The following is a 57,671-nucleotide window of genomic DNA, read 5'->3' on the forward strand; positions in this document are numbered from 1 at the left end:
TGCAGTGCGCCGCCGGCCGCCGCCGTGTAGGCGCGCACCAGGCCGCCGGTGCCCAGCAGGATACCGCCGAAATACCGCGTGACGACTACGATCACGTCCGACACGCCCGCGTGGCCGATGGTCTCCAGCACCGGGGTGCCGGCCGTCTTGGCGGGTTCGCCGTCGTCGGAGTAGCGGGTGCGGCCGTTTTGCAGCACGTAGGCGTAGACGTTATGCCGCGCGGTGCGGTTGGCGGCGCGCACGGCGTTCAGCACAGCCAGAGCCTTTTCCTCGGTATCGGCAAAGGCGGCGGTGGCGATAAAGCGGCTGCGCTTTTCCTCGTACGTAAAGGTCGAGGTCCCCCGCAGGGTCTTGTAGTCAGGCATGGCGGCTCCCTTTCGATTACACATCAAAAAACCCCAGATGTCGCCATCTGGGGTCAAAAGCTTTGGAAAAATTACTTGCCGGACTTGGCAAAACGGCGCTTGAAACGCTCGACGCGGCCACCGGTATCGACCAGCTTCTGCTTGCCGGTGTAGAACGGATGGCACTTGCTGCAAACTTCGACGTGGATCTCCGGCTTGGTGTCACGGGTGTGGATCACGTTGCCGCAGGCGCAAGTGATGGTGCAGTCCACATAGTTCGGATGGATGCCCTGCTTCATGGTATTTTCACCTCTTTCTCGATTATGATAACGGGAGCCATACTTGATATATGTGCTCATCACAATCTCCGAATTGCGGCTACCAGCGCCCACCATCCTGTGCGGGCGGAGCAGCCATCTGAACGATTGCTGAAATATTATAGCGGATTTTTGGGGCGATGTCAAGTATTTTTTTGTGTTGACTTACAGGCTCTTTCCCCCGGTGCACACGGTGCGGGCGTCCCATTTTAAATCACTGCCATTATAAATGGAAAAGGTGTACTGCACGGCGGGGGTGCCGTCCACGCTGCCAGTGGCGGTGATGGTGCCGTTGTTGTTGGCATACGCCCAGGTGTAGGCGGGCGTTTCGGGCAGGTCGTCGGCGGTGGCGGTGGTGCCGGGCCAATCGATGGCAAAAAAGCGGGCGTTACTGCTCCAATCGTCCTCAGCAGTAAAGTCGATGGTCAGCAATCGGTTGGCCTGTTCCGCCGTAAAGCCCAGCAGGTTGGGGCCGTAGTCCCGGCTGCGGGCAGCGAGGTAATAGGCCGTCTGCTCCTCGGTCCAGTCGGCAGGGGCGGCAAAATCGGTGATGCCCGCCGCGGCCAGGGCGCGGCACTGGTGCACCAGCATCGTGTGCTGCCACTCGTTCAAGTTCAACTCGCGGGCCTCGTCGCTCAGTTCCGGGATGGCGGCAGTGCTGTCGGTACTGTACCAGCCGCTGATGGCCTCGCAGGGCCGGGCGTCGTCCACCGGGGTAAACACGTAGATGCTGTTGGTGCCGTCGGGGTACTGGGTGCCGCCGTAGTCAGCCTCGGGCGAGTAGACGACATAGAAGCTGACCTTGACCAAAAAGGCCTCACCATCGTCGATTTTGGTGCGGTAGTCCGTACCGCTGCCGGCGTCGGTATTGTCCAGCAGGTCGGCGGCTTCCTCGTCATCGGCAGGGTCGACCACGCCGGACATGCCCACGCGGGTGGTGATATAGCGGATGGTGTTCTCGTCCAGTACCGTCTGCCAGTAGTTGGCCGCGCGCTCGGCCGCTACCGCCAATTGCGTCAGGTATTCCGGGTCAATCGGTTCACGGCGGTTGGCGTCCAGCGTGGTGGATGCTGCCAAGGATTCCGGTTCCGGCGTGGGTCCGGCGGCGGATTCCGAGGCAGGTGCGGCGCACCCAGCCAGCACCCCGGCGCAAAGCAGCACTGCCGCCAAACCGGCGGCACGGCGGGAAATGGCAGACATAGATAAGCCTCCTTCTTGATGTGATTTATATAATAGGTATACTTTTATTGTAATGTACCACCGGCAAAAGTCAACGGTGTGCGGCAGATTTTACAACTATTTCTAAAATGTTTCCAAATGGGCCTACACATGCGGCAAGCGCACGGGCGGATACAGAATCCGCCCCTACGGGTGGGTTTGCGCAGATGCCGTAGGGGCTGATTCCATATCGGCCCGCGGACACATAAAAAGGCTCCCCTTCGAGGGGAGCTCCCGCCGCCAGGCGGGTGAGGGGCGGCTACTTTAGCGTGTGGCCTTACGGGAGCCACCCCTCAGTCAGCTTCGCTGACAGCTCCCCTCAAGGGGAGCCTTTTATTTAACTTTTACGCCAGCAGCGGCTTGCAGGCTTCGGCCAGCTTTTCCTTCTGGGCTTCGGCCTCGGTCAGGTCTTTGCCCTTGGTGGTGAAGTAGGTCTTGATCTTCGGCTCGGTGCCGGAGGGGCGCACCACCACGGTGGCGCCGCTTTCCAGCGTGTAGATCAGCACGTTGGCGGCGGGCAGGCCGGTCTCCTCGGGCTTCTTGTAGTCCACGACCTTGACGACCTTGTCCCCGGCGAAGTCCTTCGGCGGGTTGTCGCGCAGGTTCTGCATGATGCTGGCCATCTTGTCCATGCCGGACAGACCCGGGAACTCGAAGCTGTCGACCTTGTTCAGGTAGCGGCCGTATTCAGCGTAGATACGCTCCAGTTCTTCCTTGATGGAGGAACCCTTGGCGCGGTAGTAGGCAGCCATCTCGCAGATCAGCATCGAGCCGATGATGGCGTCCTTGTCACGCACGTAGGGACCGGCCAGGTAGCCGTAGCTCTCCTCGAAGCCGAAGATGAAGCGGTCCACCTCACCGGCGGCCTCCAGCTTTGCGATCTGGTCACCGATCCACTTGAAGCCGGTCAGCACGTTGCGGCACTCGACACCGTAATGCTCGGCCACCTTGTCGGCCAGCGGGGTGGAGACGATGGACTTGCACATGACGGCGTTCTTGGGCATGGTCCCCTGCTCGATGCGGCCCGCGCAGATGTAGTCCAGCAGCAGCACGCCCACCTCGTTGCCGGAGAGCAGCTCATAGCTGCCGTCCTTGCACTTGACGGCAATGCCCACGCGGTCGGCGTCGGGGTCGGTGGCCAGCATCAGGTCAGCGCCGGACTTCTTTGCCAGCTCCAGGCCGAGGCGCAGGGCCTCGAAGATCTCGGGGTTGGGGTACGGGCAGGTGGGGAAATTGCCGTCCGGCTTCTCCTGCTCGGGCACGACGGTGATGTCGGTGATGCCAATGTCCTTCAACACATGGGTGACGGGCACCAGACCGGAGCCGTTCAGCGGGCTGTAGACCAGCTTGAGGCCGGCGGTCTTGCAAATGCCGGGGCGGATGGAGCGGGCCTCGATGGCGGCGTACAGGGCGTTGATGCAGTCGTCACCGACGTACTCGATCAGGCCCTGGGCCATGCCGTCCTCAAAGGAGATGAGCTTGGCGCCGGTGAGGATGTCAGTCTTCTGAATTTCGGCATACACGATGTCAGCGGCTTCATCGGTCATCTGGCAGCCGTCCGGGCCGTAGGCCTTGTAGCCGTTATACTTGGCAGGGTTGTGGCTGGCCGTGACCATGATGCCCGCATTGCAGTTGTAGTAGCGGGTAGCAAAGCTCAGGGCAGGCACGGGCATGAGGGCGCTGTAGATGCGCACCTTGATGCCGTTGGCGGCCAGCACCTCAGCGGCGGTCTTGGCAAAGACGTCGCTCTTGATACGGCTGTCGTAGCTGATGGCGACGGTCTGGCTGCCGCCCTGGGTCTTGACCCAATTGGCCAGGCCCTGGGTAGCCTGCCGCACGACGTAGATGTTCATGCGGTTGGTGCCCGCGCCGATGACACCGCGAAGGCCTGCGGTGCCGAACTTCAGGGCCACAGCAAAGCGGTCCTGGATGGCAGCGTCGTCGTCCTTAACGCTTTCCAGTTCGGGCTTCAGATCTGCATCGGCCAGGTCAGCCGCCAGCCAGCGGTCATACATTTCCTTATACATAAGTATATACACCTGCACTTTCTATGGTTGATACTATACTAAATATACCAACTTCTGTGCGGTGTGTCAATTGAATTTTGGCTATTTTTACCGATTTGTTGCTTTGGTTTTGCAGGGTGGCTTTCGTTCCGCGCCACCTTGCGGCGCTTCACTCGTTTTAACGGCTTTCTGCCTTTACGTGTTCCTTTTGGAGACCCAAAAAGAACCGAAAAGGTACCTGCTACTTCCGATAGCGCGCTGCCTCGCAACAGCGAGACTATTTTCGCTACCTTTTTTGGTCAAAAAAAGGTAGGCCTAATGGAAGAATCCCATAATAAAAGGCCCTGCCGCAAGGTAGGCAGGGCCGGGCAAGCAGCAAATAGAACAATTCTTGCACCCTATTTCCACCACTTTTTGCCCCTTATATACCCAATAACTGCAAAAGTGGTATACCACTTTCTAACCACTTTTACAGTTTAATAAGTGGTTAAATATAACTTAGATATGTAATTTTTATAACCACTTATTGAGTTATTCAGTTGTATAAGGGGCGCAGGTGCTTTTCCCAAAAACTTATCGCAAAATAAATGCGCCCCACCATCCCGGCAGGGCGCATTGCTTGTTTGCTTTATTCACCGGTCTCCTCTTCCAACACATGGGTGATGGTTTCAAGGTCGATCGGCTTGGGGATATAGCCGCTCATGCCCGCATCGTAGCACTTTTTGCGGTCGGCGGCAAAGGTGTTGGCCGTCATGGCAAAGATGGGCACATCGTGGTCGGGACGGTCACTGGCGCGGATACGGCGGGTGGCCTCCACGCCGTCCATCACCGGCATCTGCATGTCCATGAACACCGCAAAATAGCTGCCGGGGGCCGTCTTTTCAAACATTTCCACTGCCTTCTGCCCGTCCTCGGCCCAGTCCACTTTCAGACCAATGCTTTGCAGCAGCTCCACGGCGATCTCGGCGTTCAGGGCATTGTCCTCGGCCAGCAGTACCCGTTTGCCGGTAAAGTCGGCGGTGGTCTCCCCCGTCTTGTGCGGTGCCAGCACGGCGGCGCGCTGGGCGTCGTCCGCCTCGGCAAAGGGGATGCTGACGACAAAGGAGAGACAGCACCTTTAGCTGCTGCTATTTCTTTGTCTCTCCCCCACCCGCTCCGCGGGACTGCTTACGCAGCCGAACCCCTCTGTCGCTTCGCAACATCTCCCCGCAGAGGGGGCCAGACATGCTCTACATCGCTTTTCTATCCAGCGCCCGATATTGCAGTGCTTCGGAAATATGCGCGGTGTCCACCTGCTCGCTGCCGTCCAGGTCGGCGATGGTGCGGGCCACCCGCAAAATGCGGTCGTAGGCGCGGGCGCTGTATCCCAGGCGCTCAAACGCCGCGCGCAAAATTTGCTGGGCTTTGGGGGTCATGCGGCAGTATTTTCGCAGTGCGGCCCCCGGCAGCTGGGCGTTGCACCGCACGCCGGGCAGGTCTGTGCAGCGCTCCCGCTGCACCTTGCGGGCGGCGGTAACGCGGGCGCGGATGGCGGCGCTGCTCTCTCCCCCGGCCTCGGCGGCCAGAGCCTCGTACTCCACAGGCATGGCTTCCACATGCAGGTCGATGCGGTCCAACAGCGGGCCGGAGATGCGGCGGCGGTACTGCTCAATGGCGCTGGGCGTGCAGGTACACTCCCGCGTGGGGTGACCCAGGTAGCCGCACTTGCAGGGGTTCATGGCGGCAGCCAGCATGAACTGGCAGGGGTAGCGGGCGGTGCCGTGTACCCGGCTCACCGTGACGGCGCCGTCCTCCAAGGGCTGACGCAGCACTTCCAGGGTGTCGCGGGAAAATTCCGGCAGTTCGTCCAAAAACAGCACACCGTTGTGGGCCAGGCTCACCTCACCGGGGCGCGGGGTCGACCCGCCGCCCGCCATGGCGGCGGTGCTTACGCTGTGGTGCGGGCTACGGAAGGGCCGCTCTTTCAAAAGCCCGCTGCCCGCAGGCAGCAGCCCGGCCACCGAGTAGATGGCGCTGGTCTCCAGCGCTTCCTCATAGGTCAGCGGCGGCAGGATGCCCGGCAGGCGCTTGGCCAGCATGCTTTTGCCCGTGCCCGGCGGGCCGACCAGCAGTAAGTTGTGCCCGCCTGCGGCGGCGATCTCCAGCGCACGGCGGGCTTCGGCCTGGCCGCGCACATCGGCCATATCGGGGCCAAGCCAGGTACCCGCTTCGTCAAAGCCGCCGGGGGCGGCCGGGGTGATGGCTTCTTCCCCGCAAAGATGGCGCACCACGTCGCTGGCCATGCGGGCCGGGTAGACGGTCAGGCCTGCGGCCTCGGCAGCTTCGGCGGCATTCTCTGCCGGAAGGAACAGTTCAGTCACGCCCAGGGTCACAGCCGCCAGCGCCATGGGCAGCACGCCGGTCACAGGGCGCAGCGTGCCATCCAGGCCCAGTTCCCCCAAAAAGGCCTGATGCGGCGCGGGCACGGGCAGAACGCCCTGGGCGGCCAGCAGGCCCACCAGTAAAGGCAGGTCGTACACAGGGCCGGTCTTGCGCACATCCGCCGGAGCCAGGTTGATGGTAATGCGGCTGGACGGCCAGGGGTAGTGCAGGTTTTTGACGGCACTGCGCACCCGCTCGCTGCTTTCCTTCACGGCCGAGTCCGGCAGGCCCACCAGCGTGAACTGCGGCAGCCCGCTGGAGAGATCGGCCTCGACCTGCACCACATACCCCGCCAGCCCGCTCAGCCCCAGGCTCGTGACCTTTGCAAACATTTTGGCGTCCCCCTTTTATCGTATCTGTTCTTTCGGGATCAACCCGTAATCATACATGACTTCCGAGTGGTTATCCAGCACCAGCTCTTTCGCCACCACGGTGTCTCCGTCCAGTGTTTCTTTGTAAATCTTCGATACACGGTAGTATTTGTCACCCTCCTGCTGGAAGTAGTGTCCCTCCTCCACGATGCGGTAGGTGTACGGCAGCGGGTGCTCGCACCGCAGGGCGGCGTACAGATTGTCCGCATCGCACCAGAGCAGCAGCTGGAAGGTTTGGTCGGTCTCGTTTTTGAACCGGTAGTCGCCGTTGTTGTAAAACACCGAGGTACCGGAGCTGAAGGGCACCCGCGCGCCCTCATCGGGGGCCAGCGCGTCGGAGTGCTTATGGAACTCCGTCACCGTCAGGGGGCTAAGCAGCACCACCCGGTGGATGGTATTGGCCAGATTGCACAGCCCGCCGCCGATACCCGGCAGCAGATGGTTGCGCACCAAAATGCGGCCATCCCGATAGCCCTTGCGCTTGGTGGTCTTGCCTACCAGATGCCAGAACGAGAAGGTCTCCCCCGGGCGGATGAGGATGCCGTTCATCCGGGCGTTGGCAAGTTTGATGTTGACAGCCTTGTTCTCCTGCAGCACCGGGTCAATGCCCTTGCCCCGCTTGATGAGGTGGGAGCTGCAGTCCGCCACCAGACAGGGCAGCGGCTCGCTCTGCCGCGTGTCCGCATAGCGCTCATGGCGCAGGAAATTCTTGATATGTCGTTTGATAATTTCTTTTTGCAGGGCGATCTTATAGCAGGTCGGGCTGATATCGCAAAACATGGTATGCACCTCTTATTTTTGGATATTCCCCAAGCGGTCCCGCCAGCGCGGATTTCTGCGCCAGCAGGCCATGATGTACTTTTCCAGCACCCGCTTTTTGCCGTAGTGGGTCTCCTGCGGCAGGCGGATGAAATCCACCAGAATGCTGGCCATCCCGCAGCGGTTCGCGCCCCGGATATCCCGGAACACCTGGTCCCCGATGCAGACGACCTGCTCCACCGGCAGGCCCAGCATCTTGGCCCCACGGCGGTAAGCGGCGGGGTCGGGTTTGCCGGCCTCGGCGATATAGGGCACGCCGATATGTTTATTAAACCGCTGGATACGCTCGGCGGAATTGTCCGAGAGGAGCAGCGTTTTCATTCCCATGGCGTCCAGTTCCCGGAACAGCGCTTCCACCTTAGGGGTCGCATCCACGCCGTGGTGGACCAGCGTGTTGTCAATATCAAACAGAATGCCCTTATACCCCAGCGCCTGCAGTTTGGCATAGTCGATGGCAAACACGTTGGGCGCCCAGTCCCAGGGATACCAGCGCTCAAGCATGGTCGGCCTCCATATACGCGCAGACAGCGTCGATCTGGGCGGCGAAATCGTCGCCGAACACATGGTCAAAAAAGGCGCTGCCGATGGTAAAATAGGCAGCCCCCGCCGCGCGGATCTCCGCCAGCCGGGCGTAGCTGTTCACGCTGCCTGCAATGCACACCGGCCCCACCGCCGCCGTCAGCGCACGGTTCAGCGCCGGGGCATCGCCGGTGTAACGGTAGCCCAGCAGGTCAATGCCGTAAGTGCCTTGGGCCAGGCAGCGCTTTGCTTCACAAACCATCTCTTCCGCCGTGCCTTCCAGCACCGAGGGCCGCCCCGTCACCTGCCCCACAAAGGGCATGTACCGCAGCCCGTGGGCCCGGCAGTAGGCGTTGACGGCCTCCGAAAAGACGGTGCCCAGCAAAAAATCGCACCCGCAGGCCGCAGCCATCTCGGCCCCGCGCAGGCACTCGGCCTCGGTGTAAGCCACCACTTCCAGGCAGGTCTGCTTGCCGCAGGCTTTCATGCGGGCAAACAGGTCCCGCATCTCGGCAAAAGGCAGGCCCGCCTCTTTAAAGCCCCAGTACCGCGCGCGGGTATGCTCGCACTTGGCAAACACCTCCGCCGCCTGCGGCACCGTCACATCGTTGTACGTCAGCATCACGATCAATTCGGGATGAGTGTTCATACTTATGCCTTCTTTAAAATGTCCAACAATTTCTCCGCACTCTTCTCCCAGCTGTACTTTTCCAGCAGCAGCTGCGGATCGGCTTTGGGTGGGGTGGTGTCGTCCACGTTGCCGGGGTTGGTATCCAAGTCAATATACCCCGCACAGTCGCCGTATACCTCCCGCATGCAGGGCGTGTCGCTGACCAGGATCTGCTTTGCCCCGCAGGCCACGGCCTCCAGCGGCGGGATGCCGAACCCCTCGTACAGGGTCGGGAACAAAAACGCCCGGCAGTTGGCCATCAGGCTTTTGGCTTCGCCATCGCTGACATAGCCCAGGTAGACTACGTTGGGCAGGTCGGCCAGACCCAGGCGCCCGGCTTCCTCGGCCAGGCTGCCGCCGCCCGCGATAGCAAACATTGCATCGGGCTTGGCCTTGGCGGCCCGCAGCACCCAGGGGAAGTTCTTGTTTTTCAGCAAGTTCGCCATGCTGAAATAGTACCCGCCCTTTTGCAGCTGCGGGTTCCTGGCAAACACGCCGTCATCGGGCGCGATGCGCTGCATCTGCTGCCAGGCGTTGTAGACAACATCCATCTTTTCCGGCGGCACACCGTAGTATTTGTGGATCTCCGCCTTGGAAAATTCCGATACCGTAATAATGCGCTCGGCCTTTTGGGCAATGCGGCGGTACTGCAGGCAGTGCCACGCGGCGCTCAGCCGGTCGCGGCGGGTGTCCCTATAAAAATCCTGCCGGGCGCGGTAGCAGACATCGTGCACCACCGCAATGCCGGTAAACCCGAACCACGGGATGACGTTGCAGGTAGCCAGCCCCTTGGCGCTGCGCCGTTTCAGGTAGCACGGGTAGTCCAGCTGCTGCCAGGCCAGCCCCTGCCGGGTGCCGAAGGGCACCACCTTTATATTTTGGTACGCCGGGGCTTTTACCTGCGGCGGCACCACAAGTTCCACCAGCCCTGCCGGGGCCATCTCATCCAGCGCGGCCAGCAGTTCGATGGAATAGCGCTGGATACCCGAAATGCGCTGGGCAAAAAACGAGCCGTCCACGGCCCAGACGGTTTGCTGCATGGCAGCCTCCCTTATGCGCAGAATTGCGCTTTCATACGTAAAATTTTGTTAACGCTCAGGTCCAGCCGGTCCTCGCTGAGGGTGCCATTCTGCACGGCCGCCAGCACAGCATCGTAGGCATCGGCCAGGCCGTCGGGCATCAGCAGCACGTCGCACCCGGCCTGCAAAGCCTGCACAGCGGCTTCGCCGGGGGTGTAGCTGTCGGTGATGGCCCCCATGGCCAGCGAGTCTGTAACGATAAGCGTGTTCTCCGCATCCGGCACCAGCGCAATGGCATCGGCACAAAGCGTTGCGGGTAGGTCGCCGGTCAGCTCCGGCACCACGATGTGCCCCACCATCACGGCATGGGGGCCAACCTCGGCGGCGGCCTCAAAAGGCAGCAGCTCGCAGGCGGTCAGTTCCTCCACCGTGCGGTAGCTGTAGGCCAGGCCGGTGTGGCTGTCCTCGGCGGTATCGCCGTGGCCGGGGAAATGCTTGAAGGTGGGCAGGATTCCCTCGCCCGCCAGTCCCCTGGCCATGGCCGCCGCGCAATCGGCGGCTTCGGCGGCGTCGGACGAAAACGCCCGCGTGCCGATGATGGGGTTATCCGGGTTGGTGTTCACGTCGGCGTCGGGGGCGAAATCCATATTGAAGCCGTAGGTACGCAGGTAGCCGCCAATGGTCTGCCCCATGGCACAGGCGGCGTCGGCACCCTCGGCTCCCACGGCGGCGGCGCTCTCATACCGGGGCAGGTCGAAGGTATCTTTATTGGCCAGCCGCGCCACCGCGCCGCCCTCCTCGTCCACCGAGATAAACAGTGGGATGTCGGAGGCCTCCTGCAGGGCCGCGTTGAAGGCGGTGATCTGTTCCGGGTCCACGATGTTTTTGCCGAATTGGCACACGCCGCCCACGGGATACTTTTGCAGCGCGTCCCGCATGGCGTCGGTCAGCTCGGTCACGCCGTCCGCCTTGGCGTCGTCGATTTGCTCCTGCGGCAGGGTCAGATCCAGGGAATCCGGCCGGATAATGAACAGCTGGCCGACTTTTTCTTCCAGCGTCAGGTCGGCGGCGGTCAAGGTCGTTTCCGCTGCGGGCGTCGGTTCGGGCGTTGGTCCTGCCTCGTCAGCAGGCAGGTCCACCACCACCGGGCGCTCGGTATTCATAGGCAGGGTCACAGCGCTCTTCCCCGTTGGCTGCGCCCCGCAGGCACACAGCACCCCCGCCAGCAAAACAGGCCAAACAAACCACTTTTTCATAAGCAGATACCCTTTCTGTCGCTTTTGTTCATTGTACCATATTCCCAGCAAGGGGGCAAGAGAGTTACATCCGGGTATAAGGGGGTAGGTGTGAAAAAGGCTCCCCGCAAGGGGAGCCAATTCTCATAATTCAGTGTTCCGCCACCACATCATCGGCGGCCGCCGTTTCCTTTGTCGAGGTATCCAGCAAACTCTCCTTCGTCACAGCAAAGGCGTCCTTGTGGGCAGCCTTTACCTCGTAGACAATGCCGGGTGCCCCATCGCTGGCCAGATAGCACAAACTCGTGGTGGTCGTGCTGCCGGTATCCGTGTCGTCCGCGGCATCGGGCACCAGATCACCAAACCGCACGGTCAGCTGCGTGCCGTCACTAAACGCCAGCACCGCCGTCACATCCGACGCATCCAGCCCGTAGGTGCTGTCCGCTTCCGGCATGGTGATGCTCCACTCGGTCTGCATCTCGCAAAGGGTGCTTACCATCCGCTTCACCGCGCTCTGGTCCAGCGCATAATCGGCATCATCGGCCAGCTGCCAGGTGCCCTCGTTCAAAACGAACTGCAAGTCGCCCACCGTCAGGGCGGTCACATCGTCGCTGGTCTTGTCGGTCAAACTCTGTGCCGCGTACAGGCTGCGGGGGGCCTTGCATAGATTGTTCAAATCGCTTTTGGCCACGGTGTACACGCCGCCCGCGTCATCGTAGACGTAGTACACGCCTGCCACATCGTTGAGCTGATCCACCGTCAGCGTGCGGGTCGTCTTTCCTGCCTTCAGGGTAAATACCATGGCCGGGGTGTCGCTCATCGCGGGGATCTCGCCCAGCTCACTGTCCTGCAGTTGGCGGGCAGCGGTCAGGTCAGTGAACTTCTCCACCAAACTCTGCACGGCGCTCTGCTCCAGCGGCAGGGTCGGGTCGGAGTCCAGCATCCAGTTGCCCTCGCTGCCCTTGAGCAGCGTCACATCCACATTGTTGCCGGAGTAGGCCAGCTCGTCCACATCCCCGGCGGCAAAGTCCACCAGCGGGATGCCGGTATCTTCCTCCGCCTCATTCTCGCAGGTCAGCACTGCCAGCAGCACGCCCAGCAGCACAGCCCCCGCCGCCAGCAGCACCAGCGGCAGCATTTTTTTACGGTTCATGGGGTCTCCTTATCTTCTGCGCCGGATCACGCAGATCACAAGCCCGGCCACCACACACACGATGGGCAGCACAATGGTAAACAGCAGCCCCAGCACGATGATCATGTTGTTGGGCACGGTCAGGCTGGCGGCGCTCAGGCTCTTGCCGCTGATGACCGCGGTGGTCTGCTCGCCGTCGAACCAGTTGACGATGCTGCCCAGCAACTGGGCATTGCCGCCGGACACGCTCTGGTTGATGGTGCCCTGCAAAAAGTTGGGGCAGTTGATCCACACCACGCGGGTGCCGGTGGTGGTGTTCTCGGCGGCCAGGGCCACGTCAAAGCTGCCTTCGGGGTCGGTGTCGGCCTTCTGGGCGGTCTCGGCGGTGGCGTAGCCTTCCATCGAGTAAGCGGTCGAACTGGTGGACAGCAGGCTGGTAAAGGTGTAGTCACCATCCTCGTGCTTCACGATGCCCTGGGCGATGGGGGTGTACACCATCATGTTGCTGCCCACACCGGCGGTGATCTCGTTGCTCTGCACCGTCGGCAGCAGGTAGGTCTGGGGGTAGCCGTAGGGGTAATGGTTGGCGTCGTTTTCAATGAGCAAGCCCGCTTGGTGGGTCATGCCGCAGCTTTCCAAAATGGCATCCAGGCGCGGGGTGTCGGTGGTAAAGTCGGTCACGACCAGCAGCTTGCCGCCGTTTGTTACGTAGTCGCTCAACAGGGCGGCTTCGGCCTCGGTCAGGTCGGCCAGGGGCGCGTTCAGCAGCAGGCTGTCGGCATCGGCGGGGATGCTGCCCGCCGTGGTCAGGTTCAGTTCCTCGGTGGTCACACCGGCGTTGGTCAGCGTGTCGGTAAAATCGGTGTCCAGCGCCAGTTCGCCGTGGCCGGTCAGCTGGTAGAGCTTATAGGCCGTGGTGCGGCTGACCTGGGCCAGGGCGCTTGTCAGGGCGTTTTCGGCTTCAAAGGTGTACTGCTGGCTGCCGCTGGTGTAGTAGTTCTCAATGTCCAGCTGGTACATATCGTTGTAGCCCACCACACGGTAGTTATCGCCGCAGCTCAGAACGACCGAGCCGGTGGCCGCGCCGTCGTACTGCTGGGCAAAGGTCGGGTACAGCACCGGGTCGCGCTGCTGCCAGCCGAAGTGGCTGCTTTCGTCGGCATAGCGGTCCAGCAGGCGGGTGATGTTGGTATCCTCCTGCCCAGACTCGACCAGGTAGTAGGCGGTGACATCGCTGTTCAGCTCGTGCAGCAGATTTTTCGATGTATCGCTTAACGTAAACAGGGACGAAGTGGAAATATCAAACTCGGTCCACTTGCTGGGCAATGCCTGCACCACCAGGTTGACCAGGATCACAAAGGCCAACACCACCACGGCCAGCACGGTGGCGTAGCTGCCGCTGCGCAGGGTGCGCTTGCTGCCCTGCAGGTTTTTCAAGTCAAACTTTTTCATGGTCAACGCCCCCTTAGTGCCAACGGCGGCGTTCCAGCGACTGCCCCGTCAAAAACAAAAACAGCGCGATCACCGAAAGATAGTACACGATGGCCGACACGCTGAACATGCCGCCCACTACGCCGTTGAACGGCTGGAACAGTGCCAGCGCTCCCAGCACCGCGTTAAAGGCCGAGAGCAGCCACGCCGGGCGCAGCTGGAACAGCACCACCAGCACCACAGCGCCCGCACTGAACACGCCCAGGCCAACCGGCAGGCTTTTGCAAAGCACACCCACCAGCACAGCCGCGATGAGCAGTACCACCAAAAACACGATGAGCGCCAGCAGGTTGCCGCTGGTGAACATGGTCTTGATGCCGTTCATCAGGTAGGCGATGAGCAGCGCGCCAAAGGTGGCCAGGTAGGCAATGATCTGGTTTTCGGTCAGCGCCGAGATCCAGGTCCCCACAGCCAGGCAGACCGCGCCCAGCAGCAGATACGCAAACAGTGCGCTGAACGCCGACACCAGCGACACCGTGCCGAATGCCGTCAAGATCAGCGGCATAATAACGGCCACGGTCAGCGGCAGGGCAAACACCACGACCTCGGCCAGGAACTTGCCCAGCACGATGCCGGGGACGCTGACCGGGCTGGTCAGCAGCAATTGGTCGGTCTTGTTGCGGCGGTCCTCGGCAAAGCTGCGCATGCTGATGGCGGGCAGCAGGAACAGCATGATCAGCGTAGTTGTGTACAAAACGGACGCAAAGTCCGACGAAGCGTACATCAGGTTGCGGTTGGTAAAGTACAGCCCCAGGAAAAACAGGCTGACCGCCGCGGTGACGTAGCCCACCATGCCGGTGTAGTAGCTTTTGGTTTCCCGTTTAAAGATGGCAGCCATTTATTCTGCCTCCTGTTCATTGGTTTCCGTTTCGGTCGTTTCGGTTTCTTCCGGCGCCTCGGTCAGCTGCAGGAACACATCCTCCAGGCTCATGCTCTCGGCTCTCAGATTCAGCACCGGGCAGCCTGCCTTGGCCAGTGCCAGAGACAGCGCACCGCGCAGGTCGGCGCCGCTCTCGCTTACGGCGGTAAAGCTGACCTCGCCGCCCTTTTCGGCGGTCACCCGCAGGTCGGTCAGGCCGGGCACGGTGGCGGCCGCAGCCAGCACGGCGTCCCGTTCGCCCTGGGCGGTGGCCGAGATGGTGCCCTTGGCGGCCAGCTTGCCGGCCAGTTCCTCGGGCGTGCCCTGGGCTACCAGTTTACCATGGGCAATGATGAGAACGCGGTCGCAGACGGTCTGCACCTCGCTTAAAATATGGCTGGACAAAATGACCGTGTGGGTCTTGCCCAGGTCATGGATCAGGTTGCGGATTTCGATCATCTGCGCAGGATCCAGGCCGACGGTGGGCTCGTCCAGGATGATGACCTTGGGGGTGCCCAGCAGCGCCCCGGCAATACCCACGCGCTGGCGGTAGCCCTTGGACAGGTTGCGGATCAGCCGCCCTTCCATCTCCTGCAGGCCGGTGCGGGCACAGGCGTTTTCTACAGCCGCGATGCGGTCGGCCTTTTTGCGGGTGCCCTTCAGCTCGGCCACAAACAGCAGATATTCCCGCACAGTCATATCCTGGTACAGCGGCGGCTGCTCCGGCAGGTAGCCGATGCAGGCCTTGGCGGCGGCGGGTTCCTCGGCAATATCATGGCCGTTGATGGTCACGGTGCCGTCGGTGGCCGACAGGTAGCCGGTGATGATATTCATGGTCGTAGACTTGCCCGCGCCGTTCGGCCCCAGCAGGCCGTAGATGCAGCCGTCCTCAACGGTAAAGCTGATGTCATCCACAGCGGTATGGCCGCCGTAGCGTTTCGTCAGATGTTCGACTTGAATCAAAATGCTCTCCCCTTTTTCTATGCAGAGTCATGGACATGATAAAGTATAGCCGCCATTTGTGAAAATTGTGCGATAGCCTTATGAAAAAATGTGGGACAGTGCTGCCACCATCCCACAAAATTCAAACCAGTTCAACTCGATATTTCTTCATCCAATAATTTACCTGCAAAAACCAGGCGATCGTCTGCGGCGTGGTCATCAGCTGGCCGTACCAGGGCACGGGGTTGTCGGCCCCGCTGGCCAGCAGTACTTCCAGTGCCTCCTTTTTGATAATGGCAAGCAGCGGCGCCGCCGGGTCAGAAATCACCCGCCGCAGCTCGGCACTGACTGCCGCTAAATACGCCGGGTTCCAGGTCTTGGGGTAGGGGCTCTTGCGCCGCCACAAAACCTCTTTGGGCAAAACGCCCTGCATGGCGTAGCGCAAAAGGCCCTTCTCCTGGCCCTGGTAATCCTTAAAATCCCACGGCACAGCGTAGAGATACTCTGCAATGCGATAATCGCAGAACGGCACGCGCACCTCCAGGCCCGAGTACATGCTCATCCGGTCCTTGCGGTCCAGCAGCGTCTGCATGAACCAGGCAAAGTTCAAATTGACCATCTGGCGCATCCGGGTCTCCACTGCATCCCGCCCCGGCAGCACCGAGGTCTCGGCCAGCGTTTGCTGATACCGCGCATCCACAAACGCTGCCGGGTCGATGTCCCCCAGCACGCCCTCCTTTATAAATGCCGCCCGGTAGGCCGTGGACTGCGCCCAGGGGAAGCCGTACTTTTCCCGCACGGCGGGGTCGCGGTACCATGGGTAACCGCCAAAAATTTCGTCGGCGCACTCGCCCGAAAGCGCCACCGTGGCATGGGGCTTGATCTGGCGGCAGAACAGCAGCAACGAGGAATCCACGTCCGCCATGCCGGGCAGGTCGCGGGCCTCCACCGCGGCGTAGAGCGCCAGCACCAGTTCGGGGGTGTCCAGCGTGACCCAGTGGTGCCGTGCGCCCAAAAAGTCGTTCATCTTGCGGATGTAGGGCGCGTCGGCCCCGGGCTGAAACTTGGTGGCGTGGAAATACCGCCGGTTGTCCTTGTACCCCACCGAGAACGTCTGCAATTGCCGACCCCGCGCGGTAAAATAGGTGTCCGCCACCGCCGAGATCAGGCTGGAATCCAACCCGCCGGACAAAAACGTCGCCACCGGCACATCACTGACCAGCTGCCGCTGGATGGCATCCACGACCAGATCCCGCACGTTGCGGGCGGTGGTCTCGAAGTCGTCGGGGTGGTCGTGGTCAGTCAGCTGCCAGTAGCGGTTCAGGGTCAGGCGGCCGGTGTCAGCCTCATACACGGCGCACTGGCCGGGCAGCAGCTCCCGGATATTTTTGAACACCCCACACCCCGGCGTACGGCCGGGACCAAGCAGCAGCACTTCGGCCAGGCCGTTGGCGTCCACCCGGGGCGGCACGGCCGGGTGGGCCAGCAGGGTCTTGATCTCGCTGCCAAACAGCAGGCTGTCCCCTGTCTGCACGTAAAACAGCGGCTTGACCCCGCAGCGGTCCCGCGCCAAAAACAACGTGCCCGCCCGCTGCGCCCAGACGGCAAAGGCAAAAATGCCGTTGCAGCGTTCCAGACAGCCCGCCCCCCACTGGGCGAAGGCGTGCAGCAGCACCTCGGTATCCGAATGGCCGGTAAAGCTGTGGCCCTTGTTTTGCAGCGCGGTGCGCAGTTCCGGCGTGTTGTACAGCTCGCCATTATACACGAGGGTGTAGCTTTCGCCCTGCCAATCCAGCTGCATAGGCTGCAGGCCGTTCTCAATATCCACCACCGCCAGCCGCGCATGGATGAGCGCCGCCCGCCCGCTGATGAACATGCCCCGCTGGTCCGGCCCACGGCGGGATAAAGTTTGCTGCATCGCGCAATAGGCCGCATACTGCCCCTGGATCACCCGCGGGTCCCGCCCGATCTGCCCTGCGATCCCACACATAAAAAGTCCCCCTTTTCGCTGTGCTCATTCTCTTGCATGAGTATGCGGAAAGGGGGTGGTTTTAGTATTTTATTTATCTATTTTCGTTCGCCGCCACCCTGCGGCGGCTCTCTCGTTTTAACAGCAGTATGCCATTATAAAAGGCTCTGCCGCAAGGTAGGCAGAGCCGGTCTAGCACAATATCAAAAATCAGGCAAAATGATCCACAATCGCCATGGCTACATCATCTTTACTTTGCAGCGGCAACTGCTCTGCCCCCTCGTGGGTGATGATCGTTACCACGTTGGTATCCACACCAAACCCGGCGCCGGGGACTTTCAGGTTGTTGGCCACGATCATGTCCATCTTCTTCTTGTTCAGCTTGGCGGTGGAGTTCTCGACTAGATCCCGCGTCTCCATCGAGAAGCCGCAGACAAACAGCGTTTCCGGCTTGTGTGCGCCGACCCACGCCAAAATGTCATCGGTGCGTTCCAGCGCGATGTTCATCTCGCCATCGTGCTTTTTCACCTTGTCCGATGCTACTTCCGCCGGGCGGTAGTCGGCCACGGCGGCAGCCATCACCAGGGCATCGGCGTCCATGGCGTTGGCCTTTACGGCTTCAAACAGGTCTTTGGCCGTGGTGAACGGCACCTTCTTCACAAAAGGCACGTCCGGCTGGGTGCAGCTCGTCGAGGACAGCAGCACGACCTCCGCGCCGCGCAGCATACAGGCACGGGCCACGGCGTAACCCATCTTGCCGGTGGAGTGGTTGGTCAGGTAACGCACGGGGTCCATCGGCTCCTGGGTGGCACCGGCCGAGACCACCACCTTTTTGCCCGTCAGGTCCTTCTCGCAGGCCAGCTCCCGCAGCACGTAATCCACCAGCACGCTCTCCTCGGGCAGACGGCCGGAGCCGACGTCGCCGCAGGCCAGCAGGCCGGAGCCGGACGGGATGACCGTAAAGCCGTAATGCTCCAGTGTCCTGATGTTATCCTGGGTAATGGGGTTTTCCAGCATGTGGGTGTTCATGGCCGGGGCCACCAGCTTGGGGCAGTGGGCCGCCAGGGTCACGGTGGTCAGCATGTCGTCGGCCTGGCCGTGGGCCATTTTGGCAATCACATTGGCCGTGGCCGGGGCGATGAGCATCAGGTCGGCGGCGTTGGCAAGGCTGACATGTGCCACGTCGTACTGGAAGTTGCGGTCAAATGTATCCACGATGCAGCGTCGATTTGTCAGCGTTTCAAACACCAGCGGAGTGATGAACTCGGTGGCGTTCTGGGTCATCAGCACATGGACGTCGGCGCCCAGTTTGACCAGCGCGTGGGCCACATTGGGCATTTTATAAGCGGCAATGCCCCCGGTAATGCCGAGGACGATGGTTTTGCCTTTCAGGTTCATGGAGATCACATCCTTCATAATGTTAGTATACCCGTTTACAGCACTGCCGTCAATCTGCTATAATGATGCTACATTTTCAGGAAAAGAGACAAACACCATGGTTTTAGCAGTTGACATCGGCAACAGCAACATCTGCATCGGCGGGCTGGCGGGCGAAGCGCACCGCGACATCCTGTTCACCACCCGGATGGTCACCCGCCCCCGCTGCACAGCGGATGAATACGCCGCCGAGCTGCGATTTTTGCTGGGGCGCTTAAAGGTCGACCCCACCGCCTGCGAGGGCGTCATCGTGTGCAGCGTAGTACCGGGGTTAACGCCCGTACTGGCCCACGCCTGCAGGCGGCTGACCGGCAGGGACGCTTTAATTGTGAGCAACGCGCTGGACACCGGCCTGACCTTTGCCGTGGACGAGCCGGACCGCGTGGGCCGCGACCGTCTGGCTGATGCCGCAGCCGCCGCAACGCATTATCCCCTGCCCTGCATGACGGTGGACATGGGCACGGCCACGACCTACAATGTGCTTTCGGCCGAGGGCTGCTTTTTAGGCGGGTTCATCGTGCCCGGCGTGCAGACCAGCCTGCGGGCCATCAGTGCAGGCACGGCCCAGCTGCCGCCCATCGCCCCGGAACCGCCGGAGCATCTGGTCGGCCGCAACACGGTCGAGGCGCTCAACAACGGCGCGATGTTTGGCACTGCCGCCATGCTGGACGGCCTGGCCGACCGTGTGGAAGCGGAACTGGGCCAACCGCTGACGGTAGTCGCCACCGGCGGCTTAGCGCCTTACATCATGCCCTGCTGCAAACGGAAGATTTTGTATGATGGAGATCTGCTGTTTAAGGGCCTGGCTTTGATTTGGGAACGGAATTCTTGATTTTTATTTATGGCAACACCGCACAATTCCCGCCTAACGGCTTAAGCACCGCTCCGGCGGCTGCGGCACGGCATCTGCGTTGCCAAAATGCTCGATAATGTCGGGTTGCGGTACCCGCATCGTGCTTCGGGGACAAAAGCCCCTCGCACTCTGCGACCGCTGCCCCTGCTTCGGTTCGCTGTATCCGCCACCGGCGGCGCTCACCTTTGCAGCACAAAGTATTATCTGCGCTTTTGGCTTAGCAGCTGCCGCACCTCGCTCGCCGTATCGGCACTTAGAATTGTGCGGTATTGCCTTATATGTTTACACTTTGCGGGGGACACCACATGGTGGTGTCCCCCGCAAAGCAGAATATAATAATTACATGTCCACAGTAACCGGCACCGCGCCATAGTTGCGGATATTCAGCACATGGCAGCTGCCTTCGCCGAAGCAGGCATCGATGGTCGCCTTGTAAGTATCCAGCAGATCATAAGGCACAAATGCCTGGATGGTGCCGGCGAAGCCGCCACCCTGCAGACGCCAGGCACCGCGGCCGTTCAGCACTTTCTGGCTCAGGGCCAGTGCGATGGGCACACCCTGCTCCTTGTAGTTCTTGATGCTGTAAGCATTCTGGTTGAACTCAAAGCTGGAGTGGCCGCCCTCGACGATCAGCTTCAGGAAGGTATCCATATCGTCGGCGCGCACGGCATCGCACAGGGCGGCGGCGCGGCGGCAGTCGTTGTAGAAGTGGATGGCACGCACCACAGCACGGTCGCCCACGGCCTTGCGCAGCTGCGGGATGGCGGCGTAGAACGCGTCCTCGTCCACCTCGCGCAGGACTTTTTTGCCCATCTGCTCGGCCACGCTCTCCATCTCGCGGCGGATGGCAGCGTAATCATCCGTCAGGTCAGCGTGGCTGCCCTTGGTGTCGGTGATGCACATGGCCAGCTTGTGCTTGGCCAGGTCGATGGACGTCTGGCCCACGATGGGGTGTGCCGGATCCTTGAAGTCGATGGTGATGACGCCGCCGACAGCACAGGCGGTCTGGTCCATCAGGCCGCAGGGCTTGTCGAAGAAGACGTTCTCGGCATACTGGCCGATCTGGGCGATCTTGACCTGGGAAAATTTCTCCATGTCGTTATCGTTGTACTCGCCGCGCAGGATGGCACCGATACAGACCTCGAAGGCGGCGGAGCTGGACAGGCCGGAGCCGCGCAGCACGTTGCTGGTGGTGTAGGCGTCAAAGCCGCCGACCTTGCCGCCCGCGTTGACGATACCGGCGGCCACGCCGCGGATCAGGGCAGCGGAGTGCTCCTTCTCCTGCTCCTGCGGGACCAGATTGGTCACGTCCACATCGTCGATCTTCTCAAAGCCCAGGGACTTGACGCGGATGATGTTCTCCTCGTTGGGGGAAACGACCGCCACAATGTCCAGGTTGACGGAACCCGCCAGCACCACGCCGTTGTTGTGGTCGGTGTGGTTGCCGCCGATCTCGGTGCGGCCGGGGGCGGAGTAGAGGCGCACGGAGCGCCCGGAGCCAAACTCGTTCTCGAACTGGTCGATGACGGAAATGTAACGCTCACGCTGGGCGTTTACGTCCACATCAGCACCGTAAAGTTTTACAAAAGCTGCATCATAGGCACCCTGCTGGATCTGCTGTTTCAGTTCAATGGTGTTCGCCATAATTGCACTCGCCTTTCTGTTGCGCGGCTCTTTTCGCCAGTATGCACAAAATGAGCCTGTATCTTTTAGGCAAACGGACAAAGTACACCGCCGCCTGCCGGGTTCTTAATCTTAGTATAACAAATTTTGAAAGAAAGTAAACATTTTTTTACGGCGCTTTTATGGACTTTTGATGAATCCCCTGCTATAATAAAATTACTATATTTTGCCCGCGGCCCCGGCTGCAGGCAAGGCGGCGCGGTGCCGGGGCGGCACCGCGCGGAGAGGGAGCTGTCATGGATAACGAAACCAAGCAATCCTATAAGCAGAGCTACACCGATAATGTAGAGCTGTCCATCTTCAACTGCGGGCATGAGTACTGCCAGCCGGGCCACACCTGGGGCCCCGGCGTGCGCGATCATTACCTCATCCACCTGGTGGTGGCGGGCCGCGGCGTGTACCAGGTCAACGGGTCGTCCTATACCCTGCAGGAGGGCGATCTGTTTCTGGCCAAGCCCAACCAGCTGATCACCTATGCGGCGGACGAGACCGACCCGTGGGAGTACTATTGGGTAGGCTTCAACGGGGCCTGCGCCAATAAGCTGGTGCAGCAGACGCCCTTCTCGGACACTCAACCGGTACACCGTTGCAAGGATCCCCAGGCCGTGCGGGAAGCGCTGTACAACATCTACCTGTCCCGCGGGCCGGAGCCCCAGTGCGAGGCCCTGATGACCGGCTACCTCTATATCTTTATGGCCCACCTGATGCAGGCGGCCCGCGAAGCCATGCCCAACGTGGGCTCCTCCAGCAGCCAGTATGTACTGGCCGCCATCAAGTATATCCAGTTCAACTATTCCCACGACATCTCGGTGGACGACATCGCCAAGGCCGTCGGCGTCAGCCGCAGCCATTTGTACCGCGTGTTTATGTCCAACGTTGGGCAAAGCCCCATCGATTATTTGACGCATTATCGTATCAGCGAGGCCTGCAGCCTGCTAAAGAATTCCACCCTGTCCATCGCCGAGATCGCGGTGTCGGTCGGCTTCTTTGACCAGTTCTACTTCTCCCGCGTCTTCAAAAAGGTAAAGAAAGTCCCGCCGAGCAAGTACCTGACCGCCCTGGACGCCGAGCAGAAAGCCGCCCAGCAGGCCCAGCAGTAAAGAGCAAAATGTAAGGAGCAACCATGGCCTTTCAGAAAAATCAGATCCTGACCCTCTCCATTGAATCCCTTTCCAACGACGGCAGCGGCGTGGCCCATCATGACGGCCAGGCCGTTTTTGTCGCAGCCGCCGCCCCCGGCGATGTGGCCGAAGTGCGCATCGTCAAGCCCATGAAAGGCTATGCCTTCGGCAAACTGGAAAAGCTGCTGACCCCCGGCCCCGGCCGCGTCAAACAGGATTGTCCCGTAGCCGGCCCCTGCGGCGGCTGCGGCCTGCGGCATATCAGCTATGCGGCCGAGTGCGCCGCCAAAACGCAGTTTGTGCGGGATGCTTTTGAGCGCCTGGCCAAGCTGGACGTGCCCGTGCACGAGGTGCTGGGCGCCCCCGCCGCCGACCGCTACCGCAACAAGGTGCAGCTGCCCGTCGGCACCGACGAAAACGGGCATCTGGTGACCGGCTTTTTTGCGGGCCGCAGCCATCGCATCGTCCCCTGCGCCGACTGCAAGCTGCAGCCGGACTGGATGAACGCCCTGGCCGCCCGCGCCTGCACCCTGCTGGAAGAAAACGGCATCACCGCCTACAACGAGGAAACCCACACCGGCCGTGTGCGCCATTTATACATGCGTCAGGGCTGGCACAGCGGCCAGCGCCTGCTGTGCTTTGTGGTAAACGGCAACGGCCTGCCCAATGAGGCCGAGATTTGCGCCGCTTTGCAGAAAGAATTCGATTTAACGACGATTCTCATCAACCGCAACAACGCCCGCACTAATGTGATTTTGGGTGCTAAAACCCGTGTGGCGCTCGGCCCCGGGTATATCGAGGATACGCTGTCCGGGGTCTCGCTTCGGATGGGTGTGCACGAATTTTACCAGGTCAACACCCCCGCCGCCGAAGCCTTGTATGCCAAAGCGCGGGAATTTGCCGCGCTGACGCCGGATGATTTCCTGCTGGATCTCTACTGCGGCATGGGCACGATCGGGCTTTCGATGCTGCCCGACTGCCGCCGCCTGGTAGGCGTTGAGGTCGTGCCCCAGGCTGTAGACGGCGCGAAAGAGACCGCCGCCCGCCTGGGCCTTGCCGCCGACAAGGCCGACTTCCGCTGCCAAGACGCCGGTGCCGCTGCGGCCCAGCTGGCCGCCGAGGGCGCGCGCCCCGATGTGATCGTCGTCGACCCGCCCCGCAAGGGCTGCAACGAAGCCACGCTGACCGCCATCGCCGAAATGGCCCCGCGCACGGTGGTCATGGTCAGCTGCAACGCCGCCACCGCCGCCCGCGATACCCGCTGGCTGGTAGAGCACGGGTATAAGGCCGAAGAGGTGCAGCCGGTAGACCTCTTCCCCCGCACCAAACATGTGGAGACGGTTGTTTTACTTTCCAAGGGTGAGGTCGACTCGAAAAAGATTCGGGTTGAGTTCTCTTTGGAAGATATGGATATGTCCGAATTTCAAGATGGGGCAACCTACACCCAGATTAAGGACTATGTGCTGGAGCATAGCGGGTTAAAGGTATCCAACCTGTATATCTCACAAATTAAGCGAAAATGTGGGATTGGGGTTGGTAAGAACTATAATTTGCCGAAGTCCGAGGATTCCAGACAGCCCCAGTGTCCACCGGAAAAAGAGAAAGCAATCCGAGAAGCATTCAAATATTTTGGGATGATCTAACATCCAGCAAAGTGGAGGTTTCTTATGGATAGGTTGATTTCTTGTGAGTTCAACATGGATAATGCCTGTGTGGAACTGAAATTCTTAGATGGCAGTATGATTGCTATTGATACAATAGCCGTGGAGAATGAGGTTGCTGACAATATGTATCAGCGGTCAGAGCTGGACTATCTAATCTACAATGACCCGATTGGATATGCAGACTTGATATTGAACGGAAACCCCGAAATTTATCTAAAAACTGTAACTGAATGTAAACCCTTAGATTAAAACTCAGCCCTCTGCCTTTTCCTTGGCAGAGGGCCGTTTTTTGCTTAACAGTTATTGAGCATCCCTTAATTGCTCTACAACACTGCATTTCGCTGCATTGTCATACATCATGCAAGGAATCAGCCACCCCAGCAGAAGAAATACCGGAATTGTCAGCAGGACAGGCAGAATGGTGAATCGATACTCAAAGAACCAGAACATACTGCCCAGCATTTTTCCTGCAAGAGGTCCCACCGCCAGCGACAGAATAAAGGCCGCCGATACGGAGGACATTGCGTAAAACAATCCCTCGTAGATCAGCATGGTTTTGAGCTGCCGGTTCGTCATTCCTACAGCCTGAAGCACAGCAAATTCACGGCGGCGGGAAAGAATACTGGTCATCATGGCGTTGAAGAAATTTAAGAGTCCCACCAGCCCAATGATAGCACAGAGGATACCACCTATCAGAAGGAACATCTGCCGGAACTGAGCAAATTCAGAGCGAGCCGTGGCCTTGCTTTCATACATCAAGGGCGAAAACTCACCGGCAGTGAGCTTCGATAGATATTGCTCTGCTTCGGCCTCGTCAACTTCGTCCGCTGTGTCGAACAGGTAGAGCATCGGAATGGCCGCACCACCGCTGTCCCTCTGTGCGGTATCCACAGACAAAACCGCCTCATATCCAATACCATCATAACGATAACTCATGGAAAACGGAAGCTCTACCAAGGCGCAGACCGTGTACTCTACATCTCTGGCTCCATACAGTTTTTCCTGAAGGTACTCCTCCGGTGTATCTTCGGTGCAGAGTTCCCCGGTGCGGCTGTCGATATATTTCACATCGTCCGTATAGGTAGCGGTAATCGTGTCTCCCACCTTGGGGTAGTATTCAGGATTGGGCAGATTGCCGTAGTCATCTAAGGAAACCGCAATGGCAATAGCGTTATTGTTTGGCTCCAGCATAGGAGAAATATCTCCGTCGAATACTTGCAGCTTGTCAAACAGGCTGTTATCCAAAGCCTCAATTCTGGTCTTTCCCATCACCATATTGCCCCGGTGCTCCATGCGGCTCATATGGCTGTCCACCTGCTCAGCACTTTCGAACAATGCATAGTCCTGCCGCAGAGCATCCTCCGTCATCCAAAGATATACGGGTTTTCGCACAGCATATCCCGTGCCGGAAAGACTGGACTTTGTGTTTGCTGCGATCTCTTCGATCTGTTCCGGCGTGATGAATTCATCTGCCGGGTTGTAATGGAAATAGTCGGGCGTGCTGACGATAAAATCGGCGCAGGTCATGAAGGATACATACTTCTCCATGCTGAAGCCGCCCACAAAGGCACACAGTGCATTGAACAGCGTCACCGACAGTGCCAGAGACACCACCACCAGCACCGTCTTTTTTTTGTTTCGTCCCAGATTGGCAAAGGCCATCTGATGGAGCTTCGCTCCCCGGGTGCTGCGCTGTTTTTTCTTGGTCTGCATCGCATCTGTATATTTGGTAGCCTCCACCGGAGAAACCCTGGCTGCCATTTTCCCGGGCTTGGAGCAGGACAAAAGCACCGTCAGCAGGGCAAACAGCACGGAGCCAACAAAGATCACAGGCGAAGTGCTGATGGTGGTGATGCCTGCATCCAACTGGGTGGAGCGCAAGACAACAGGCACCAGAACAGCGCCAATGCCATAGCCCAACAGCAGCCCCGCCGGAATGCCGATCAGACAAAGCAGAAGTGCCTGCTGGCGAATGATGCGTTTGAGCTGCCGGGGCGTTGTGCCAATGGTTTTCAGAAGCCCGTAAAACCGGATATCCCCCGCAACAGAGATCTGGAAAATGTTATAGATGATAAGATACCCGGTGAAAATCACCAGCAGCAAAAAAGCTGCTATGGCGATCACAAGTTCCGGATCGAGCTGCGACTCCAGCTGGGATGAGGTATATCCCCAGTTGACGCCGATTCGAACGCTGTTGGGATCGGTATAGCTGTCCCATGTGTAGCCGAGATCGGTATCCACCTGCTCCATCTGCCCTTGAATGTTTGTACTGGAAGCCATCATGACATTCAGGTCAGTGCGGAAGGGCTGTAGCCCTGTTTTCACTGCCTGCGCTTCGATGTCATCTGCGTAATCACGGCTGATGTTGATGTAGTGAACAGGCATTAGTTCATCATAGTCCCAATAGCCTACCAGCGTAAAGGTATCTGTTACAGTAAAGGCGGTTTGATCCTTGTCCGTAATGGAATAGGAAACCGTGACCTCGGCGCCCAGCTCCGGCGTTACGCCAAGCAGCTGCAACGCTGCCGTATCCATGGTTACCTCTTTGCCGCTTTCGGGCATCCGTCCGGTAGTAGGGGTTGCATAGCTCCATTTAGTGCAGTTGGCATCCATGTAGCTGATCTCTGCCGGTATTTTGGCAAAGACCCCCTCCGCAGTGATACCGATTACCTTCCGTGCCCCCGTAGCTTTCACCTTTGGGTGGGCAGCGATGCGTTCCGCCTGCTCGGGGGAAACATCCTTAAAGGTGCCATGCGCATAGCCGCCTACCTGCCGAAACTGGTAGGTTTCATAACTGGCGTTCAACGACAAGACAATGGTGAACATGGACGTAAATAGCAGCGTTGTCAGCGCAATGGCAAAAATGGCGATCAGATTGCGACGACGGTTCGCATAAAGAGATTTTAAGCTGAGTTTTCGAATACATTTTCGATTTTTGACATTCATCGTAGCCACCTCCCGTTAGTTCTGGGAGACGATCCGACCGTCTTCGATACGGATAATGCGGTCTGCCATCTGCGCAATTTCTTCGTTGTGAGTGATCATTACGATTGTCTGGGCGAACTTTTGACTGGTGACTTTCAAAAGGCTCAATACATCCTGGCTGGTTTTGGAATCCAGATTGCCGGTGGGTTCATCTGCCAGAATGATAGCGGGTGCTGCCGCCAGCGCACGGGCAATGGCTACTCGCTGCTGTTGACCGCCTGAGAGCTGATTGGGCAGCGCATCCAGACGATCATCCAGCCCAAGTGTCTGTACAATTTGCTGTACGAAATCCTTATTGACCTTGCCACCGTCCAGCTCAATGGGTAGAACAATATTTTCATACACATTCAGCACCGGAACAAGATTATATGCTTGGAACACAAAGCCGATTTTCCTGCGGCGGAAGATGGTCAGCGCTTCCTCCTTCAGGGAGAAAATATCCTGTCCGTCCACCATGACCGTGCCACTTGTAGGGCGATCCAGCCCGCCCAGCATGTGCAGCAGCGTGGATTTGCCGGAGCCGGATGTGCCGACAATTGCAACAAATTCGCCCTTCTTTACACTTAAATCAACTCCATCCAACGCATGAACTGCGTTATTGCCGGAGCCATAAATCTTTTTCAGGTTTTTTGCCTGTAAAACTTCCATAAATGAGTACCTCCATGAAAAAATCTGTATGTATGAAAGGAAATGATCCTTTGATACATACAGATTATCGCATAGGAATCTTTCCACATTCTTTCCGGCGGAAAATGAAATCTAACAGTTTTGATAGAATTGTTGTTATTTCGGCAGAAATATGGAAAACGTACTTCCTTTTCCCGGAACGGAAGCAACCTTGATATAACCGCCCTCGCCGGATATGATCTGTCGGGCAAGGTATAAGCCGATGCCGACCCCTTCTTGTTTCTGCACACTATTCGAGCGGTAAAAGCGAGCAAATATCTTCGCTTGCTCAGTTTCCGGTATGCCTGAACCGGTATCCGATATATCGATCCTTGCAAACATTTCATAGCTTACGGCAGAAATAGTAATGGTGCCATGCTCTGTATATTTGATGGCGTTGTCTACGATATTAGCCAGCGCTTCCGCTGTCCATTTGAAGTCGAATACAGCAAAAGCATCGGTATCTTGCAGTTGCAAAGACAATCCTTTTTCAGAAACCTTGGCGGCATATTGTTCTACTACGCTTTCAAGCAGCGGCTGCAGCGCTGCCGGCTGGGGGGAGAGTGAAATGATCCCGTTTTCCAGTCTGGAAAGCTTTACGAGAGAATCGATCAGAAATCGCAGCTTTTCCGATTGTTTGTACAGCGCCTCCACATTTGCCTTCGCCGATGCAGGCAGAGTTTCCTCCATCAAAAGCTCGCTGTATAACAGCAGATTTGCAATCGGCGTTTTCGTTTGGTGGGAAATGTCCGCAATCAAGGTCTTGATTTTGTCTTTTTCCTGCGCTACATTTTGAGAAGATGCTTCTGCGGCGGAAAGATAGTGCGCAAACTTCGTTTCCAATGCAGATAGCTGGCTTTCATCAAAATTGGTTTCAGAAAAGGAGCCGGTCATGGCAGCGTCCAGCATCCTTTCGATTTCTTCCATCGTTTTTCTGATCTTCCTCCGCTCCCATAATACAGCAGCTATCGCCGCCAGAAAACATAGCAGTATGATCACAATGCCGGTTTTATTCATCTTTTGTCACCCAGCTATAACCGATTCCGTAGATGGTTTTAATGTATTTCTGTGCGCCAAGCTTATCCCTCAGACGCTTGATCGTAACAGACAAAGCATTTTCATCCACATATTCTGCGCCATCTGTCCAGATCCGGTCGACAAGGTCTCCACGGGTCATGGTTCGGCCTCGGTTTTCAACAAGCAGACGCAGTAATTTTTGTTCTGTTTTGCTCAATTCAACTTTTGAATCTCCCACATAAAAGGTCATAGCCTCAAAGTCAAAGTGAAATAGATCCATATGGAACGGCGCATTTTTATGGTTTGACACTTGCTTTCGCAGTTGGGTATTCACCCTTGCACGCAAAACCGAAAGAGAAAAGGGCTTGGTAATATAATCATCAGCGCCCCTCTCCAGTCCGTCTACGATGTCCAGATCGGTGTCATTGGCAGTCAGCAGAATAACAGGAATATAGGGTGTGTTTTCCTTGACCTCCCGGAGCAGCTCAAGCCCACTGCCATCCGGCAGATTGATATCCAGCAGGATCAGGGATACACCGCCGCAAAGCAGCTGTTCCTTCGCCGCTTTTAGGTCTTGGCAGGAAATGATCTGACGGTCATCTGCTTTCAGTGCTTTACTTAAACCCTGATTCAACCCTATATCATCTTCAATAATCAATAATTGTTCCATGTATCTCACTCCCTCGTTATTCAAAGGCCACCATTATTTCCTTGGGTAATTTTTCGTTCTCACAGTTCAGAAGATAGGCGATTGCTCTGCTTGCAAATTTGTTTGTTTTCACTGTATCCCAATCGGCAAGCAAAATGACCTCTGCCTTGCCGTTCTCAAAATCTAATGATACTTCGCCCCATTCGCCGTCGCAGTCTGCCTGATATTCGTAGATTGCGGCGGCGATTTTCTTTTTTCGCTTGATCTTGGATTTCTGTTTTAGCCGGACTGCATGGATTGCGCCCTCGGCAACCAACAATTCCGTCAACTTGTCCACTGCTTTTCGGTAGGCTCGTTCTGCACCGCTGGCTGTACTGCCCTCAAACATAACCGCCAGTTCTTCAAAGGTGGGGCGGTCTTTCCATGAGCTGACACGCCCACAGGTCATGCAAATTGCTAACCGTTTTTCGAGCAAGGTCTGTTCCCGGTAATTCAGTTTCTCAAATGCCCGCTGCACCTTTTCTGCCTGTATGCCGTTCCAGAGGATATCGGTATAGTTCCAGCTATCGTCAAGGGCTACATCCTCGCCTGTTTCTTCGCCGTCCTCGTCTGTGACATAGAAAGGCTGCTGATTGCGGATTCCACGGACAACTTTCAGATATTCTTCCGCAAGGGCAAGATCGCAGTTGTATTTCTTGGAAAATTCGTTGACCGCATCCTTGGTATTGTGGTACAGCCAAGCCATTGACCGCACCATTTTGTAATTGGTCAGAGAGGACACCGACCATTTTTCTTCGCCCATGCGAAAACGGAGCATAGCATCCCGGATGAACGGGAAAATGTATGTAGCATACTCTGCACCCTTGGCAAGGTCATAGTCCATCAGCTTTTGGAGCATTTGCTCCCGGCAGGAGAGCTTTATATCTATAAATCGGTTTGTGTCGTACAGATCGCCGCCATCCACACCGAGAAAGTCTTTGATGCGCTTGTTAAGCTGCGGCTCGTAGTGGTGTAGGAAGAATGAGAAATATATCAAATTCTTTTCCTGCAAGGCAGACAGGATATATTCGTTCAGATTGCCCACCGCTGGAGGCTCCGGTTCCAGTTGGAAGATGCGCTCTGCCGCATAAGGAATGATGCCGTCACCGTGCGGATTGACAGCGTGTTTTGGTATGTATCCGGTCATGTCCCATGAAAAATCACTCAGCATAGCGCACCTCCTTTCGGTTCTTTCTCTATCAATATCGACAGTAATTATGCATCGAACTTTTTGTTAGTAGTATTATTTTCGTCGTCCATCATATCACTTAGCACGGCAAAAGCTTGGCTCAGCGGCACAGCCTTAGAAGTCCAGTTTTTCAAACTAAACAAGTTGGAAGATTCATCAAACACATCAAATTCGTCTGTCCCATCAGTGATTTTCTTCAAGTACAACATTTCTATCAAATACAAAGCTCCCAAGATATTTAGTACATTCTCCTGCTTTGCTTGCTTCAACTGCTCATAGCGGTTGTGCTTGACATCTGTAAATGCTCCCCACCATTGCAACGACTGTGCGGGCTGGGTAATATCCCAATTCATAAACGGTTGTATTTCGATATCGTATTCCTGTACACTGATTTTTTGATTTTTTATATCCGGTGTGTTGGTCAAAATATACTGTGCATAGTCTGCAACCGTTTTTCGATCCGTTGTATTGAAACTGCAAAACTCTTTGAATACAGTATCCAACTCTGCCCCTATGGCTTGAATTAAGAGGGCATATCCGTTAGAAAATGCATCAAAATTGTCCTCATGTAGTTCTACAAACTCTATTGATTCAACAAAACGCTTTTCGAGCATTAAGTAGTATTTCCAATGATTCTGACTAAGTTCTTTTCTATTCATGTTTGTCCCTTTCTTTGTATATTTTTGCACTTGCTTCCTTTTTCAAAGCCGCCTGATCCATTTCTTTTTCATAAGCTCCCTTGGCATAGGCTACATTGCTCAATGCCCGGAGCATCTTATCTTTTGCCAGCTTTTTCATAACCTCTGCAAGATCAGCGTCCAGAGTACCACGCTTCACATAGCGGTTTATGGTGTTCAGTCGTTTCTCATAAATCTGTTTCACCGGATGATCGTCCGCAAGCTCCCGTTGTTCTCTGCCTTTCAGGTTGCCGATCTGCCGACAGGTGCGGTGCAGCTTGTCCCCCGGTGCATAGCCGCCACAGTATTTGGTGTGCCGTGCGTTGGTGGTCAGAAACCACTTGCCGCAGATTTTGCATTTCTTCGGTGCATGACCAACACACAGGCCCTCAAAGAGATCAGACCGGAACATCCCCACAAAGGATACATAGTGCATCCGCTTGACCAGCTTCGCAACTTTTTCGCCGGGACGGATGACGGATACATACTGAACGGAATTGTTCAGGGTAGACATCCAGGCATTGCCCTCAGCGATGGAGAACTCCGGCGTGAAATAGCTACCGAACATTTTGGCAAAGCCCTCTGCGGTGCGGTCTGCTTCGTTGCAATCCGATTTTTCTGCAAAATCAAGCATGGCCGTTTGGTATTCCCCAAGGGAGTATGCCAGATGCCCGAAAACTGCGGTATAGCGCTGGAGCATCACCGCATCAGCATATTTCGGAACTTCTTCGAACGGTAAAGAATTGGTTACGGCTTTTATGGCAAACTCCACATATTTCAGAGCATTGTCCGCAGTAAAGCCCCTTTCTATTCGTTCCCGGTGCTTTGGTATATCCATATAGGAGAACGGCGGCGTTTTGCTGAGAATCTCTAACATTGTCAATGCAGCTTCCTTTGCCATAGGAAAGAGTGCAGAAGTATCCTGTCCGGCATTCAGCATCCCGAGCAGCAGATTGATTTTCTCGCATTGCTCGTTCATTTTTGTAATAGTATCCGCAGGAACATTCAGCGCATCACAGGCAAGCGTGCCGACAGGGAATGTTTTGCCCTCATATATGACCGTATCCTGCCAGAAGTCCAATGTCATCAATTCTTGGTTCATGCTTACCTCCTGTCCTGTTTTTTCACTTTCTTAATTGTATCATGCTAATGTAAAGAAATCTACATCTATCAATAAGTTGTCCTGTTTTTTGAAACGGAGTTGTCCTCCGATTAGCCTGTTTTTTGAGAAATCCGTCATAACCATAATAGAAGGAGCGAAGCACCTGCCAATCACTGCGGGTGCTTCGTGCTTTCCAGAATATTATGAACGGAGGGTTTTTTATGACAATCTATGGAACCATCAAAGCGGCAATCAGTGTCAAGCAAGCCGCCGAACACTACGGGCTGAAAGTCAACCGAAACGGTATGGCTTGCTGCCCGTTCCACAATGACAGGCATCCGAGCTTGAAGCTGAATGAGGACTATTTCTTCTGCTTCGGCTGTGGAGCAAAGGGAGATGTGATCGACCTTGTGGCAAGGCTGTTCAATATGAGCAGCTATGAAGCAGCGCAAAAGCTGGCTTCGGACTTCGGACTTGACCCGAAACCGCCCACTGCCGCAGCTATGGCCAAGCCAAAGCGTCCTTATATCCGTCAGTTCCGGGAGGATGAAATGCTGTGTTTCCGGGTGCTGACGGATTATCTGCATCTGCTGGAAGATTGGAAAGTGCGGTATGCACCCAAAACACCGGAGGAGGCTCTGGATGATCGTTTTGTGGAAGCCTGCCAGATGCACTGTCCTATCGAATATATGGCAGATGTGCTGACCGTGGGTGATCTGGAAGAGCGGGTGGCATTGGTGGACGAGCTGATGAAGGAGGGAAAAATTACTTTTCTGCAAGAGTACATCACACGAAAGAAAAAGGAGGTGGCACACCGTGGCGAAGAACCGGAAAACGCCTGATATGAACTTGCCCATGTGGTTTGATGGGCAGAACATTAACGAAGCTTTGTTTTGTGATGAATTTCTGCAGGAGCGCAGAATCATCTTCGCAAACGGAGCTTTTTTCACGCCCGACGGTCGGGTGACGGATGATCTTCCTCTCCGTGGTGAGATTTACGAAAAGCTGAAATTCTGTGCCGTGAACAACATTCCCCGGAAGATCACCAACATTCTGGAAGTGCTGAAACTGGAAGCGCAAGAGCCTGACTTCCCGCCGGAACAGGATCGCATCCATGTTGCCAACGGCACGCTCATGCTGAACGGAACTTTCACCGAGGGCAAACCGGCTATCGTAAGAAGTCGTCTGCCGATTGCCTACAAGCCCGATGCTCCTGCGCCGGTGATCTGGCTGAACTTTCTGGATGGTCTGCTCCATGCGGAGGACATTCCTACCTTGCAGGAATTCATCGGCTACTGCCTGATTCCTTCCAACAAGGGGCAGCGCATGATGGTGATTAAGGGCAACGGCGGCGAGGGCAAATCCCAAATCGGTGCGGTGCTGTCCGCTATGTTCGGCACGAATATGAAAGACGGCAGCATCGGAAAAATTTCCGAAAACCGCTTCGCCCGTGCTGATCTGGAACACATCCTGCTGTGCGTGGATGATGATATGCGGATGGAAGCTCTGCGTCAGACCAACTATGTAAAATCCATTGTGACTGCACAGGGCAAGATGGATCTGGAACGCAAGGGAAAGCAGAGTTATCAGGGCTGGATGTTTGCCCGGTTGCTGGCATTCAGCAACGGCGATCTGCAAGCTCTGTATGACCGCAGCGACGGTTTTTACCGCAGACAACTTGTGCTGACCACCAAAGAAAAGCCCATGGACAGAGCCGATGATCCTGACCTTGCAGAGAAGATGAAAGCTGAAGCCGAGGGTATCTTCCTGTGGGCATTTGAAGGCTTACAGCGGCTTGTTGCCAACAACTTTAAGTTTACGGAGAGTGACCGTATCCGGGAAAACCGGGAAGCGGTCAAGCGTGACAACAACAATATCTTTGATTTCATGGAGTCGGAGGGATACATCCGATTGAAAGCGGATGCCTCCATCAGCTCCAAGGATTTCTATGAAATCTACCGGATGTGGTGCGAGGAAAATTCCCTTGCTCCGCTGAAAGCCCGTAGCTTCAGCGACGCCATGATTGCCAATGCCAAGAAATTTAATCTGGAGCATTGCAACAACATCACCAACTCTGCTGGACGGCGGGTATGGGGATTTATGGGTGTGGAGGCTGTGGCAAGATCTCATATAAATGGGTTTTACGGAAATTCGCCGTGTACGTACGTACCGGATGACATTCCGGAGGAATGGCGGCAGGTCGAGTAAATCCCATTGGCTGGTACGTATGTACGCAGCAAAAGAGCGTAAAACGCTCGTGATAGAAACAGCACATTTCTTCTGTTTGGGCTGTTTCTATGTCCACGGGATTTTGCAAAAAGTACCGTGGACGGGCAGTGAAAAATACGGTTTTCACTGCTGCCGTCTGCGAGAGCAAGTTTCGCAAAACGGCTTGATGCAGACGGGCTGACCACAAGAAAAGTTGCAGACATTTTCGCCTTGGTCAGCAGAGGTCACCGCAGTGTCCGCATTCCCCCTCGGGAGAGCCCTCGGAGAGCCCACGGCACTTTGCAGCCAGTATGGATGAAAGTGTCATAGTGGGTTATTACACTTTGAAAAAGTGCCTCTCCGTAGCTCCCCGCTGTCTGCAAATTCCAAAGAAAGGACAAAAAATCCATGGCAAGAAATGATGGAATAGACCATACCGTAGCCAGAAATCAGGACTTGGGAAACCCGGCAGATGTGGCTAAGGTACAGGAACACAATGAGCGTGAAAAGGACAGCTACAGCAATCAGGACATCGTGCCGGAACGCACTTCTCTGAACGTCCATTTCAAAGCACCCACGGACGATTATGTAAAAATGTTTGAGCAGATGGAACAAGACGGCGTGATCTCCACCAGAGGTTTGAAACCGGATGCCGTCAAATACGGTGAGTTGGTATTTGATGTGAATTCCGCTTATTTCTACAATCATGGCGGCTATGAATTTGCGAAACAGTTTTATGCCGATGCCTACAAAGCTGCTGCGGAGATCGTAGGTGGTGAGCAGTATATCCTCTCCGCTGTGATGCACGCCGATGAGCGCAACCGGGCAATGTCCGAAGCTCTGGGCGAGGAGGTGTACCACTACCACCTTCATGTGGTTTATATCCCGGTGGTGGAAAAGCAAATCCTTTGGTCGAAGCGATGCAAGGATGAAGCCCTCCGGGGAACCGTTAAGGAGGTCATCACACAGGTCAGCCGCAGTAAGAAATGGGAGTCCAAGCCGGTGCTTGACGAGGACGGTAATCCAATGTTGAACGCAAAAGGAAAAAAGATTTTGAGGTCATCCTACAGTGTGTTGCAGGATGACTTTTTTCATTTCATGCGAGTTGCCGGATATACCGATCTGGAGCGTGGAGAACGTGGAAGCACCGAGGAACATCTGACTGTGACCCAGTTCAAGGTGCAGGCAGAACAGCAGCGGCTGGAAGCTGTGACCGGGCAGGTGGCACAGGCAGAACAGAATTTGGAGGATGCCAAAGCTGCCACAGCAAAACAGAAAAAGAAACTGGAATCTTTGCAAAAGGAAACCAAGGCGGCAAAGACCATTGCGCTGACAGTGCAGGACATTGAAGCAATGGGCAAAAAAGCCACATTCGGAAACAATATCACGCTGACACCGGATGAATGCGACACACTCAAACGCTATGCGGTCAATGGCATTATCGCCAATGCTGACAACAAGCGTCTGAAAGAAAAACTGGCTTCCGCAGAAAAGACGGTTTCCATCTGGAAGCAGCGGTATGAAGCGGTAAACGAAAAATATATGGAACTCAAACAGAAAGCCCAACCCTTTCTGGATGCACTTGAAATCGCATCCGAAAAGGTTCGGGCTTTTATCAATTCTATCCTCATCAGAGGAAAGGAAACACAGGAACACGAACACCCTGCCCGGAAGCGTGGACAGGATATGGAACTTTGATGGAGGAATCGCCTATTGAAGAAATATTATGAGGAAGCGAAATATAATGCGGCATTTGACCGCTGTGTGGATGTTATGAGCCAGATGCTCCAGAAATATGGACATCAGGTTTTGGATAAATTGGAACAGGACGCACCGCAGGGAGTGGAGCATTCCGAGGAAAGTAATCAAGCGCAGCTTTTGACGGATAAGGCTGCGTAAAATTTGCAATGTACACGTTGCGTATTCGCTATGGCTATGCTATAATGATTACGCAACGTGTATTTTTTGCTTTTGTGGAGAAAAGACGGATGGATTGTAAAAACAGAATTATAAAGTTGCGTGAAAGTACAGGACTGAATCGGAAAGATTTTTGCAAGCTCGTCCATATTCCTTACCGGACTATGACTGAATGGGAATTGGACAACCGCCATGCACCGAATTATGTGCTGTGGCTTTTGGAGTATTATATCCGCAACGAGGGACTTATGGTAAAAGGAAGGAATGAGGGAGGTGGAGATTCTGAAAAAGAAACAACTTAAATGCTATCTTTATACAAGAGTGTCCACCTCGATGCAGGTTGACGGATACAGTTTGGATGCCCAACGTGACAAGCTACGGAAGTATGCGGCATACGAGGATATGATCGTTGCCGGGGAGTATTCTGACGAGGGATTTTCCGGCAAGAACATTCAAGGGCGGCAGGAGTTTCAACGGATGCTGAATGACATCCAGGACGGCAAAGATGATGTTTCTTATGTGTTGGTCTTTAAGCTGTCCCGATTTGGCAGAAATGCAGCGGACGTTCTGAACTCTTTGCAACTCATGCAGGATTTCGGTGTCAATCTGATCTGCGTGGAGGATGGCATTGACAGCTCCAAGGATGCAGGAAAGCTGATGATCTCTGTGCTGTCTGCGGTGGCAGAGATTGAGCGAGAAAATATCCGCACACAGACAATGGCAGGACGTGAGCAAAAGGCTCGTGAGGGCAAATGGAACGGCGGTTTCGCTCCATATGGATACAAACTGGAAAATGGAAACCTTGTCATTGCAGAGGATGAAGTGGAAGTTATCCGAGTAATCTATGATCGTTATATTCATACAAACGAGGGTGTTACAGGAGTTGCAAAATATCTGAACCGCAATGGTTATGTAAAGAAACTAAGACAGAATAATACCATTCCGGGATTTTCAAGAGATTTTGTGAAAAATGTATTGTACAATCCTGTTTATATGGGAAAGATTGCTTACGGCAGACGAAGAACAGAAAAGAAACAGGGTACAAGAAACGAGATGCACGTGGTTGAGCAGTCGGAGTTCCCGGTTTATGAAGGACAGCACGAAGCTATCATTTCCGAAGAAGATTGGTATCTGGCACAGGAAAAGCGCAAGATCAATTCTTTCAAGCGGGAAAAGGTCAACAATCCAGACCATGCACACATCCTGTCCGGTATCTTGAAATGCCCATGCTGCGGTAAGAGTATGTACGGCAATATCGCCAAGGCGCACAGCAAGGACAAAAAAACACGGTATTATTACTACTGCAAAAATACGGTTACACCCACCGGGCATGAGTGCAGCTTCCGTCTGAATATCGAGCAGACGGAAATCAATAAATTTGTGGCGAAGATTATTTCTGCTATGGTCAACAATCCCCGGTTTGTGGAAGCGATTCAAGCGAAAATCGGAACGGCGGTTGATACAGAGGATATGGAAAAGCAGATCGCCGTTCTGCAAGGGCAGCTAAAGCAAGCCTTTGGAACGAAAAGTCGCTTGGAGCGTCAGATGGATACCTTGGACATCAACGATGTCCACTATGACAGAAAGATTTTAGACTTGCAGCGCCGCTATGATGAGCAGTATGATACCATAGAGGAAATCGAAGTTCAGATTGGCGAATTGCAAAGTCAGATCCGCAACATACAGCAGGAGAAGATTTCCGGTGACAATATCTATCGCTTGTTACTGGCATTTGATGAAGTCTACCATTCCGCAACGGAAGCGGAGCAGAAGGAGTTTATGAAGGCCTTTATCGAGCGAATTGAGATGTTCCCGGAGAAAAGGAAAGACGGAAGCTGGATAAAGAAGATCGTATTCAATTTTCCTGTGCCTGTTGATGGTGAGGAAGTGAAAGAACTTCCCTTGGAAACTGAAACAACTGTTGAGTGCGTGGTGAAACTGGTGCGTTGAGTAATACGATTTTTGCATAGCGAGGTCGTTATGAATCTTTTTCAATCTTTATGGGAAAAACTTTTAGACAAGTATAGAAACTATGCGTCTGCTCAAAAGGAACGCATTCAACACTTACAAGAATTGGAACTTGAAAACGAACAACATAAAGGGCATATTCAAAACCCATTGTCTCTTGTTTCTCGCAATCGAGAAATTAGCCGCCTAAAGCGTGAAATCAAAGACTATAGGAATAAATGTCTTTCCGTATGCGGTGTAGTTGCTCTTTTATTTTTTCTTCTTCTTTGTTTCTCCATATCTGCAATTGGTGCCCGCCGTGATGAACGCAATCACATTAGAGAACTTATGGTTTCTTCTATGGCAACTTCCAGTAGTTCTTTTGTCCCCACACCAATTCCAGAGGTCACCCCTTCCGCAACACCCCTTCCTACTCCTACAATAACTCCATCACCCACGCCGTCCCCCTCTATCTCGCCTTCTCCAACACCGACCCTTACACCCATTCCAACAATAGAGCCAACCACTTCTCCGCAAGTTTCTGTCGCTCAATCTTCGGTTACTCCTCCCCAAGATAGTGCCAATTCGCCACGAACTAGCACATCTTCTTCAAATTATGTCTATATCACTGAAAACGGGAAAAAATACCATCGCCGTCCAGGCTGTAGTAATATGGAAAATCCTATGGAAGTTACCGTAGAGCAAGCCATTGCCTGGGGATATACCCCCTGCAAAAAATGCTATTGACGTTCTCGTTTCCCCCATTTGTTCAAACTCTTTTCCCCTCCTGTTCACGATTTGCCAATATTTGTGTGGGATAATAGCCTGTAGACTATAATAAAGGTGGTTTTCTTTTATGCGAAGCTGGTTTCAGCGGTTTATGTCCGGGCGGTATGGGTTTGACCAGTTGGGCGGGTTCCTTTGCATTGTTTCGTTTATTCTGGTCATTGTGGGAGCCTGGGTCAGCCCGGTGCTGTACTGGCTGGGGCTGATTTTGCTGATCTACAGCTATTTCCGGGTGCTCAGCCGCAACCGTTCCAAACGATATGCGGAAAATTTAAAATATCTCACCCTGCAAAACAAAGTCGTGGACTGGGCCAACCGGTACATCCTGCGCTTTAAGCAGCGCAAGCAGTACCGCTACTTCCGCTGCCCCCAGTGCGGGCAGCAGCTGCGGGTGCCCCGCGGGCGCGGCAAAATTTCCATCACCTGCCCCAAGTGTCACAACCAGTTCATTAAAAAGAGTTGACGCACCATGTTCGGGTATGTTACCATCTACCACAAAGGGTTGGAAAAGCCGGAGCTGGACCGCTACCAGGCCTACTACTGCGGCCTGTGCCGCACGCTGGGCCAAAAGTACGGCCTGCCCGGCCAGCTGACGTTAAGTTACGATCTGGCATTTATCGCCATTTTGCACACGGCGCTGTATGAGCCACAGACGCAGTTTTCCGCCGGGCGGTGCGCGCCGCACCCCATCAAGGCACGGCCCCGCGCCGCCAACGAATTTCTGGACTACGCCGCCGATATGACCATCGCGCTGGCGTACTACAATTTTTTAGACAACTGGCAGGACGATCACAGCCGTGCCAGCCTGCGGCAAGCCAAAAAGCTGGAAGGGTATCTGCCCGCCATCCGGGAGCACTGGCCCCGCCAGACAGCAGCCATCACGGCACAGCTGGAGGCGCTGAACGCGCTGGAAAAAGCAGGCTCCCATGATCTGGACGCTTTATGCCGCGCCTTTGGCGACCTGCTGGGCGCGGTGTTCGCCTGCCGGGAGGACATCTGGTCCCCCACCCTGCAGGCCATGGGCCGGGGGTTGGGCGGATTCATCTATTTAATGGACGCCTACGACGACCTGCCCAAGGATGCCCGCAAGGGGCAGTTCAACGCGCTGCAAGAGCTGCACGACACCCTGCCCCCCACTGAATTTGAGGACCGCTGCCACGACCTGCTGACCCAGCAGATGGGGCTGTGCGCCCAGCAGTTTGAACTTTTGCCCATATTAAAAGAGACCCCGGAGGGGAAACTATTGTACAATACCATTTATTCCGGCGTGTGGAGCAAGTATGCGCCGATCCGTAAGCACAGAGAGGGGAAGCAGAAATGACCGATCCGTACAGCGTTTTGGGCATCACCCCCGGTGCCGACGACGAGACCATCAAAAAAGCCTACCGCCAGAAATGCAAGCAGTACCATCCCGACCTGCACCCCAACGACCCAACTGCCGAGGAGCATTTTAAAGAAGTACAGGCCGCCTACAGCGAGATCATGCGGATGAAGCAGAGCGGCGGCCAGAACTATGGCAGCTACGGCAATCCCCAGGGCAGCTACAGCCAGCAGGGATACGGCCAGCAAAGCGGCTACAACCAGCAGTACGGCAACCCCTTTGGCGGCGGAACCGGCGGGTTTGGCTTTGGGCCGTTCGGGTTTGGGTATTACAGCACCTCCGGCGGGGCGCGCCAGACCTACACCACCGGCCAGGAAAGCCCCGAACTGCGCGCCGCAGCCAACTACATCCGCAGCGGATTTTATGAGGAAGCCCTGAACACCCTGAACGGTATCGCCCAGAACGAGCGCACCGCCCAGTGGCACTACTACGCCGCGCTGGCCAACCAGGGCCTGGGCAATAACATCCGCGCCCGGGACGAAGCCCGCACCGCCGTGAACATGGAGCCCAACAACTACGCCTACCAAAACCTGCTGGACCAGCTGCAAAATCCCGGCCAAAGCTACGCTGGGTCTCAGCAGCCCTACGCCCAGCCCAGCGGCAATCCGGGCCGGTTCTGCCTGTCCTTCTGGCTGTATATGATGTTCTGCCAGCTGCTAAGCTGCTGTTGCACCGGGCGGCCGGGCGGATTTTTCTTCTGCTGATTGGCTCGAACCCTATCTGTAGGGGTCGATGCAAGTATCCACCCCTACACCTCTATTTTCGTTCAATGTTCATCTAAACAAAAAGCCCGAACCTTTTTATAAGGTCCGGGTATTTTTTATGCCAGCAGCTTCTCCAAAAGCGGCTGCAAAATCTCAATATTCTGTTGGAACTGCGGGTAAAAATCGTCCCCCAGTTCGTAGTCATAATACAGTGCCCGCTCCACACGCTTTACGGCAGCGGCAAAATGCGGGTGGTCAGCGGCAGCCTGCAGCTGCTTGGACAAGCGGGTACACACCACGGCCCAGCGGGTGTCGATGCCCGCACGGTCCAAAATGGCAGCATCGGTCAGGTAATCGTTCAGCACACGGCCACCGTCTGTCCGCGCCCCGCAAAGCGGCGTCTGCACGTAATATTCGATTTTCGCCGTCACAGGGTCGATGCTCTGCCCCAGCGGGTACAGCGCGCAGGCCAGCGGCCGCGCCGCATGGATGGCGCAGGCGCTGCCCTCAAAAAAGCGGCAGTTTCCGGTCCTGGGGTCGGGGGTCAGGCGCAGGGCGGGCAGCAGCGTTTGCGGGGCCAGGTAGCTTTTGCAGAACGCTCCCGCCACGATGCGGGGCGACAACCCCAGCCGCCGGGCGATGCGGTACAGATCGTACCCGGACAGCACCAGATCCCGCCGTCCGCGGCAGCAGCCGCCACACCCGGCGCAGGCAAAGTCAAAGCTGTCCCCTGCCGCAATGCGCGGCAGGTCATCCCAGTTCTCACCGCTGCGGCCGGGCTCCACGGTCACAGCGGCACCTCACAGGGGTTGGAGCGGCCCGCGGCAAAGTCTGTCAGTTCCTCAAAGCCGCTGCGCACCATGCTGGCCACGTTCACGTCGGTATAAAAGGCGTTATGGGGACTGACGATGACGTTGGGCATACTGCGCAAGATGTTCATCGTGCGGTGGGACAGCGCAGCGCCGACGCGGTTGAAGTAGACGAGGTCGTTCTCCTCCTCGACCACATCCAGCCCGGCGCCGCCGACCTTGCCGCTTTCCAGCGCAGCAATCAACGCCTCTTCGTCGATCAGCGCACCGCGGGCAGTGTTGACGATGAGCACGCCGTCCTTCATCTTGGCCAGCGACTCGGCATTGATGAGATGGTGGTTCTCGGCGGTGGCATTGGTGTGCAGGGTGATGACGTCGCTGCGGGCGTACAACTCGTCCAGCGGGACATACTCGGCCATTTGGGCCACCTCGTCGCTCTGGTACAGGTCGTAGGCCAAAATTTTGCAGCCAAAGCCCTGCAAATGGGCAATGACAGTGCGGCCGATTTTGCCGGTGCCGATGACGCCTACCGTGCAGTTGGACAGATCCTTGCCCATCTTGCCGGGCAGCGTGTAATCCTGGGCGGCGGCACGCAGCATGGTCTGGTTCATCTTGCGGGTACACATCAGTATCAGCATGATGGCGTAGTTGGCCACACCTTCCGGCGGGTAGTGGCTGTGGGCTACCCGCATGCCCAGCTTTTTGGCGGTCTCCAGCGGGATATGATCGTAGCCGATGCTGCGGCAAAGCAGGTACTTTACGCCCATCCTGGCCCAGGCCTCGACGTACTCGGGCAGAATTTCGCAGGGATTCTGGCTGACGGCATCGCAGCCTGCGGCCTTGTCCAGATTTTCCGGGCAGGGTGCGCCGGGGATCGTCACGTAGTCGATGCCGAACTCCCTGCTGAACTGCTCGATATACGCCTGCTCGTCGAAGGGGCGCATTTGGTAAAATGCAATCTTCATATACTCCCCTCCCTGTTACAGATGAAAATGTAAGGTTTCAGCCAGCCAATCGGTGCACAGGGACACCCAGGCGGCGTTGTGGCGGTTGGGGGTGTTGACCTCCTGCGTGCAGGTGCTGGAGCCATGCCCGCCGTGGGTGAAAAGGTGCAGCTCGTAGGGCACGTGGTTTTCGGTCAGGGCGCTGGCCAGCAGCAGCGAGTTTTCCACCGGCACAGCCTGGTCGGCCACGGTGTGCCAGATGAAGAACGGCGGCAGATCGCCGCGCACCTGGTTTTCCAGGCTGAAGATCGCCTGCAGGACGGTATCGTCCCCGGCCAGGTTGGCGATGGACCCGCCGTGGGTCTTGATGCCCGACATAATGACCGGGTAGCCCAGCACAACAGCGTCGGGGCGAGCTTCCTCGGCGGTGATACCCAGGGCTTTCTGCACGGGGGCGGCGTCCCACAAAATGGCGGTGGACGCGGCCAGATGCCCGCCAGCCGAGAAGCCGCAGACCGCGATCTTGAACGGGTCCAGCCGCAGTTTGGCGGCGTTGCGGCGCAGATGCAGGATGGCGCCGGCGGCGTCGATCAACGGCTGCCAGCGCAGCGGGGCCTGTTCCGGCGTGTGGGCACAGGTGTATTCCAGCACAAAGGTCTGGTAGCCCGCCTGCAAAAACTGCATGGCGATGGGGTCTGCCTCCCGCGCGCTGCAAAAGGCATACCCGCCACCGGGCAAAATCAGCATCGCCGGGCGGATATTGAAGGCAGGCATCTCGTTGGTTTCGTCCCGCAGGTAGCCGGTAAGTTTGGCCCCGCTGGGGAGAGTGTGGGTGTATAATTGCATAGGGCTTCTTCTTTCCTTTTTATATTTTATATATAAAGTAAGCATACCGCAAAAATCCCCATTTGAAAAGAGGATTTTAAAATTTCTGTTAAATCCGCCGTAAGGGGTTGCAGTTTGCTCGCAAGAGTGCTAAACTAGCATTAGCAGTTAAATCAAAAGAGTGCTAATTCACATAAATAAAGCGAGGTCCTTTTATTATGGCTATGCACCAATTCAAAGCCGAAAGCAAAAAACTGATGGACTTGATGATCAACTCCATCTACACCAACCGCGATATCTTCCTGCGTGAGCTGATTTCCAACGCATCCGATGCCTGCGATAAGCGCTATTTCAAGAGCCTGACCGACACCAGCATCGGCATTACGAAAGATGACCTGAAGATCCATATCCAGCCCGATAAGGAAGCCCGCACCCTGACCATCACCGATAACGGTATCGGCATGACCAAGGAAGATCTGGAAAAGAACCTGGGCACCATCGCCAAGTCCGGCTCCCTCGATTTCAAGACCGAGAACCAGAGCGATAACATCGACATCATCGGTCAGTTCGGCGTGGGCTTCTACTCTGCCTTTATGGTGGCCCAGAAAGTCACCGTCATTTCCCGTGCCCAGGGCGCTGACACCGCCTGGAAGTGGGAGTCCAAGGGCGTGGAAGGCTACACCATCACCGAGGCCGACAAGGACGATGTCGGCACCGAGATCATCCTGGTGCTGAAAGACGACACCGACTCCGAGAATTACAGCGAGTATCTGGACGATTACACCATCGCCAACCTTGTCAAGAAATACAGCGATTACATCCGCTTCCCCATCACGATGTATCGTGAGAAATCCCGCCAGAAGCCGAAGCCGGAAGACGCCGGCGACGACTACAAGCCCGAGTACGAGACCTACACCGAGCTGGAGCCCCTGAACAGCATGGTCCCCATCTGGAAGCGCCCGAAGAGCGAGGTCAAGGACGAGGACTACAACGAGTTCTATAAGAACAAGTTCATGGACTACTCTGACCCGCTGCGGGTCATTACCAGCCGCACCGAGGGCACCGCCACCTACACGGCCCTGCTGTTTGTGCCCGGCCGCACGCCTTACGACTACTACACCAAGGAGTACGAGAAGGGCCTGGCCCTCTACGCTTCCGGCGTGATGATCATGGAAAAGTGCGCTGATCTGCTGCCCGACTATTTCAGCTTCATCAAAGGCGTTGTCGACAGCGAGGATCTGAGCCTGAACATCAGCCGTGAGACCCTGCAGAAGGACAGCCAGCTCAAGCTCATCCGCAACAGCCTGGAGAAGAAGATCAAGAACGAGCTGCACGCCATGCTGGTCAACGACCGCGAGAAATACGAGACCTTCTGGAAGAGCTTCGGCCGCCAGATCAAGTTTGGCGTCTACGGCGATTACGGCATGCACAAAGACCTGCTGGGCGACCTGCTGATGTTCTACTCCGCCAAGGAGCAGAAGATGGTCACGCTGGACGAGTACATCGAGAAGATGTCCGAGGGCCAGAAGTGCATCTACTTTGCTGCCGGTGACGACACTGACCGCCTGGGCAAGCTGCCCAACGCCCAGCTGGTGCTGAGCAAGGGCTACGACCTGCTGCTGTGCACCGAGGATGTGGATGAATTCTGCCTGCAGATGATGCACGATTACAAAGAGAAGGAATTCAAGAACATCAACGCCGGTGATCTGGGCCTGGAGACCGAGGAGGAAAAGAAAGCCGCCGAGGAGACCGCCAACGAGAACAAGGACCTGTTTGAGGAGATCAAGAAGGCCCTGAACGGCAAGGTCAAGGAAGTCAAGGTCAACCCCACCCTGCAGGAGCATCCTGTTACCCTGTCCAGCGAGGGCGGCATCTCGATGGAGATGGAGAAGGTCCTGCGCAAGATGCCTGGTTCCGGTGATGTGGAAAGCACCAAGGTGCTGGAGCTGAACCCCAACCACACTGTGTTCGCTGCGCTGAAAGCCGCCCACGAGGCTGGCGACACTGCCAAGGTGGACCAGTATGCCGAGCTGCTGTATGACCAGTCTCTGCTGATCGCCGGCCTGCCCATCGAGGACCCCGTGGCCTACGCACAGCTGGTCTGCGGCCTGATGAAGTAAGTTTACCCCACCGCACCCAGCTTATAAATAGCACGCCCCCTGCCGGAGTTTTCCGGCAGGGGGCGTTTTATTTTTACAGCGGCAGGGTCAAAGCAGCGGCTGCGCCGTGGGGCAGGGCTTGGGCAAAAGCGGCGGTGCCGCCGTGGGCGGCTAGGATCTGCTCTACCACATGCAGGCCTAAAATGTGCGGGGGATTCTCCCCTGTTTCGCCAGCCTGCAATACGGCCAGCACGGCGGGCGGGTAGCCCTGGCCGTCGTCGGTCACCTGGATGGTCAGCATGCCGTCCGCCGCATCCGCCCGGATGGTGACATGCACGGGGACTGCATTGTGGCCGACAGTGTTGTGCAAAAGGTTTTCGATGGCCCGCAGCAGCAGGGCTTCGTCCGCCTGCACCACCGTGTGTTCTGCCGCCTGGGTCAGTTCCAGTTCAAGGGTGCTGTCACCTGCGGCGGGGCTTTCGTAAAATTCGGCAGCACACCGGCGCAGGAACGGGCCGACCGTCACAGCCTTGCGGCGTAAAGGCTGTGCGCCGTATTGCAGCTTGCTGGTCAAGTTCAAATCGCCGATGAGCGACCGTATCTTCTCGCTTTGGGTGCAGATGCCCGCGGCTTTCTGCCGGGCTGCGGCAGGCAGGGCCTCATCCTGCTGCAGCTGCTCGCCCCAGCCCAGGATCAGCGCCAGCGGCGTGCGGATGTCATGGCTGACACCTGCGATCCAATCGGTGCGGGCGGTGTCCCTCCGGGCGATGATCTCATTGCGGCGGCGCAGCTGCTCGCCGGTCTCGTTCAGCTTTTCGGCCAGCTCCCCGGCAAAGCCGGTGGTGGGCAGCTGCACCGCGCCGCCCTGGGCTAAAGTGTCCAGCCCGTCGGCCACCGCCTGCAAATGGCGTGCCCCGCGCCAGCTGAACCACAGGCAGCACCCCAGCACCACGGCCAGCAGCACCGCTACCGGCAGCAGCCCGCCGACCATTGCCTCCATGCGTGCCTGCGGGGCGGTGATGTTGTATTTCCATTGGCTGTTGACTGGCTCTGCTGCCACAAACAGGCCGTAATCCGCCGCCCAGCACTGCACGGGGTAATCGGCCAGATACCAGCGGGAGAACACTGCAATGTCGCTGGCGGTGTAGCGGTGGTTCAGCGCCTCGGGCAGGTCTTGCTGCCAGATAACGTTGCCGTCCTCGTCCAGCACCATGGCCCAGGCATAGCCGTGCATCCACTCGGCCGGGGTGTGGGCGGCGTCCCATTGCAGGCCGTCGGCGGTGGGGTGCAGGGCCTCGGCCAGGGCACCCACTTTTTGCACACTGTCGGATGCGCCATTGTACCGCACGCCGGCGTAGATCGTCATGCCCAGCAGCAGCGCCACCACCACCAAAATGATACCCGCCGTGGCCAGTACATAGCGGCGGATGAGCCGCGCAAAAGTTTTCATCGCTGCGCCTCCCCTGCCAGCTTGTAGCCGATGCCCCGCACCGTCAACAGCCATTGGGGGCGGCTGGCGTTTTCCTCCAGCTTTTCCCGCAGGTGGCGGATATGCACGTTCAGCGCGTTCTCGCAGCCGTAATAGTCCGCGCCCCAGACGGCCTCGCACAGGGTGTCGTAGGTCACGATGTGCCCGCGGTTATCGGCCAGTTTTTGCAGCAGGGCGCGCTCGGTGGCGGTCAGAGGCAGGGTCACGCCGTCAGGGCGGTACACGGCAGCATCGGCCAGATCGACCTGGCAGTCCCCCAGCTCCAGGGCAGGCGGTGCGGCGCGGCACAGTTCGGCCCGGTAGGCGCGCTGCAAAATACGCTGCACCCGCAAAAGCAATTCCTGCATCAAAAAGGGCTTGGTCAGGTAGTCGTCCGCGCCAAGGCCCAACCCCAGCAAGCGGTCAGCGTCAGCGTCCCGAGCCGAAAGGAACAGCGCGGGCACATCAGCCTTGGCGTGCAGCTGGCGCAATAGGGTAAAGCCGTCGCCGTCCGGCAGGTTGATGTCCAAGATCATCAACTCCGGCGCAGCAGCGGCAAACAGTGCCCGGGCCTCGGCACATGTGGCAGCGGTGCGGATGCAGGTATACCCCGCCGTGCGCAGGCTGTCCCCCACCAGCACCAGCAGGTCGGGGTTATCATCCACCAATAAAATCGATGCTTCGTAAATCGTCTGCATAGTCTCAACTCCTACCTTTATTATACACGCCCCGCGCACCGCTGCCAGCGTTCGTGGAAAATCTTAAGGCAAAATTAAGCTGGGCTTACGGGGCAGATAAGATTTGGCGTTTATACTGGGCTTGTACTTAAGGCAACACCGCACAATTCCCGCCTGACGGCTTAAGCACCGCTCCGGCGGCTGCGGCACGGCACCTGCGTTGCCAAAATGCTCGATAATACACAAAGTATTATCTGCGCTTTTGGCTTAGCAGCTGCCGCACCTCGCTCGCCGTATCGGCACTTAGAATTATGCGGTATTGCCTTAAGATACGAGTAAGGAGCGTGTGACTATGCAAAACGTGATTGAAACCGACGCCCTGTGCAAGCGCTATGGCAGCCATCTGGTGGTGGATCATCTGGCGCTGACCGTGCCGGAGGGCTGTGTCTACGGCTTTTTAGGCCCCAACGGTGCGGGCAAATCCACCACGATGAAGATGCTGCTGGGTCTGGTGCACCCCACCGGCGGCACGGTGCGGCTGCTGGGCCGGGAGATGACCGACGCCAACCGCCTGGCTCTGCTGCGGCAGACCGGCAGTCTGATTGAGTCGCCCTCCGGCTACCTGCACCTGACCGCACGGGAGAATCTGGAGATCGTGGCCGACTTAAAAGGTGTGCCCCACAAGGACATTGCCCGTGTGCTGGACATTGTACAGCTGACCAATGACCAGCACCGCAAGGTGGGGCAGTATTCGCTGGGCATGAAGCAGCGGCTGGGCATCGCCATGGCCCTGCTGGGCAGCCCCAAGCTGCTGGTGCTGGACGAACCCACCAACGGCCTGGACCCCGCCGGTATCCAGGAGATGCGGGAACTCATCCGCACCATGCCCGCCGCCACCGGAGCCACTGTGCTGATTTCCAGCCATCTGCTGGGCGAGATGGAGCAGATGGTGGAGCAGGTAGGCATCATCGACCATGGGCGGATGCTGTTTGAAGGCCCGCTGACTGAACTGCAGCGCCACAGCAAGGGTGCGCTGACCCTGCGGCTGCTGCACCCTGCCAAGGCTTTGCCGGTGCTGCAGGCCAACGGGCTGCCCACCGCCGCAGTGGGCGAGGATAACACCATCGCCCTGCCGCCCCTGCGGGACGACCTGCTGGCGGGCCTGGTGCAGGCCTTAGCGGACAGCGGCGCCGGGGTGGTGGGCCTGACCCAGCACACCAGGACACTGGAGGAAATTTTCCTGACGCTGACCGCGCCGAAGGAGGTGGGCTGAGATGCTGCAAGCCCTGCATGCCGAATGGCAGAAAGCCCGCCGACGCCACGATCTTGTGCTGTGCCTTACCTTTGCGGTCATCCTCTATCTCTGGCTGGGCAGCACCGCGCCCACCGGGCAGGATGAACTGGCCAACGCCTACAGTGCCCTGTTTTTCGGCGTGCCCATCATCAATACCATTTTGCTGCCGGTGTTGATGGCCGTACTGGCCAGCCGGTTGTGGGATGTGGAGGTCAAAGGCTATACAGCCAAACTGCTTTACACCCTGCAAAGCCGCCGCAGTTTGTTCTTCGGCAAGGCGGTGTTTGGGCTGGGGGAAATTGTGCTGATGGTCGCGCTGGAAGCCGCCGTCCTCCTGCTGCTGGGGCACACGCAAGGCTACACCGAGGCCTTTCCTGCCGGGCAGTTTGCCTACCTCAACCTCTGCACGCTGACGGTCTGCACCATGCTTTACTTTTCGGAGCTGCTGCTGGCGCTGTGGTTCAGCAATCCCCTGCCTGCGGTGTGCGTGGGCATCATCGGTGCGCTGCTGGGTCTGTTCTCAGCTTTTATGCCGCAGATTGCCAGCTATTTTGTGCCCTGGGGCTACTTTGTGCCGCTGTGCAGCTACGAGGTCAAGGTCTGGGACCAGGCCAGCCACACCGTACTTTACGGCACGCGGCCCTGCAACTGGGGGCTGTTGGTATTTACCTTTGGGCTGGCAGTCTCTTTGTTTGGCGTTTGCTGGCGCGTGATGTGCAATAAGGAGGTATGAACCATGCTGAAACGCTGTATTGCAGCCGAAAACCGCAAGCTGCACCGCTCGCCAATCTGGCTGCTGTTTTTTGTGATGCCGCTGATCTCGGCCAGTTACGGCACCTTCAACTACCTGCAAAATCTCGAAATCCTGCACGAGCGCTGGTACAGCTTGTGGACCCAGCACACGCTGTTTTACTCGATGCTGTTCTTCCCTGCCATGGTGGCGGCCTATGCGGCCTACCTGTGGCGGCTGGAGCATATGGGCCACAACTGGAATTTAATTATGGCCGCCCCCGTGCCGCCGCTGGATCTGTTTTTGGCCAAGTTCTGCGTGGTGTTTAAGCTGGCGCTGTTCACCCAAGTCTGGGAACTGACACTGTTTGTTGCCTGCGGCAAGCTGTTTGCCCGGTTTCCCGATTGGCCGCCGGTGGAACTGATTTTGTTTGGGCTGCGGGGCACAGTAGGGGCGCTGGCGGTGATTGCAGCGCAATTGCTGCTGGCCATGGTCCTCCGCAGCTTTGCGGTGCCGATCTTCCTTGCCATTGTCGGCGGCATCGTGGGCATGCTGCTGGGCAGCAAGGGGTATTCCCTCTTTTGGCCCTACTGCCTGATGCAGGCTGGCATGAACGCCAACCGCAGCGAGGATATTCTCGCCGGGCAGGGCGTGCAGTTTGCCGCCGCCAGCGCCTTTTGGCTGGCAGCCATGTTTGTAACGGCCTACTTGCTTTTAAAAGAACGTGACGTGAAAGCTTAATTATTGCCAAGCCCCCTTTTGTGCGGTATAATGAGAGAAAACTACCGCCAAGGAGGGCTTTTATTATGGCCTGGACTGCCACTGACTTTGCCGGGCGCGGATGCGGACGCCGGTACGAGAAAGAACTGGAGACACATTTCCGCGATTGTATGTTGTTTTATCTGGATGGCCGCATCCGGTTTGAGCGGTATTGCTACGGCGAGGCCGCGTGTCTGGTGTTCAGCGTATGGGGGCACGGCATCGACGCTGACGGTAAACTGCTGTGGGACCGGGAACCGGAATTTGAAAGCCAGCAGACCGCCCTGCCCCGGTATTTGACCGATGTGCAGGAGGACGGCAAAGCCCTGCAATTTGACGGTGCCCGCAAACGGTATATCCTGACCGAGGAATTTGATGAGGATAAACTCAATGGATATTCCAAATTCAAAGTTTTTTGGATGAAGCGGAAGAAGTAAGATACCGCCTAAAGCCTCCCTTGTGTAAAGGGAGGTGGCACGGCGCAGCTTTGACGGAGGGATTGAAGCGTTTGGATGGCACCCCGTGTCATACCGCAGACGGGACAATCCCCCACCGCCTTCGGCGGAGCCCCCTTTACACAAGGGGGCCTCTGCTATGGCTCTACAACATAAAAGGCATGCAGCCAAATCGACTGCATGCCTTTTCTTATTGATTTTGTTTAGAGTTTCTTCGGTTCCTTCTTTGCAAAGAAGGAACAAAACGTACTCCCGTAACTTAGCGGCTGCCCTTATCGTAGGGGATGCCCTCGGCCTTGGGGGCCTGAGAGTTCTTGGAGGTGAAGATCAGCACGATCATCGTGACGATATACGGCAGCATCTGGTAGAAGTTGGAGATCTCCTTAACGCCATCGAACTTCGGCAGGAAGGACAGCGACGAGCTGTAAGCCGCGATGACCTTGAACAGCGCAAAGAACACCGAGGATGCCAAGATCGGGAACGGTTTCCAGTTACCGAAGATCATAACTGCCAGCGCCAGGAAGCCATAGCCGCCCACGTCGGAGTTGAAGCCGGAACCGGCTGCCACCGTGTAGGCCAGGCCGCCGATGCCGCCCAGGAAACCGGAGATCAGCACGCCAGCGTAGCGCATCTTGTAGACATTGATGCCCACAGAGTCCGCTGCCTGGGGATGCTCGCCGCAGGCGCGCAGGCGCAGGCCAAAGCGGGTCTTGTACATGACGATATAGGCCACAATAAACAGGATGACGGCGATGGGGGTAGTCAGGTAGAAATACTTGAAGATCAGGTTGTTCCAGAAACTGGGGCCCTCCACCGGGGCGAGGCCGAAAGTTTCGCGGGTGATGCGCACCCAGCTGGGGATGGCGATGGTGGTCAGGCCCTGGCCCTGGATGGCCCAGGTCATAACGACTGCGAAGGCCGGGGCGAACTGGTTCAGCGCCGTGCCGCCGATGGTCTGGTCAGCTTTCAGGTTGATGGCAGCAAAACCCAGGAAGAAGGAGAAGATCATGCCGGTCAGGCCCGCCACCAGGATGGCAACCAGCATGGCCAGCTGCGGATGTGCCGGACCGAAGCCGCTCTGGTCAAACGCCTGCAGGGTGAAGCAGGCAAACAGAGCGCCAATGATCATCATGCCTTCCAGCGCGATGTTGATAACGCCGGAATGCTCACTGAACATACCGCCCAGGGCAACCAGCAGCAGCGGCACCGCAAACAGGACGGTCAAGCTGATAATATTAGCAGCGATCATCATTTGGCAGCGCCCCCTTTCTCTTTACGGCCGGAAACCGCCTTGGCGATCACGCCGCGCATCAGCAGGGCGAAAGCCGCCAGATAGATGATGACAGCGATCACGATGTCGATCGTCTCGGAGGAGTAAGCCGGCTGCATGGCAGCGCCGCCCACCTGGATGTAGCTGATGAACAGCGCCGAGAAGATGGTGCCGATGGGGTTAGAGCTTGCCAACAGCGCAACGGGGATGCCGTTGAAGCCCATGCCCAAAATGGATTTTTCGATAACGTACTGACCCGTGCCAGCCAGGTAGTAGATGCCGCCGCCGATGCCGGACAGCGCACCGGCGATGACCATGGACAGCACGATGTTGCGCTTGGCGTTGATGCCGGCGTACTGGGCAGCGTCGCGGCTGAGACCGCAGGCTTTCAGCTCATAGCCGAAGGTGGTCTTTTGCAGCACGACCCAGACGATCAGCGCGAAGATGATGGTCAGGATGATGCCGATGTTGATCCAGCTGGAATTACCGAACAGCCCGGCGAACGGGCCCTTGGGCAGGATGGCGCCGGGGTTGGCGGCAGACAGTGCCGCGGTACGGTCCGAGTTGGAAGCGCCCCAGCCGGAAGCCAGCATCTTGGGCGAGTTGGCCAGAATCAGATTGACGAGGTACATGCCGATCCAGTTGAACATGATGGAGGTAATGACCTCGTTGACGTTAAAGTATGCCTTGAACAGGCCGGGGAAGATGCCCCAGATCGCACCGCCGATGGCCGCTGCCAGCAGGCAGACGAACCAAGGCAGCTGAAACTGGATGGCGCACAGCAGGGCGAAGAACGAGCCCATGGTGTACTGGCCAGGTGCGCCAATGTTGAACAGGCCGGTCTTGAATGCAAAGCCGACCGACAGGCCGCACATCATCAGCGGCGCTGCCTGATATAATACCTTGCCAAGCTTGTCCATGCTGGCAAAGCCGGTGGTCATCATAGCCTTCATGCCTTCCAGCGATGCGCCGGGGTTCAGCACCACCAGCAGGATAAAGCCCAGCACCAGGCCGATGACGATGGACAGCAAACTTGCCAGAACGCCTACCACGCCGGGGTTCTGCAAAAGCGGCTGTTTGGATTTTTTACTCATGCTTTCGCCTCCCCTTGCTTTTTAGCGCCTGCCATGTACAGGCCCAGTTCCTCAACCGTCGTGGTCTTGGGATCGAACTCGCCCACGATCTCACCCTCGTACATAACAAGGATGCGGTCGGACAGGTTCATGACCTCGTCCAGCTCCAGGCTGACGAGGAGAACAGCCTTGCCTTTATCGCGCTCGGCCACGATCTGCTTGTGGATATACTCGATCGCGCCGACGTCCAGGCCGCGGGTGGGCTGGACAGCTACCAGCAGGTCGGGGTCTTTATCGACCTCGCGGGCGATAATGGCTTTCTGCTGGTTGCCGCCGGACATGCTGCGGGCGATCGTGATGGGACCCTGGCCGCTGCGCACGTCGTACTGTTTGATGAGGCGCTCGGCATAGTCCATGACAGCACTTTTTTTGATGAAGCCGTGGTTCTGGAACTCCGGCTGCCAGTAGCGCTGCAATACCATGTTGTCGGCCACGGTGTAGTCCAGCACCAGGCCATGCTTGTGGCGGTCCTCCGGGATATGGCTCATGCCATCCTTGGAGCGCTCACGGATGGGGGCGTGGGTGATGTCCTTTCCGTTGAGCTTGACCGTGCCGCCGGTGACTTTCTCCAGGCCGGTCAGGCCGTAGATCAACTCGGTCTGGCCGTTGCCTTCGATACCGGCCACACAGACGATCTCCCCTGCGTTGACCTTGAAGCTGACGCTGCGGACGGCGTTGTTCTTGTGCGCCTTGCTGGGCACGACCAGGCCGTCCACTTCCAGGATGGTCTTGCCCGGCTTGCAAGGGGCCTTGTCGACAGCAAACTGCACGTCGCGGCCGACCATCATGCGGGACAGTTCCTCTTTGGTGGTATTGGCAATATCCACGGTACCGATGCCGCGGCCCTTTTGCAGGACGGTGCAGCGGTCGGCAACCGCCATGATCTCATTCAGCTTGTGGGTGATGAACAGGATGCTCTTGCCCTCGGCCTTGAAGCCGCGCATGATCTCCATCAGCTCGTCGATCTCCTGCGGAGTCAGAACCGCCGTAGGCTCGTCGAAAATAAGGATCTCGTTGTCGCGGTAGAGCATTTTGAGGATTTCGACACGCTGCTGCATACCGACGGAGATGTCGCTGACCAGCGCATCAGGGTCGACTTTCAGGCCGTACTTCTCGCTGAGCTGCATGACCTTTTTGCGGGCAGCGTCCTTTTGCAGGAAACCATGGCGGGTATCCTCGACACCCAGAATGATATTGTCAAGAACGGTAAAACATTCGACCAGCTTGAAATGCTGGTGCACCATGCCGATGCCAAGCGCGTTGGCGTCGTTGGGGTTCTGGATCTTGACCTCTTTGCCATTTTTCTTGATAACGCCTTTTTCCGGCTGATACAGACCGAACAGTACGCTCATCAGGGTAGATTTACCGGCGCCGTTTTCGCCCAGCAGCGCATGGATCTCGCCTTTGCGCAGCTGCAGCGTGACATCGTCGTTGGCCTTGATACCTGGGAACTCCTTGGTGATGTGCAGCATCTCGATAACGAAATTATCTGCCAATCGGTACACGCCCCTTTCTATTTTCATAGTATATTAATTTATATTATATAAAAAAATCGCGTATTGTACAAGAGAAACTGCGCAAAAAGCGAAAAAAAGTTGGAGAAGGCGTACTTATTGGTGCAGCTGAAGCAGCCACTCCTCAGTCGCCTGCGGCGACAGCGCCCCTCCAAGGGAAGCCTTTAGCCTTCCCTTGAGGGAAGGTGGTGCGCAGCGCCGGAAGGCTGGCTACTTTAGCAGAGTATTTCCGTAGGAGTCGATGCTTGCATCCACCCCTACAGGTTCAACTTACTCTTATATATAAAAAACCGCCCCGCGCGGTTAAGCACGGAGCGGTTGACTTATTCAGTTACGAATTAGCCCTGGTAGTCCACGGTCACGTTGGTGACGGAAGGAGTAACAGCGGTATCGAAGCTGTCGTCGATGGTCAGGGTGCCGTCAACGATGGAAGCATACATAGCGTCGTACTGCTCCTGGGTGAACTTGTTGAACTTGCTGGTCTCCATGGGCAGGCCAACGCAGTTCTCGGCAGCGCCCAGCTTGGTCTCCTTGCCGGCGTAAGTCTCGGTGAACTTCCAGCCATTGTTCATGGAGTCGGTCAGAGCCTCGTTCACGGACTCGGCCAGGCCCTTCATGGCAGAGGTGATAACGGTGTCGTACCGGCCGGACTGGTCGACGTCAACGCCGATCATCTTGCCGCCGTTGGCCTGAGCAGCAGCGTCGCAGCTCTCGCAGACGGGGCCGCCGCAGGCAAAGACGACCTCGGTACCCTCAGAGTACCAGCCGTCCATCTTGTTCTTGACCTCATCGGTAGCAGCGAAGCCGCCGGAGTACCAGTACTTGATGTTGACATCGTCAACGCCCAGCTCCTTAGCAGCAGCGTCAGCGCCCTGCACGAAGCCGTAGCCGTAACGGATAACCGCGGGAACAGCCATGCCGCCCAGGAAGCCCAGCTCTTTGTAGCCGTCGTAAACAGCGGCGTAGCCAGCCAGATAACCGGCCTGCTCTTCCTTGTAGGTGATCAGAGCGGTGTTCTCAGCGGGGGCAGTGTCGCCCAGGTCGACGGTGGAAACGTCCAGAGCCAGGAACTCAACGTCGGGGTACTTGGCCTGAGCCTCAGCGATAGAGGAACCGAACAGGTAGCCGGCAACGACGACGGCCTTAGCGCCGTCATTGACAGCGTTGTCCATCTGCTCCAAACGGGCAGCGTCGGAGTCCTCGGTAGGACGATAGTAGTTAGCGTTCAGGCTGTTTGCAGAGCAGAAGTCCTGCACGCCCTGCCAGGTGTACTGGTTGAAGGACTGGTCGTCGATGTTGCCAACGTCGGTAACGAAAGCGACGTCGGTCTTGCTGCCGGAAGCAGCAGCCTCAGAGGTAGCCTCGGTGCTGGTAGCAGTGCTCTCGGCAGTGCTGGCGGAGGAACCGCCGCAGGCAGCCAGAGAGAGGGCCATGCAGCCGGCCATCGCCATAGAAATAAACTTCTTCATGGTGTAAGCTCTCCTTTGTCATGGAACCAAAAATGGTTTTTTCAGGGCAGGGGCCTTCCCTGCCGCAGTAGTTTCAGTATACCGCATTTTGGCGGGCATTTCAACGCAATAATAATCACAATTTCATTACAAAATGCAATTTTTGCGTTGTTTCATCAGTTTTGCTCCTCCACCATCACGTTGGGGGTGTCGGGCAGGGTGTTCATGTCGGCGTAGGCGTCCACCTTCAGGTCGCTGTTGCGCAGCTGGGTGTACAGGCGCTCATAGTCGTGCTGGCTCAGCTCGGCAAAACGCCAGTGGGGGCCTGCCAAGGCCACGGCGCCGGTGGTGTAGCCCACCTTTTCGCTCTGGCCTGCCACAGTCTGGTCCCAGGCGGCATTGCCGGAGAAGAAGGCATACAGTTCCTGCTGCACGGCGGAGTTATAGCACTTGATGGCACTGCCCAGGATCAGATCCGAGGAATCGTTCTGGTCATAGTCGCTGGCCATCACGCGGACCTCGTTGCCGCTGGTGGTCTCCTTGGCGGCGTCGATAGCACTGGCGATCAGGTTGCCGCCGTTGACGAAGAGCAGCGTGGTGCCGTTGTTGCACCAATCCAGCATGCGGTTGGTGGTGTCATCGCTGGCGCTGTAGGTACCGGCAAACCAGGTGCGCAGATCCACCGTAAGGCCCTGCTGCTCGGCCGCATACTCGGCCCCCTGCAAAAAGCCGGTGACGTAGCGCACCACGCCGGGGATCTCCTCGGCACCGATAAAGCCCAGCTGGGTGTAGCCGTCCGTCACGGCGGCGTAACCCGCCAGGAAACCGGCCTGCTCCTCCTGGAAGAGGACACAGTGGACGTTGGACTCGGTGGTATAGTTGGTGTAGC

At 57.0% G+C, this 57,671-nt stretch carries 54 protein-coding genes (2 of these 54 only partly in view); 19 read left to right on the top strand and 35 right to left on the bottom strand.

Features of this window, described 5'->3' with window-relative positions; genetic code table 11:
• The 17 genes from OGM81_14045 to coaBC all read right to left on the bottom strand — a co-directional run.
• Positions 1 to 365, bottom strand: the 5' portion of a protein-coding gene (locus OGM81_14045) for a YigZ family protein (GenBank protein UYJ43420.1). Its footprint begins 253 nt before the window's first position; 365 of the gene's 618 nt are visible here — the first part of the coding sequence; its start codon is at positions 363 to 365; its stop codon lies off the left edge, out of view.
• Between the two features lie 71 nt (positions 366 to 436).
• Positions 437 to 643 carry a 50S ribosomal protein L31 gene (rpmE, locus tag OGM81_14050; GenBank protein ID UYJ43421.1) on the bottom strand — a complete coding sequence of 69 codons (207 nt, stop codon included), beginning with the start codon at positions 641 to 643 and terminating at the stop codon, positions 437 to 439.
• A gap of 183 nt (positions 644 to 826) precedes the next feature.
• Positions 827 to 1,861: a hypothetical protein gene (locus OGM81_14055; GenBank protein UYJ43422.1), complete on the bottom strand. Its 1,035-nt coding sequence runs from the start codon at positions 1,859 to 1,861 to the stop codon at positions 827 to 829.
• Between the two features lie 362 nt (positions 1,862 to 2,223).
• On the bottom strand, positions 2,224 to 3,906 hold the full coding sequence (locus OGM81_14060) for a phospho-sugar mutase (protein UYJ43423.1): 1,683 nt from the start codon (positions 3,904 to 3,906) through the stop codon (positions 2,224 to 2,226).
• Positions 3,907 to 4,513: 607 nt separating this feature from the next.
• Complete coding sequence (locus tag OGM81_14065) at positions 4,514 to 4,936, bottom strand: response regulator (GenBank protein UYJ43424.1); 423 nt, start codon at positions 4,934 to 4,936, stop codon at positions 4,514 to 4,516.
• 178 nt (positions 4,937 to 5,114) lie between these two features.
• Entirely contained in the window at positions 5,115 to 6,638 is a 1,524-nt protein-coding gene (locus OGM81_14070) for a YifB family Mg chelatase-like AAA ATPase (GenBank protein ID UYJ43425.1), read from the bottom strand.
• A gap of 15 nt (positions 6,639 to 6,653) precedes the next feature.
• Positions 6,654 to 7,457 carry a VanW family protein gene (locus OGM81_14075; GenBank protein UYJ43426.1) on the bottom strand — a complete coding sequence of 268 codons (804 nt, stop codon included), beginning with the start codon at positions 7,455 to 7,457 and terminating at the stop codon, positions 6,654 to 6,656.
• Positions 7,458 to 7,469: 12 nt separating this feature from the next.
• Positions 7,470 to 7,997, bottom strand: a complete 528-nt coding sequence (locus OGM81_14080; protein UYJ43427.1) for a YqeG family HAD IIIA-type phosphatase — start codon at positions 7,995 to 7,997, stop codon at positions 7,470 to 7,472.
• Entirely contained in the window at positions 7,990 to 8,664 is a 675-nt protein-coding gene (locus tag OGM81_14085) for a hypothetical protein (GenBank protein ID UYJ43428.1), read from the bottom strand. The genes OGM81_14080 and OGM81_14085 overlap by 8 nt, the downstream gene beginning before the upstream one ends.
• A gap of 2 nt (positions 8,665 to 8,666) precedes the next feature.
• A complete protein-coding gene (locus OGM81_14090) occupies positions 8,667 to 9,725 on the bottom strand; it encodes a glycosyltransferase family 4 protein (protein UYJ43429.1) in 1,059 nt (352 codons plus the stop codon).
• An 11-nt stretch (positions 9,726 to 9,736) separates the two neighbouring features.
• Positions 9,737 to 10,960, bottom strand: a complete 1,224-nt coding sequence (locus tag OGM81_14095; GenBank protein ID UYJ43430.1) for a glycoside hydrolase family 3 protein — start codon at positions 10,958 to 10,960, stop codon at positions 9,737 to 9,739.
• Between the two features lie 130 nt (positions 10,961 to 11,090).
• Positions 11,091 to 12,092 carry a DUF4340 domain-containing protein gene (locus OGM81_14100; protein UYJ43431.1) on the bottom strand — a complete coding sequence of 334 codons (1,002 nt, stop codon included), beginning with the start codon at positions 12,090 to 12,092 and terminating at the stop codon, positions 11,091 to 11,093.
• Positions 12,093 to 12,101: 9 nt separating this feature from the next.
• Positions 12,102 to 13,523 carry a GldG family protein gene (locus OGM81_14105; protein UYJ43432.1) on the bottom strand — a complete coding sequence of 474 codons (1,422 nt, stop codon included), beginning with the start codon at positions 13,521 to 13,523 and terminating at the stop codon, positions 12,102 to 12,104.
• Between the two features lie 13 nt (positions 13,524 to 13,536).
• On the bottom strand, positions 13,537 to 14,400 hold the full coding sequence (locus OGM81_14110; protein UYJ43433.1) for an ABC transporter permease: 864 nt from the start codon (positions 14,398 to 14,400) through the stop codon (positions 13,537 to 13,539).
• The gene (locus OGM81_14115) at positions 14,401 to 15,384 is read right to left on the bottom strand and encodes an ABC transporter ATP-binding protein (protein ID UYJ43434.1); all 984 of its coding nucleotides are present in this window, start codon (positions 15,382 to 15,384) and stop codon (positions 14,401 to 14,403) included. It lies immediately after the preceding gene.
• A 121-nt stretch (positions 15,385 to 15,505) separates the two neighbouring features.
• On the bottom strand, positions 15,506 to 17,353 hold the full coding sequence (gene asnB, locus OGM81_14120) for an asparagine synthase (glutamine-hydrolyzing) (GenBank protein UYJ43435.1): 1,848 nt from the start codon (positions 17,351 to 17,353) through the stop codon (positions 15,506 to 15,508).
• 189 nt (positions 17,354 to 17,542) lie between these two features.
• The gene (gene coaBC / locus OGM81_14125) at positions 17,543 to 18,730 is read right to left on the bottom strand and encodes a bifunctional phosphopantothenoylcysteine decarboxylase/phosphopantothenate--cysteine ligase CoaBC (GenBank protein UYJ43436.1); all 1,188 of its coding nucleotides are present in this window, start codon (positions 18,728 to 18,730) and stop codon (positions 17,543 to 17,545) included.
• Positions 18,731 to 18,827: 97 nt separating this feature from the next.
• Between coaBC and OGM81_14130 the strand changes: the two genes are divergently transcribed.
• The gene (locus tag OGM81_14130; protein UYJ43437.1) at positions 18,828 to 19,601 is read left to right on the top strand and encodes a type III pantothenate kinase; all 774 of its coding nucleotides are present in this window, start codon (positions 18,828 to 18,830) and stop codon (positions 19,599 to 19,601) included.
• A gap of 360 nt (positions 19,602 to 19,961) precedes the next feature.
• On the opposite strand, the gene OGM81_14135 is transcribed toward OGM81_14130, so the two are convergent.
• Positions 19,962 to 21,266, bottom strand: coding sequence for a galactokinase (locus OGM81_14135; protein ID UYJ43438.1), 1,305 nt, complete (start codon positions 21,264 to 21,266; stop codon positions 19,962 to 19,964).
• 275 nt (positions 21,267 to 21,541) lie between these two features.
• Here OGM81_14135 and OGM81_14140 point away from each other — a divergent pair, with 275 nt between their 5' ends.
• From OGM81_14140 to OGM81_14150, 3 genes are read left to right on the top strand one after another with little or no spacing between them, the layout of a single operon-like run.
• Positions 21,542 to 22,405, top strand: a complete 864-nt coding sequence (locus OGM81_14140; protein ID UYJ43439.1) for an AraC family transcriptional regulator — start codon at positions 21,542 to 21,544, stop codon at positions 22,403 to 22,405.
• A gap of 23 nt (positions 22,406 to 22,428) precedes the next feature.
• Complete coding sequence (rlmD, locus tag OGM81_14145; GenBank protein UYJ43440.1) at positions 22,429 to 24,069, top strand: 23S rRNA (uracil(1939)-C(5))-methyltransferase RlmD; 1,641 nt, start codon at positions 22,429 to 22,431, stop codon at positions 24,067 to 24,069.
• A gap of 24 nt (positions 24,070 to 24,093) precedes the next feature.
• Complete coding sequence (locus tag OGM81_14150; protein UYJ43441.1) at positions 24,094 to 24,339, top strand: DUF6061 family protein; 246 nt, start codon at positions 24,094 to 24,096, stop codon at positions 24,337 to 24,339.
• 51 nt (positions 24,340 to 24,390) lie between these two features.
• Here the strand turns inward: OGM81_14150 and OGM81_14155 are convergent, their stop codons facing one another.
• The 7 genes from OGM81_14155 to OGM81_14185 form a co-directional block, all read right to left on the bottom strand.
• Positions 24,391 to 27,036: an ABC transporter permease gene (locus OGM81_14155; protein UYJ43442.1), complete on the bottom strand. Its 2,646-nt coding sequence runs from the start codon at positions 27,034 to 27,036 to the stop codon at positions 24,391 to 24,393.
• Between the two features lie 15 nt (positions 27,037 to 27,051).
• Positions 27,052 to 27,723: an ABC transporter ATP-binding protein gene (locus OGM81_14160; GenBank protein ID UYJ43443.1), complete on the bottom strand. Its 672-nt coding sequence runs from the start codon at positions 27,721 to 27,723 to the stop codon at positions 27,052 to 27,054.
• A 135-nt stretch (positions 27,724 to 27,858) separates the two neighbouring features.
• A complete protein-coding gene (locus OGM81_14165) occupies positions 27,859 to 28,758 on the bottom strand; it encodes a HAMP domain-containing histidine kinase (GenBank protein UYJ43444.1) in 900 nt (299 codons plus the stop codon).
• The gene (locus OGM81_14170; GenBank protein UYJ43445.1) at positions 28,751 to 29,428 is read right to left on the bottom strand and encodes a response regulator transcription factor; all 678 of its coding nucleotides are present in this window, start codon (positions 29,426 to 29,428) and stop codon (positions 28,751 to 28,753) included. The genes OGM81_14165 and OGM81_14170 overlap by 8 nt, the downstream gene beginning before the upstream one ends.
• Positions 29,429 to 29,444: 16 nt before the next feature.
• Entirely contained in the window at positions 29,445 to 30,617 is a 1,173-nt protein-coding gene (locus tag OGM81_14175; GenBank protein ID UYJ43446.1) for a hypothetical protein, read from the bottom strand.
• 44 nt (positions 30,618 to 30,661) lie between these two features.
• Positions 30,662 to 31,294, bottom strand: a complete 633-nt coding sequence (locus tag OGM81_14180) for a hypothetical protein (GenBank protein ID UYJ43447.1) — start codon at positions 31,292 to 31,294, stop codon at positions 30,662 to 30,664.
• The gene (locus OGM81_14185) at positions 31,287 to 32,414 is read right to left on the bottom strand and encodes a DUF6076 domain-containing protein (GenBank protein ID UYJ43448.1); all 1,128 of its coding nucleotides are present in this window, start codon (positions 32,412 to 32,414) and stop codon (positions 31,287 to 31,289) included. The genes OGM81_14180 and OGM81_14185 overlap by 8 nt, the downstream gene beginning before the upstream one ends.
• A 221-nt stretch (positions 32,415 to 32,635) precedes the next feature.
• Here OGM81_14185 and OGM81_14190 point away from each other — a divergent pair, with 221 nt between their 5' ends.
• The 10 genes from OGM81_14190 (at position 32,636) to OGM81_14235 (ending at position 41,357) form a co-directional block, all read left to right on the top strand.
• On the top strand, positions 32,636 to 33,256 hold the full coding sequence (locus OGM81_14190; GenBank protein UYJ43449.1) for a CHC2 zinc finger domain-containing protein: 621 nt from the start codon (positions 32,636 to 32,638) through the stop codon (positions 33,254 to 33,256).
• A 1-nt stretch (position 33,257) separates the two neighbouring features.
• A complete protein-coding gene (locus OGM81_14195; GenBank protein UYJ45016.1) occupies positions 33,258 to 34,622 on the top strand; it encodes a phage/plasmid primase, P4 family in 1,365 nt (454 codons plus the stop codon).
• A 408-nt stretch (positions 34,623 to 35,030) separates the two neighbouring features.
• Entirely contained in the window at positions 35,031 to 36,320 is a 1,290-nt protein-coding gene (locus OGM81_14200) for a plasmid recombination protein (protein ID UYJ43450.1), read from the top strand.
• A 15-nt stretch (positions 36,321 to 36,335) separates the two neighbouring features.
• Positions 36,336 to 36,521, top strand: coding sequence for a hypothetical protein (locus OGM81_14205; protein UYJ43451.1), 186 nt, complete (start codon positions 36,336 to 36,338; stop codon positions 36,519 to 36,521).
• 89 nt (positions 36,522 to 36,610) lie between these two features.
• Positions 36,611 to 36,841 (top strand): helix-turn-helix domain-containing protein, encoded by a 231-nt coding sequence (locus OGM81_14210; protein UYJ43452.1) that lies wholly within the window; start codon positions 36,611 to 36,613, stop codon positions 36,839 to 36,841.
• Between the two features lie 31 nt (positions 36,842 to 36,872).
• The gene (locus OGM81_14215) at positions 36,873 to 38,489 is read left to right on the top strand and encodes a recombinase family protein (protein UYJ45017.1); all 1,617 of its coding nucleotides are present in this window, start codon (positions 36,873 to 36,875) and stop codon (positions 38,487 to 38,489) included.
• A 30-nt stretch (positions 38,490 to 38,519) separates the two neighbouring features.
• The gene (locus OGM81_14220) at positions 38,520 to 39,233 is read left to right on the top strand and encodes a hypothetical protein (protein UYJ43453.1); all 714 of its coding nucleotides are present in this window, start codon (positions 38,520 to 38,522) and stop codon (positions 39,231 to 39,233) included.
• A 109-nt stretch (positions 39,234 to 39,342) separates the two neighbouring features.
• Entirely contained in the window at positions 39,343 to 39,735 is a 393-nt protein-coding gene (locus OGM81_14225) for a hypothetical protein (protein UYJ43454.1), read from the top strand.
• 6 nt (positions 39,736 to 39,741) lie between these two features.
• Complete coding sequence (locus OGM81_14230; GenBank protein ID UYJ43455.1) at positions 39,742 to 40,593, top strand: DUF5685 family protein; 852 nt, start codon at positions 39,742 to 39,744, stop codon at positions 40,591 to 40,593.
• Positions 40,590 to 41,357 carry a DnaJ domain-containing protein gene (locus OGM81_14235; protein ID UYJ43456.1) on the top strand — a complete coding sequence of 256 codons (768 nt, stop codon included), beginning with the start codon at positions 40,590 to 40,592 and terminating at the stop codon, positions 41,355 to 41,357. The genes OGM81_14230 and OGM81_14235 overlap by 4 nt, the downstream gene beginning before the upstream one ends.
• Positions 41,358 to 41,473: 116 nt before the next feature.
• Here OGM81_14235 and OGM81_14240 read toward each other — a convergent pair whose 3' ends face one another.
• Genes OGM81_14240 through OGM81_14250 form a run of 3 tightly spaced genes read right to left on the bottom strand, consistent with a single transcriptional unit; the run spans position 41,474 to position 43,956 of the window.
• Positions 41,474 to 42,148 carry a YkgJ family cysteine cluster protein gene (locus OGM81_14240; GenBank protein ID UYJ43457.1) on the bottom strand — a complete coding sequence of 225 codons (675 nt, stop codon included), beginning with the start codon at positions 42,146 to 42,148 and terminating at the stop codon, positions 41,474 to 41,476.
• Positions 42,145 to 43,131 carry a D-isomer specific 2-hydroxyacid dehydrogenase family protein gene (locus OGM81_14245; protein UYJ43458.1) on the bottom strand — a complete coding sequence of 329 codons (987 nt, stop codon included), beginning with the start codon at positions 43,129 to 43,131 and terminating at the stop codon, positions 42,145 to 42,147. The genes OGM81_14240 and OGM81_14245 overlap by 4 nt, the downstream gene beginning before the upstream one ends.
• Positions 43,132 to 43,146: 15 nt before the next feature.
• Positions 43,147 to 43,956, bottom strand: a complete 810-nt coding sequence (locus OGM81_14250) for an alpha/beta hydrolase (GenBank protein ID UYJ43459.1) — start codon at positions 43,954 to 43,956, stop codon at positions 43,147 to 43,149.
• A gap of 197 nt (positions 43,957 to 44,153) precedes the next feature.
• On the opposite strand from OGM81_14250, the gene htpG reads away from it, so the two are divergent.
• On the top strand, positions 44,154 to 46,055 hold the full coding sequence (gene htpG / locus OGM81_14255) for a molecular chaperone HtpG (GenBank protein ID UYJ43460.1): 1,902 nt from the start codon (positions 44,154 to 44,156) through the stop codon (positions 46,053 to 46,055).
• 73 nt (positions 46,056 to 46,128) lie between these two features.
• Here htpG and OGM81_14260 read toward each other — a convergent pair whose 3' ends face one another.
• Entirely contained in the window at positions 46,129 to 47,484 is a 1,356-nt protein-coding gene (locus OGM81_14260) for a HAMP domain-containing histidine kinase (protein UYJ43461.1), read from the bottom strand.
• Positions 47,481 to 48,200, bottom strand: coding sequence for a response regulator transcription factor (locus tag OGM81_14265; GenBank protein UYJ43462.1), 720 nt, complete (start codon positions 48,198 to 48,200; stop codon positions 47,481 to 47,483). Before OGM81_14265 ends, OGM81_14260 begins: the two co-directional genes overlap by 4 nt.
• A gap of 331 nt (positions 48,201 to 48,531) precedes the next feature.
• On the opposite strand from OGM81_14265, the gene OGM81_14270 reads away from it, so the two are divergent.
• From OGM81_14270 to OGM81_14285, 4 genes are all read left to right on the top strand, one after another.
• Positions 48,532 to 49,452 (top strand): ABC transporter ATP-binding protein, encoded by a 921-nt coding sequence (locus OGM81_14270; GenBank protein ID UYJ43463.1) that lies wholly within the window; start codon positions 48,532 to 48,534, stop codon positions 49,450 to 49,452.
• 1 nt (position 49,453) lies between these two features.
• A complete protein-coding gene (locus OGM81_14275) occupies positions 49,454 to 50,206 on the top strand; it encodes an ABC transporter permease (GenBank protein ID UYJ43464.1) in 753 nt (250 codons plus the stop codon).
• 3 nt (positions 50,207 to 50,209) lie between these two features.
• Positions 50,210 to 50,944: an ABC transporter permease gene (locus OGM81_14280; protein ID UYJ43465.1), complete on the top strand. Its 735-nt coding sequence runs from the start codon at positions 50,210 to 50,212 to the stop codon at positions 50,942 to 50,944.
• A 65-nt stretch (positions 50,945 to 51,009) separates the two neighbouring features.
• Entirely contained in the window at positions 51,010 to 51,399 is a 390-nt protein-coding gene (locus OGM81_14285; GenBank protein ID UYJ43466.1) for a hypothetical protein, read from the top strand.
• 277 nt (positions 51,400 to 51,676) lie between these two features.
• Here the strand turns inward: OGM81_14285 and OGM81_14290 are convergent, their stop codons facing one another.
• The 5 genes from OGM81_14290 to OGM81_14310 form a co-directional block, all read right to left on the bottom strand.
• Positions 51,677 to 52,669 carry an ABC transporter permease gene (locus OGM81_14290; protein UYJ43467.1) on the bottom strand — a complete coding sequence of 331 codons (993 nt, stop codon included), beginning with the start codon at positions 52,667 to 52,669 and terminating at the stop codon, positions 51,677 to 51,679.
• Entirely contained in the window at positions 52,666 to 53,781 is a 1,116-nt protein-coding gene (locus tag OGM81_14295; protein UYJ43468.1) for an ABC transporter permease, read from the bottom strand. Before OGM81_14295 ends, OGM81_14290 begins: the two co-directional genes overlap by 4 nt.
• Positions 53,778 to 55,343 carry an ABC transporter ATP-binding protein gene (locus OGM81_14300; protein UYJ43469.1) on the bottom strand — a complete coding sequence of 522 codons (1,566 nt, stop codon included), beginning with the start codon at positions 55,341 to 55,343 and terminating at the stop codon, positions 53,778 to 53,780. The genes OGM81_14295 and OGM81_14300 overlap by 4 nt, the downstream gene beginning before the upstream one ends.
• Positions 55,344 to 55,672: 329 nt before the next feature.
• The gene (locus tag OGM81_14305; GenBank protein UYJ43470.1) at positions 55,673 to 56,803 is read right to left on the bottom strand and encodes a BMP family ABC transporter substrate-binding protein; all 1,131 of its coding nucleotides are present in this window, start codon (positions 56,801 to 56,803) and stop codon (positions 55,673 to 55,675) included.
• Between the two features lie 155 nt (positions 56,804 to 56,958).
• Positions 56,959 to 57,671, bottom strand: the 3' portion of a protein-coding gene (locus OGM81_14310; protein ID UYJ43471.1) for a BMP family ABC transporter substrate-binding protein. The gene runs 463 nt beyond the window's last position; only the last 713 of its 1,176 coding nucleotides appear in the window; the start codon falls outside the window, past its right edge — the gene reads right to left on this strand; its stop codon occupies positions 56,959 to 56,961.

The organism is Oscillospiraceae bacterium, assembly GCA_025758045.1.
In the GTDB taxonomy this organism is placed as follows: domain Bacteria; phylum Bacillota; class Clostridia; order Oscillospirales; family Ruminococcaceae; genus Gemmiger.

Coding starts and splice junctions, on each gene's coding strand:
- htpG (UYJ43460.1), top strand. CDS start 44,154: ATGGCTATGCACCAATTCAAAGCCGAAAGCAAAAAACTGATGGACTTG.
- OGM81_14130 (UYJ43437.1), top strand. CDS start 18,828: ATGGTTTTAGCAGTTGACATCGGCAACAGCAACATCTGCATCGGCGGG.
- OGM81_14140 (UYJ43439.1), top strand. CDS start 21,542: ATGGATAACGAAACCAAGCAATCCTATAAGCAGAGCTACACCGATAAT.
- rpmE (UYJ43421.1), bottom strand. CDS start 643: ATGAAGCAGGGCATCCATCCGAACTATGTGGACTGCACCATCACTTGC.
- OGM81_14275 (UYJ43464.1), top strand. CDS start 49,454: ATGCTGCAAGCCCTGCATGCCGAATGGCAGAAAGCCCGCCGACGCCAC.
- OGM81_14210 (UYJ43452.1), top strand. CDS start 36,611: ATGGATTGTAAAAACAGAATTATAAAGTTGCGTGAAAGTACAGGACTG.
- asnB (UYJ43435.1), bottom strand. CDS start 17,353: ATGTGTGGGATCGCAGGGCAGATCGGGCGGGACCCGCGGGTGATCCAG.
- OGM81_14190 (UYJ43449.1), top strand. CDS start 32,636: ATGACAATCTATGGAACCATCAAAGCGGCAATCAGTGTCAAGCAAGCC.
- OGM81_14185 (UYJ43448.1), bottom strand. CDS start 32,414: ATGAACCAAGAATTGATGACATTGGACTTCTGGCAGGATACGGTCATA.
- OGM81_14235 (UYJ43456.1), top strand. CDS start 40,590: ATGACCGATCCGTACAGCGTTTTGGGCATCACCCCCGGTGCCGACGAC.
- OGM81_14270 (UYJ43463.1), top strand. CDS start 48,532: ATGCAAAACGTGATTGAAACCGACGCCCTGTGCAAGCGCTATGGCAGC.
- OGM81_14175 (UYJ43446.1), bottom strand. CDS start 30,617: ATGCTGAGTGATTTTTCATGGGACATGACCGGATACATACCAAAACAC.
- OGM81_14250 (UYJ43459.1), bottom strand. CDS start 43,956: ATGCAATTATACACCCACACTCTCCCCAGCGGGGCCAAACTTACCGGC.
- OGM81_14195 (UYJ45016.1), top strand. CDS start 33,258: ATGAACTTGCCCATGTGGTTTGATGGGCAGAACATTAACGAAGCTTTG.
- OGM81_14100 (UYJ43431.1), bottom strand. CDS start 12,092: ATGAACCGTAAAAAAATGCTGCCGCTGGTGCTGCTGGCGGCGGGGGCT.
- OGM81_14155 (UYJ43442.1), bottom strand. CDS start 27,036: ATGAATGTCAAAAATCGAAAATGTATTCGAAAACTCAGCTTAAAATCT.
- OGM81_14105 (UYJ43432.1), bottom strand. CDS start 13,523: ATGAAAAAGTTTGACTTGAAAAACCTGCAGGGCAGCAAGCGCACCCTG.
- OGM81_14200 (UYJ43450.1), top strand. CDS start 35,031: ATGGCAAGAAATGATGGAATAGACCATACCGTAGCCAGAAATCAGGAC.
- OGM81_14265 (UYJ43462.1), bottom strand. CDS start 48,200: ATGCAGACGATTTACGAAGCATCGATTTTATTGGTGGATGATAACCCC.
- OGM81_14085 (UYJ43428.1), bottom strand. CDS start 8,664: ATGAACACTCATCCCGAATTGATCGTGATGCTGACGTACAACGATGTG.
- OGM81_14245 (UYJ43458.1), bottom strand. CDS start 43,131: ATGAAGATTGCATTTTACCAAATGCGCCCCTTCGACGAGCAGGCGTAT.
- OGM81_14170 (UYJ43445.1), bottom strand. CDS start 29,428: ATGGAACAATTATTGATTATTGAAGATGATATAGGGTTGAATCAGGGT.
- OGM81_14070 (UYJ43425.1), bottom strand. CDS start 6,638: ATGTTTGCAAAGGTCACGAGCCTGGGGCTGAGCGGGCTGGCGGGGTAT.
- OGM81_14260 (UYJ43461.1), bottom strand. CDS start 47,484: ATGAAAACTTTTGCGCGGCTCATCCGCCGCTATGTACTGGCCACGGCG.
- OGM81_14305 (UYJ43470.1), bottom strand. CDS start 56,803: ATGAAGAAGTTTATTTCTATGGCGATGGCCGGCTGCATGGCCCTCTCT.
- OGM81_14150 (UYJ43441.1), top strand. CDS start 24,094: ATGGATAGGTTGATTTCTTGTGAGTTCAACATGGATAATGCCTGTGTG.
- OGM81_14110 (UYJ43433.1), bottom strand. CDS start 14,400: ATGGCTGCCATCTTTAAACGGGAAACCAAAAGCTACTACACCGGCATG.
- OGM81_14220 (UYJ43453.1), top strand. CDS start 38,520: ATGAATCTTTTTCAATCTTTATGGGAAAAACTTTTAGACAAGTATAGA.
- OGM81_14180 (UYJ43447.1), bottom strand. CDS start 31,294: ATGAATAGAAAAGAACTTAGTCAGAATCATTGGAAATACTACTTAATG.
- coaBC (UYJ43436.1), bottom strand. CDS start 18,730: ATGAACCTGAAAGGCAAAACCATCGTCCTCGGCATTACCGGGGGCATT.
- OGM81_14160 (UYJ43443.1), bottom strand. CDS start 27,723: ATGGAAGTTTTACAGGCAAAAAACCTGAAAAAGATTTATGGCTCCGGC.
- OGM81_14055 (UYJ43422.1), bottom strand. CDS start 1,861: ATGTCTGCCATTTCCCGCCGTGCCGCCGGTTTGGCGGCAGTGCTGCTT.
- OGM81_14135 (UYJ43438.1), bottom strand. CDS start 21,266: ATGGCGAACACCATTGAACTGAAACAGCAGATCCAGCAGGGTGCCTAT.
- OGM81_14095 (UYJ43430.1), bottom strand. CDS start 10,960: ATGAAAAAGTGGTTTGTTTGGCCTGTTTTGCTGGCGGGGGTGCTGTGT.
- OGM81_14280 (UYJ43465.1), top strand. CDS start 50,210: ATGCTGAAACGCTGTATTGCAGCCGAAAACCGCAAGCTGCACCGCTCG.
- rlmD (UYJ43440.1), top strand. CDS start 22,429: ATGGCCTTTCAGAAAAATCAGATCCTGACCCTCTCCATTGAATCCCTT.
- OGM81_14290 (UYJ43467.1), bottom strand. CDS start 52,669: ATGATGATCGCTGCTAATATTATCAGCTTGACCGTCCTGTTTGCGGTG.
- OGM81_14225 (UYJ43454.1), top strand. CDS start 39,343: ATGCGAAGCTGGTTTCAGCGGTTTATGTCCGGGCGGTATGGGTTTGAC.
- OGM81_14060 (UYJ43423.1), bottom strand. CDS start 3,906: ATGTATAAGGAAATGTATGACCGCTGGCTGGCGGCTGACCTGGCCGAT.
- OGM81_14075 (UYJ43426.1), bottom strand. CDS start 7,457: ATGTTTTGCGATATCAGCCCGACCTGCTATAAGATCGCCCTGCAAAAA.
- OGM81_14215 (UYJ45017.1), top strand. CDS start 36,873: ATGCAGGTTGACGGATACAGTTTGGATGCCCAACGTGACAAGCTACGG.
- OGM81_14285 (UYJ43466.1), top strand. CDS start 51,010: ATGGCCTGGACTGCCACTGACTTTGCCGGGCGCGGATGCGGACGCCGG.
- OGM81_14230 (UYJ43455.1), top strand. CDS start 39,742: ATGTTCGGGTATGTTACCATCTACCACAAAGGGTTGGAAAAGCCGGAG.
- OGM81_14165 (UYJ43444.1), bottom strand. CDS start 28,758: ATGAATAAAACCGGCATTGTGATCATACTGCTATGTTTTCTGGCGGCG.
- OGM81_14080 (UYJ43427.1), bottom strand. CDS start 7,997: ATGCTTGAGCGCTGGTATCCCTGGGACTGGGCGCCCAACGTGTTTGCC.
- OGM81_14295 (UYJ43468.1), bottom strand. CDS start 53,781: ATGAGTAAAAAATCCAAACAGCCGCTTTTGCAGAACCCCGGCGTGGTA.
- OGM81_14090 (UYJ43429.1), bottom strand. CDS start 9,725: ATGCAGCAAACCGTCTGGGCCGTGGACGGCTCGTTTTTTGCCCAGCGC.
- OGM81_14300 (UYJ43469.1), bottom strand. CDS start 55,343: ATGAAAATAGAAAGGGGCGTGTACCGATTGGCAGATAATTTCGTTATC.